Origin of the sequence: Prochlorococcus marinus subsp. pastoris str. CCMP1986 (assembly GCF_000011465.1) — a bacterium.
GTDB classification, from domain to species: domain Bacteria; phylum Cyanobacteriota; class Cyanobacteriia; order PCC-6307; family Cyanobiaceae; genus Prochlorococcus_A; species Prochlorococcus_A pastoris.
The window spans coordinates 1-57,671 of the sequence record NC_005072.1; the positions used below are offsets into that span (position 1 = coordinate 1).

Annotated in this window: 55 protein-coding genes (1 of these 55 running past the window's edge); 32 read left to right on the top strand and 23 right to left on the bottom strand. The window is 31.1% G+C overall.

The features are described from left to right. The first annotated feature begins 173 nt into the window (after window positions 1–173). From dnaN to purF, 4 genes are read left to right on the top strand one after another with little or no spacing between them, the layout of a single operon-like run. A complete protein-coding gene (gene dnaN / locus TX50_RS00020) occupies window positions 174–1,331 on the top strand; it encodes a DNA polymerase III subunit beta (RefSeq protein ID WP_011131639.1) in 1,158 nt (385 codons plus the stop codon). Between the two features lies 1 nt (window position 1,332). Then, a complete protein-coding gene (locus TX50_RS00025) occupies window positions 1,333–2,040 on the top strand; it encodes a hypothetical protein (RefSeq protein WP_011131640.1) in 708 nt (235 codons plus the stop codon). A gap of 3 nt (window positions 2,041–2,043) precedes the next feature. Further along, window positions 2,044–4,383, top strand: coding sequence for a phosphoribosylformylglycinamidine synthase subunit PurL (gene purL / locus TX50_RS00030; protein WP_011131641.1), 2,340 nt, complete (start codon window positions 2,044–2,046; stop codon window positions 4,381–4,383). A 46-nt stretch (window positions 4,384–4,429) separates the two neighbouring features. After that, window positions 4,430–5,890 (top strand): amidophosphoribosyltransferase, encoded by a 1,461-nt coding sequence (gene purF / locus TX50_RS00035; protein WP_011131642.1) that lies wholly within the window; start codon window positions 4,430–4,432, stop codon window positions 5,888–5,890. Here the strand turns inward: purF and TX50_RS00040 are convergent. The 3 genes from TX50_RS00040 to queG form a co-directional block, all read right to left on the bottom strand. Then, window positions 5,887–8,328 (bottom strand): DNA gyrase/topoisomerase IV subunit A, encoded by a 2,442-nt coding sequence (locus TX50_RS00040; protein ID WP_011131643.1) that lies wholly within the window; start codon window positions 8,326–8,328, stop codon window positions 5,887–5,889. The two genes, purF and TX50_RS00040, sit on opposite strands and share 4 nt — an antisense overlap. 87 nt (window positions 8,329–8,415) lie before the next feature. Then, entirely contained in the window at window positions 8,416–9,270 is an 855-nt protein-coding gene (locus TX50_RS00045) for a tetratricopeptide repeat protein (protein ID WP_011131644.1), read from the bottom strand. Window positions 9,271–9,274: 4 nt separating this feature from the next. Further along, a complete protein-coding gene (gene queG / locus TX50_RS00050; RefSeq protein ID WP_011131645.1) occupies window positions 9,275–10,219 on the bottom strand; it encodes a tRNA epoxyqueuosine(34) reductase QueG in 945 nt (314 codons plus the stop codon). A gap of 147 nt (window positions 10,220–10,366) precedes the next feature. On the opposite strand from queG, the gene TX50_RS00055 reads away from it, so the two are divergent. From TX50_RS00055 to TX50_RS00080, 6 genes are all read left to right on the top strand, one after another. Continuing rightward, complete coding sequence (locus TX50_RS00055; protein ID WP_011131646.1) at window positions 10,367–11,104, top strand: DUF502 domain-containing protein; 738 nt, start codon at window positions 10,367–10,369, stop codon at window positions 11,102–11,104. Window positions 11,105–11,107: 3 nt separating this feature from the next. After that, window positions 11,108–11,734, top strand: a complete 627-nt coding sequence (gene nusB, locus TX50_RS00060; RefSeq protein WP_036930720.1) for a transcription antitermination factor NusB — start codon at window positions 11,108–11,110, stop codon at window positions 11,732–11,734. 58 nt (window positions 11,735–11,792) lie between these two features. Continuing rightward, window positions 11,793–13,115, top strand: coding sequence for a signal recognition particle-docking protein FtsY (gene ftsY, locus TX50_RS00065; protein WP_011131648.1), 1,323 nt, complete (start codon window positions 11,793–11,795; stop codon window positions 13,113–13,115). Window positions 13,116–13,182: 67 nt separating this feature from the next. Further along, window positions 13,183–14,526 carry a PP2C family protein-serine/threonine phosphatase gene (locus TX50_RS00070; RefSeq protein ID WP_011131649.1) on the top strand — a complete coding sequence of 448 codons (1,344 nt, stop codon included), beginning with the start codon at window positions 13,183–13,185 and terminating at the stop codon, window positions 14,524–14,526. A 58-nt stretch (window positions 14,527–14,584) separates the two neighbouring features. Beyond that, entirely contained in the window at window positions 14,585–15,964 is a 1,380-nt protein-coding gene (gene argH / locus TX50_RS00075) for an argininosuccinate lyase (RefSeq protein WP_011131650.1), read from the top strand. A gap of 116 nt (window positions 15,965–16,080) precedes the next feature. After that, entirely contained in the window at window positions 16,081–16,683 is a 603-nt protein-coding gene (locus TX50_RS00080) for an RNA recognition motif domain-containing protein (protein ID WP_042116203.1), read from the top strand. Here TX50_RS00080 and dusA read toward each other — a convergent pair. Further along, a complete protein-coding gene (gene dusA / locus TX50_RS00085) occupies window positions 16,680–17,684 on the bottom strand; it encodes a tRNA dihydrouridine(20/20a) synthase DusA (RefSeq protein ID WP_011131652.1) in 1,005 nt (334 codons plus the stop codon). The two genes, TX50_RS00080 and dusA, sit on opposite strands and share 4 nt — an antisense overlap. Before the next feature lie 27 nt (window positions 17,685–17,711). Here dusA and msrB point away from each other — a divergent pair, with 27 nt between their 5' ends. From msrB to rsgA, 5 genes are all read left to right on the top strand, one after another. Beyond that, window positions 17,712–18,206 (top strand): peptide-methionine (R)-S-oxide reductase MsrB, encoded by a 495-nt coding sequence (gene msrB, locus TX50_RS00090; protein ID WP_011131653.1) that lies wholly within the window; start codon window positions 17,712–17,714, stop codon window positions 18,204–18,206. A 76-nt stretch (window positions 18,207–18,282) separates the two neighbouring features. Beyond that, window positions 18,283–19,002: a nucleotide exchange factor GrpE gene (grpE, locus tag TX50_RS00095; RefSeq protein WP_011131654.1), complete on the top strand. Its 720-nt coding sequence runs from the start codon at window positions 18,283–18,285 to the stop codon at window positions 19,000–19,002. A gap of 31 nt (window positions 19,003–19,033) precedes the next feature. Then, complete coding sequence (gene dnaJ, locus TX50_RS00100; RefSeq protein ID WP_011131655.1) at window positions 19,034–20,158, top strand: molecular chaperone DnaJ; 1,125 nt, start codon at window positions 19,034–19,036, stop codon at window positions 20,156–20,158. Further along, window positions 20,155–20,388 (top strand): sulfurtransferase TusA family protein, encoded by a 234-nt coding sequence (locus tag TX50_RS00105; protein WP_011131656.1) that lies wholly within the window; start codon window positions 20,155–20,157, stop codon window positions 20,386–20,388. Before dnaJ ends, TX50_RS00105 begins: the two co-directional genes overlap by 4 nt. Next, entirely contained in the window at window positions 20,378–21,295 is a 918-nt protein-coding gene (gene rsgA, locus TX50_RS00110) for a ribosome small subunit-dependent GTPase A (protein WP_011131657.1), read from the top strand. Before TX50_RS00105 ends, rsgA begins: the two co-directional genes overlap by 11 nt. On the opposite strand, the gene TX50_RS00115 is transcribed toward rsgA, so the two are convergent. The 3 genes from TX50_RS00115 to murC are packed head-to-tail and all read right to left on the bottom strand — an operon-like array spanning window position 21,261 to window position 23,953. After that, a complete protein-coding gene (locus tag TX50_RS00115) occupies window positions 21,261–21,611 on the bottom strand; it encodes a YbaB/EbfC family nucleoid-associated protein (RefSeq protein ID WP_011131658.1) in 351 nt (116 codons plus the stop codon). The genes rsgA and TX50_RS00115 overlap by 35 nt on opposite strands. Before the next feature lie 22 nt (window positions 21,612–21,633). Next, the gene (gene murB, locus TX50_RS00120; protein WP_011131659.1) at window positions 21,634–22,524 is read right to left on the bottom strand and encodes a UDP-N-acetylmuramate dehydrogenase; all 891 of its coding nucleotides are present in this window, start codon (window positions 22,522–22,524) and stop codon (window positions 21,634–21,636) included. 7 nt (window positions 22,525–22,531) lie between these two features. Beyond that, entirely contained in the window at window positions 22,532–23,953 is a 1,422-nt protein-coding gene (murC, locus tag TX50_RS00125) for a UDP-N-acetylmuramate--L-alanine ligase (protein ID WP_011131660.1), read from the bottom strand. 196 nt (window positions 23,954–24,149) lie between these two features. On the opposite strand from murC, the gene gap reads away from it, so the two are divergent. After that, window positions 24,150–25,172: a type I glyceraldehyde-3-phosphate dehydrogenase gene (gene gap / locus TX50_RS00130; protein ID WP_011131661.1), complete on the top strand. Its 1,023-nt coding sequence runs from the start codon at window positions 24,150–24,152 to the stop codon at window positions 25,170–25,172. On the opposite strand, the gene TX50_RS00135 is transcribed toward gap, so the two are convergent. Together TX50_RS00135 and TX50_RS00140 are read right to left on the bottom strand one after the other, a co-directional pair. Next, window positions 25,173–26,159, bottom strand: coding sequence for a thiamine-phosphate kinase (locus TX50_RS00135; protein ID WP_011131662.1), 987 nt, complete (start codon window positions 26,157–26,159; stop codon window positions 25,173–25,175). Continuing rightward, entirely contained in the window at window positions 26,152–27,243 is a 1,092-nt protein-coding gene (locus TX50_RS00140) for a peptidylprolyl isomerase (RefSeq protein ID WP_011131663.1), read from the bottom strand. The genes TX50_RS00135 and TX50_RS00140 overlap by 8 nt, the downstream gene beginning before the upstream one ends. A gap of 43 nt (window positions 27,244–27,286) precedes the next feature. Between TX50_RS00140 and efp the strand changes: the two genes are divergently transcribed. Beyond that, a complete protein-coding gene (gene efp, locus TX50_RS00145; protein WP_011131664.1) occupies window positions 27,287–27,847 on the top strand; it encodes an elongation factor P in 561 nt (186 codons plus the stop codon). Further along, a complete protein-coding gene (gene accB, locus TX50_RS00150; RefSeq protein WP_011131665.1) occupies window positions 27,847–28,353 on the top strand; it encodes an acetyl-CoA carboxylase biotin carboxyl carrier protein in 507 nt (168 codons plus the stop codon). The genes efp and accB overlap by 1 nt, the downstream gene beginning before the upstream one ends. Here the strand turns inward: accB and pdxA are convergent. Together pdxA and TX50_RS00160 are read right to left on the bottom strand one after the other, a co-directional pair. Then, entirely contained in the window at window positions 28,330–29,370 is a 1,041-nt protein-coding gene (gene pdxA / locus TX50_RS00155) for a 4-hydroxythreonine-4-phosphate dehydrogenase PdxA (protein WP_011131666.1), read from the bottom strand. The two genes, accB and pdxA, sit on opposite strands and share 24 nt — an antisense overlap. Then, a complete protein-coding gene (locus TX50_RS00160) occupies window positions 29,363–30,250 on the bottom strand; it encodes an SDR family oxidoreductase (RefSeq protein ID WP_011131667.1) in 888 nt (295 codons plus the stop codon). Before TX50_RS00160 ends, pdxA begins: the two co-directional genes overlap by 8 nt. Window positions 30,251–30,288: 38 nt before the next feature. Here TX50_RS00160 and TX50_RS00165 point away from each other — a divergent pair, with 38 nt between their 5' ends. After that, the gene (locus tag TX50_RS00165; protein ID WP_152556136.1) at window positions 30,289–30,525 is read left to right on the top strand and encodes a transcription factor TFIID; all 237 of its coding nucleotides are present in this window, start codon (window positions 30,289–30,291) and stop codon (window positions 30,523–30,525) included. On the opposite strand, the gene TX50_RS00170 is transcribed toward TX50_RS00165, so the two are convergent. The 3 genes from TX50_RS00170 to TX50_RS00180 all read right to left on the bottom strand — a co-directional run bounded on the left by TX50_RS00170 (window position 30,526) and on the right by TX50_RS00180 (window position 32,091). After that, the gene (locus TX50_RS00170; RefSeq protein ID WP_011131669.1) at window positions 30,526–30,930 is read right to left on the bottom strand and encodes an HNH endonuclease; all 405 of its coding nucleotides are present in this window, start codon (window positions 30,928–30,930) and stop codon (window positions 30,526–30,528) included. Window positions 30,931–31,100: 170 nt separating this feature from the next. Next, a complete protein-coding gene (locus TX50_RS00175; RefSeq protein WP_011131670.1) occupies window positions 31,101–31,520 on the bottom strand; it encodes a DUF6554 family protein in 420 nt (139 codons plus the stop codon). Window positions 31,521–31,578: 58 nt separating this feature from the next. Next, on the bottom strand, window positions 31,579–32,091 hold the full coding sequence (locus tag TX50_RS00180) for an AbrB family transcriptional regulator (protein ID WP_011131671.1): 513 nt from the start codon (window positions 32,089–32,091) through the stop codon (window positions 31,579–31,581). 243 nt (window positions 32,092–32,334) lie between these two features. Between TX50_RS00180 and TX50_RS00185 the strand changes: the two genes are divergently transcribed. Further along, window positions 32,335–32,532 carry a hypothetical protein gene (locus tag TX50_RS00185; RefSeq protein WP_011131672.1) on the top strand — a complete coding sequence of 66 codons (198 nt, stop codon included), beginning with the start codon at window positions 32,335–32,337 and terminating at the stop codon, window positions 32,530–32,532. Between the two features lie 10 nt (window positions 32,533–32,542). Here TX50_RS00185 and TX50_RS00190 read toward each other — a convergent pair whose 3' ends face one another. Then, entirely contained in the window at window positions 32,543–33,670 is a 1,128-nt protein-coding gene (locus TX50_RS00190) for a pyridoxal-phosphate-dependent aminotransferase family protein (RefSeq protein WP_036930403.1), read from the bottom strand. A gap of 87 nt (window positions 33,671–33,757) precedes the next feature. Between TX50_RS00190 and cbiD the strand changes: the two genes are divergently transcribed. The 6 genes from cbiD to mrdA all read left to right on the top strand — a co-directional run bounded on the left by cbiD (window position 33,758) and on the right by mrdA (window position 40,021). Beyond that, a complete protein-coding gene (gene cbiD / locus TX50_RS00195; RefSeq protein WP_011131674.1) occupies window positions 33,758–34,876 on the top strand; it encodes a cobalt-precorrin-5B (C(1))-methyltransferase CbiD in 1,119 nt (372 codons plus the stop codon). A gap of 48 nt (window positions 34,877–34,924) precedes the next feature. Next, a complete protein-coding gene (gene guaA / locus TX50_RS00200) occupies window positions 34,925–36,511 on the top strand; it encodes a glutamine-hydrolyzing GMP synthase (RefSeq protein ID WP_011131675.1) in 1,587 nt (528 codons plus the stop codon). Between the two features lie 44 nt (window positions 36,512–36,555). Next, window positions 36,556–37,269, top strand: a complete 714-nt coding sequence (locus TX50_RS00205; protein ID WP_011131676.1) for a PD-(D/E)XK nuclease family protein — start codon at window positions 36,556–36,558, stop codon at window positions 37,267–37,269. A 90-nt stretch (window positions 37,270–37,359) separates the two neighbouring features. Beyond that, window positions 37,360–37,968, top strand: a complete 609-nt coding sequence (locus TX50_RS00210) for a hypothetical protein (protein WP_011131677.1) — start codon at window positions 37,360–37,362, stop codon at window positions 37,966–37,968. 105 nt (window positions 37,969–38,073) lie between these two features. Further along, the gene (locus TX50_RS09375; protein ID WP_157859382.1) at window positions 38,074–38,226 is read left to right on the top strand and encodes a hypothetical protein; all 153 of its coding nucleotides are present in this window, start codon (window positions 38,074–38,076) and stop codon (window positions 38,224–38,226) included. 4 nt (window positions 38,227–38,230) lie between these two features. After that, window positions 38,231–40,021: a penicillin-binding protein 2 gene (mrdA, locus tag TX50_RS00215; RefSeq protein ID WP_011131678.1), complete on the top strand. Its 1,791-nt coding sequence runs from the start codon at window positions 38,231–38,233 to the stop codon at window positions 40,019–40,021. Window positions 40,022–40,051: 30 nt separating this feature from the next. Here the strand turns inward: mrdA and TX50_RS00220 are convergent, their stop codons facing one another. The 3 genes from TX50_RS00220 to TX50_RS00230 are packed head-to-tail and all read right to left on the bottom strand — an operon-like array spanning window position 40,052 to window position 44,190. Beyond that, window positions 40,052–40,576 carry an NADPH-dependent FMN reductase gene (locus TX50_RS00220; RefSeq protein WP_011131679.1) on the bottom strand — a complete coding sequence of 175 codons (525 nt, stop codon included), beginning with the start codon at window positions 40,574–40,576 and terminating at the stop codon, window positions 40,052–40,054. Window positions 40,577–40,594: 18 nt separating this feature from the next. Continuing rightward, entirely contained in the window at window positions 40,595–42,397 is a 1,803-nt protein-coding gene (locus tag TX50_RS00225) for a diflavin flavoprotein (protein WP_011131680.1), read from the bottom strand. Between the two features lie 17 nt (window positions 42,398–42,414). Next, the gene (locus TX50_RS00230) at window positions 42,415–44,190 is read right to left on the bottom strand and encodes a diflavin flavoprotein (RefSeq protein ID WP_011131681.1); all 1,776 of its coding nucleotides are present in this window, start codon (window positions 44,188–44,190) and stop codon (window positions 42,415–42,417) included. Window positions 44,191–44,304: 114 nt separating this feature from the next. On the opposite strand from TX50_RS00230, the gene alaS reads away from it, so the two are divergent. Next, window positions 44,305–46,965, top strand: coding sequence for an alanine--tRNA ligase (gene alaS / locus TX50_RS00235; protein WP_011131682.1), 2,661 nt, complete (start codon window positions 44,305–44,307; stop codon window positions 46,963–46,965). Here alaS and speA read toward each other — a convergent pair. Further along, window positions 46,950–48,896 (bottom strand): biosynthetic arginine decarboxylase, encoded by a 1,947-nt coding sequence (speA, locus tag TX50_RS00240; protein WP_011131683.1) that lies wholly within the window; start codon window positions 48,894–48,896, stop codon window positions 46,950–46,952. The two genes, alaS and speA, sit on opposite strands and share 16 nt — an antisense overlap. A 120-nt stretch (window positions 48,897–49,016) precedes the next feature. Here speA and ndk point away from each other — a divergent pair, with 120 nt between their 5' ends. Then, window positions 49,017–49,475, top strand: coding sequence for a nucleoside-diphosphate kinase (gene ndk / locus TX50_RS00245; protein ID WP_011131684.1), 459 nt, complete (start codon window positions 49,017–49,019; stop codon window positions 49,473–49,475). A gap of 6 nt (window positions 49,476–49,481) precedes the next feature. Here the strand turns inward: ndk and thiO are convergent, their stop codons facing one another. Continuing rightward, window positions 49,482–50,591 carry a glycine oxidase ThiO gene (gene thiO, locus TX50_RS00250; RefSeq protein ID WP_011131685.1) on the bottom strand — a complete coding sequence of 370 codons (1,110 nt, stop codon included), beginning with the start codon at window positions 50,589–50,591 and terminating at the stop codon, window positions 49,482–49,484. Window positions 50,592–50,671: 80 nt separating this feature from the next. Between thiO and gatB the strand changes: the two genes are divergently transcribed. Continuing rightward, window positions 50,672–52,144, top strand: a complete 1,473-nt coding sequence (gatB, locus tag TX50_RS00255) for an Asp-tRNA(Asn)/Glu-tRNA(Gln) amidotransferase subunit GatB (protein ID WP_011131686.1) — start codon at window positions 50,672–50,674, stop codon at window positions 52,142–52,144. A gap of 3 nt (window positions 52,145–52,147) precedes the next feature. Here gatB and coaE read toward each other — a convergent pair whose 3' ends face one another. Further along, on the bottom strand, window positions 52,148–52,762 hold the full coding sequence (gene coaE, locus TX50_RS00260) for a dephospho-CoA kinase (RefSeq protein ID WP_011131687.1): 615 nt from the start codon (window positions 52,760–52,762) through the stop codon (window positions 52,148–52,150). A gap of 77 nt (window positions 52,763–52,839) precedes the next feature. Here coaE and argJ point away from each other — a divergent pair, with 77 nt between their 5' ends. Next, window positions 52,840–54,075 (top strand): bifunctional glutamate N-acetyltransferase/amino-acid acetyltransferase ArgJ, encoded by a 1,236-nt coding sequence (gene argJ / locus TX50_RS00265; RefSeq protein WP_412081026.1) that lies wholly within the window; start codon window positions 52,840–52,842, stop codon window positions 54,073–54,075. A gap of 168 nt (window positions 54,076–54,243) precedes the next feature. Here argJ and TX50_RS00270 read toward each other — a convergent pair whose 3' ends face one another. Further along, entirely contained in the window at window positions 54,244–54,915 is a 672-nt protein-coding gene (locus tag TX50_RS00270) for an AAA family ATPase (RefSeq protein ID WP_011131689.1), read from the bottom strand. Window positions 54,916–55,065: 150 nt separating this feature from the next. Here TX50_RS00270 and TX50_RS00275 point away from each other — a divergent pair, with 150 nt between their 5' ends. Then, entirely contained in the window at window positions 55,066–56,028 is a 963-nt protein-coding gene (locus TX50_RS00275; protein ID WP_011131690.1) for an aldo/keto reductase, read from the top strand. A gap of 18 nt (window positions 56,029–56,046) precedes the next feature. Here TX50_RS00275 and TX50_RS09895 read toward each other — a convergent pair whose 3' ends face one another. After that, entirely contained in the window at window positions 56,047–56,181 is a 135-nt protein-coding gene (locus TX50_RS09895) for a hypothetical protein (protein ID WP_268741258.1), read from the bottom strand. 481 nt (window positions 56,182–56,662) lie between these two features. On the opposite strand from TX50_RS09895, the gene TX50_RS00280 reads away from it, so the two are divergent. Beyond that, on the top strand, window positions 56,663–57,671 hold the 5' portion of the coding sequence (locus TX50_RS00280) for a THUMP domain-containing class I SAM-dependent RNA methyltransferase (RefSeq protein WP_011131691.1). Its footprint extends 116 nt past the window's final position; the window shows 1,009 of its 1,125 coding nt (coding positions 1–1,009); it begins with the start codon at window positions 56,663–56,665; the stop codon falls past the right edge of the window.

Sequence of the window (57,671 nt, forward strand, 5' to 3'; positions counted from 1 at the left end):
AATACAACAATAATTTTGAGTATTTTCCACAGTTTCCACAGAAACTACTACTACTATATAAATTCATTATTAGAAAATTTTCTATTAGAAAGATTTGAAGATTTAAAAGAAAAATATTTAATTGCAATAATCAAGAAAATGGCTCTAGTATGTAAATAAAGTTATGAATTCAGATGGAGATTGTTTGTAATCAAAATGAATTTAATTATGCTATTCAATTAGTTAGTAAAGCAGTTGCTTCAAGACCTACGCATCCTATCCTTGCAAATTTACTTCTAACAGCTGATCAAGGTACTAATAAAATTAGTTTAACTGGATTTGATTTGAATCTAGGAATACAAACTTCATTTGATGCAACTGTAAACAAAAGTGGAGCAATTACAATTCCATCTAAACTTTTATCTGAAATAGTTAATAAACTACCAAGCGAAACTCCTGTCTCTCTTGATGTTGATGAGAGTTCTGACAATATTTTAATTAAAAGTGATAGGGGTTCTTTTAATATTAAAGGTATTCCATCAGACGATTACCCAAGCTTACCGTTTGTAGAAAGTGGTACATCTTTGAATATTGATCCAAGTTCTTTTTTAAAAGCTTTAAAATTAACTATATTCGCTAGTAGTAGTGATGATTCAAAGCAATTACTCACAGGAGTAAATTTTACATTTAATTTAAAATATTTGGAGTCAGCTGCAACAGATGGGCATAGATTGGCTGTTGTTTTGGTTGATAACAAAGAAAATTTTGATGAAAAAGAAGATTTTGCTTCAAATGAAGAAAACTTATCAGTTACTATACCAACAAGATCTTTAAGAGAAATTGAAAAGCTTGTTAGCCTTAGAAGTTCTGAAAATTCAATTAAACTTTTCTATGACAAAGGTCAAGTAGTATTTATTTCCTCTAATCAAATAATTACTACTAGAACCCTTGAAGGTTCTTATCCAAATTATTCTCAATTAATACCTGATAATTTTACTAAAATTTTTACATTTAATACAAAAAAAATAATCGAATCACTTGAAAGAATAGCAGTTTTAGCAGACCAACAAAGTAGTGTCGTTAAGATTAAACTTAATGAAAAGGATTTAGCATTAGTCAGTGCTGATGCTCAAGACATAGGGAATGCCAGCGAATTAGTTCCTGTATCTTTTTATTTTGATCAATTTGATATAGCTTTTAATGTAAGGTATTTATTAGAAGGTTTAAAAGTTATATCAAGTGAAAATGTAATTTTTAAATGTAATCTTCCAACTACTCCAGCTGTTTTAGTTCCAGAAGATAATATTAATTCTTTTACGTATTTAGTCATGCCTGTTCAAGTCCGTTCTTAAGTTGAAATTACCAAAAGAATTTTTATTAAGTGAATTATTAAGACATAACGTAAAAGGTAATGCCACCTTAAATTATGGTAAGGGTGAAAATGTTTGGATGCATCCACCTGTTCACAGAATTTTAGGTTGGTATTCTCGCCCTTCAAATTTGGATTTAAAAAGAAATGTATGGAAATTAAATCAAATTAGTCAAATTATAGATAATGATATTTTCGTAAAAGGTAATCCTGCAATTTCAGACCTTGCTACATTAAATAGATTTCCTAACTTAATAGAAGCTAGTTTAGTTAATTCTGAAGGTTCAAAGATAGGTGTCATAGCAGATTTTTTATTCGAAATGAAAACTGGAAACATCAAGTTTTATTTAATTTCTCGTTCTAATCCAAGAATTCCAGGCTCAAGTAGATGGAAATTAAATATAGATAATATTGTTGATCAGCAACCAGGTTTAGTTTTTTGTTCTTGCGTTTCTTTAGATGATTTTCCTTTAATAAAATCAAGTATTAAACATGAATTTTTTAAAAAAGGAAAGAAAATAATTGATCGTTTTGATGATATGAAAAATACCGCAACAAATAGGTTAGAAGATTGGCTAGAAGAAGATGAAGATATAAACAAAAAGTCAGAATTTAATCGGAATAGTTTTTATAATGAAAAAGAAAAAGTAAGATCTTTCAGAAATAAAAGAGAAGATGACCCTTGGATTTGACTAATGATAGATTCTTCAAGTAACAATACTTATGATGTTAATGAATCACTTAAAGTTGAAAACTTAACTCGTGATGATTATGAAGAGATATGCAAAAGATTAGGAAGAAAACCTAATAGAACAGAATTGGGAATGTTTGGAGTAATGTGGTCTGAGCATTGCTGTTATAGAAATTCAAAGCCATTATTAGCTAATTTTCCTACTACAGGAAAAAATGTATTAGTTGGTCCAGGAGAAAATGCAGGTGTTATTGATGTAGGCAATGATCAGAAACTTGTTTTCAAAATTGAAAGTCACAATCATCCTTCTGCTATTGAACCTTTTCAAGGAGCTGCAACAGGAGTGGGTGGCATATTAAGAGATATTTTTACAATGGGTGCGAGACCCATAGCAGTTTTAAACTCTTTAAGATTTGGCAATCTTGATAAATTATCTAATATTTCTTTACTTCGAGGTGTAGTTTCGGGGATATCTCATTACGGTAATTGTGTTGGGGTTCCTACTGTCGGTGGAGAAATAGACTTTGATGACAGTTATTCCGGTAATCCTCTTGTTAATGTTATGGCTTTAGGTTTATTAGAAACTGATGAAATCGTTTGTTCAGGAGCAAAAGAAGTAGGTTCTCCCGTTCTATATGTAGGAAATACCACAGGAAAGGATGGAGTAGGAGGCGCTAGTTTTGCTAGTTCCGAATTAAATACTAATTCATTGGATAATAGACCAGCAGTACAAGTAGGTGATCCATTTATTGAAAAAAGTCTTATTGAAGCTTGTTTAGATGCTTTTAAAACAGGCGATGTACTTTCTGCTCAAGATATGGGAGCTGCGGGATTAACATGTAGTAGTGCTGAAATGGCTGCAAATGGGAGTTTAGGTATTTCAATTAACCTAGATTTAGTTCCTGCAAGAGAGAATGATATGTCTGCTTACCAATACTTACTATCTGAATCACAAGAGAGAATGTTGTTGGTTGTTAAAGAAGAAAAGTTAAATACTCTTATTAATCAATTTAAAAAGTGGGGACTTTTCGCAAATGTTATTGGTGAAGTCATATCTAGAAAAGAGGTTATTATCTCTCAAAAAAATCAAATAGTTGCACAAATTCCTACTTCTGCTTTATCTGATGAAACTCCAATTAATATTCATAATATTATTAAGGAGCCTCCTATTCATTTATTAGAGAAATGGGAATGGACAGAAGAGGAATTGCCAGCTATCAGCGAAAATAAAATTCTTTCTTTAAAAGACCAACAAAAATATTCTTTTTCTGAAATTATTTTAAAACTTTTATCTAATCCTTCAATTGCTTCTAAAAGTTGGGTGTATCGACAATATGATTCCCAAGTACAATCAAATACTGTTTTTAAGCCAGGAGATGCAGATGCAGCGTTAATAAGACTTAGACGGCAAGACGAGAAAAATAAAAATAATGAATTTTCTGGTGTAGCTGCTTCTGTAGATTGTAATAGTAGATGGGTATTATTAGATCCATATAGAGGAAGTATTGCAGCAGTTGCAGAATCTGCTAGAAATGTAAGTTGTGTTGGTGCTCAGCCAATAGCTATAACAAATAATTTAAATTTTTCTTCACCCGAAACTGAAATAGGATATTGGCAACTGTCATCAGCATGTGATGGGATTTCTAAAGCTTGTATTGCTCTAGAGACACCTGTAACAGGAGGAAATGTTTCTTTATATAATGAATCAAAAAATCAAAACAATCAAGTAACTCCTATTAATCCCACTCCTGTTATTGGAATGGTAGGAACTATTAAAAATGTAGACAAAGCTATTAGTTCAGGATGGAAGAACATAAATGATCAAATTTGGATAATTGGTTCAAATGCTTCTGAATCTTCAATAGCTGCAAGTTCTTATTTAGAATATTTTCATGATTTAGTAACAGGAAGACCTCCTAAAATTCATTTACAAGATGAAAAATACTGTCAAAGTTTTTTAAGAGATTCAATTCAAAAAAATTATATCGCTTCTTCTCATGATGTTAGTGATGGAGGTTTAGCTGTCGCTTTATCAGAATGTTGTATTCTGTCTTCTAAGGGAGCTTATATTCAATTAGAAGAAAAAAATGCTCGTCAAGATAATTTATTATTTAGTGAAGGAGGATCAAGAATATTATTTTCAGTTAATAAAAAAGAAGAACAAAACTTTTTGAATTTTCTTGAAATTAAGAGCAAAGATTTTGGAAGAAACGTATACGTTAAAAAAATTGGATTTGTTTCTGAACATAATCTTGATATAACTCTCCAAGATCAAACACTTTGCAATTTAAGGGTTGATGAATTAACCGAAAAATTTAATAATAGTATTTCTAACTGTTTTTAATAATGAATAACAATATGGAATTATCTACAAAATTCGGAAATTAATTATGTGTGGAATTGTTGGAATTGTTTCTTGTGATGATGTAAATCAACAGATTTATGACAGTCTTTTGCTACTTCAGCATAGAGGTCAAGATTCAACTGGAATAGCTACAATGGAAAATACTGTTTTTCATATACATAAAGCTAAAGGACAAGTAAATACTGCTTATAGAACAAGAGATATGAGAAATTTAATAGGAAAAATTGGTTTAGGGCATGTTAGGTACGCAACTAAAGGTTCAGCAGAAAGTGTTGAAGAAGCACAACCTTTCTATGTTAATGCTCCTTATGGAATAGTTTTGATTCATAATGGAAACCTTACTAATACAAGAGACCTAGAGAAACAATTATTTAATGTAGATAAACGCCATACTAATTCTTCAAGTGATACTGAAATGTTGTTAAACATATTCGCCACTGAATTACAAGAACAGATCCATAATCAAGATCTAGAGCCAGATATAATTTTTAATGCAGTTAAAAATTTACATAAAAGAATTCAAGGTTCATATGCTTCAATTGCTTTAATTTCAGGGCATGGTTTATTAGCTTTTAGAGATCCTTTTGGTATAAGGCCTTTAGTAATTGGAAAAAGAATTTCTCTTATTACTCAAAAGGAAGAGTGGATGGTAGCTAGTGAGTCTTTAGTATTAGAAAATAATGATTATCATGTTGTTAGAGATGTGGAACCTGGCGAGGCAATTTTTATAACCAATAATGGTGAATTTTTTTCAAAGCAATGCTCAGAAAACCCAAGGTTATTTCCTTGTGCTTTTGAATATGTTTATTTAGCTAGACCAGATTCAGTGATGAATGGAATTTCAGTTTATCAAGCACGTTTGAAAATGGGTGATTATTTAGCTGAAACAATTAAGCAATCAATACAGTGTGGGGATGTCGATGTGGTAATGCCTATTCCTGATTCTTCACGTCCTGCGGCAATGCAAGTTGCTAGGCAGTTGGGGATAGAGTATAGAGAAGGTTTTTTTAAAAATAGATACGTTGGAAGAACTTTCATAATGCCTGGCCATCAAAAACGTAAACAATCTGTAAGGCAAAAGTTGAATGCTATGAGTACAGAATTTAAAAATAAAAATGTACTAATAGTCGATGATTCTATAGTGAGAGGAACTACATCAAAACAAATAGTGCAAATGGCAAAAGATGCTGGTGCAAATAAAGTTTTTTTTACTTCAGCAGCTCCTCCAGTTAGATATCCTCATGTTTATGGAATTAATATGCCTAATAGAGATGAATTAATTGCTCATGATAGATCAATAATTGAAATAGCAGAAAAGCTTGAAATAGATCATCTTGTATATCAAAGTGTTGAAAATTTGAGAAAATCTATAATTAATGATTCTCCCATTCAAGAATTAGAAATGAGTTGTTTTACTGGTTCTTATGTTACTGGGACGGTAAATCAAGAATATTTAAAATGGGTTGAAAATGAATATAATTCTTAATTGATATATTTTTCTAGTCGATAACAATTATCAAGATATTCATCTTTTTCCAGATTCAAAAAATCTATTTTAAGCATATTTTTCCCAGAATTATTATCTAATTTGTTTAAGTTTAATCTTGCGGATTTATTTTTATTCGTCTCAATATCGATATATTGGTTGCTAGATAGAACTGTTATAAAATGGTCATCTTTAAGCTGCATTTTCTCATTTACATAACCTAATTTAGAGTTATAAGAATTATAAATATCATCAATTTTTAGTTTAAAAAACTTACCTTTTTTAGAAACTAAATAAAGGATCTCTTTATCCTTACTTTTACAACAAGAAACTATTTGTTCTGTAGGTAAAAGATTAACCAATAATAGTCCTAGTGATTGTTTTGTACTTGGGTTTAAGTTTTTATCTGATAAATCAAATTTAAAAAGCCTACCAATAGAAGTCAATATTACTAGTTGTTGTTGTTTATTTAAAATAAATGAATCAATGATGCTTGTAGAATTTTTTAATTTGGTAATTGAAAAGATCCTATTACTTTTTATCATATCTTCATCAAATAAAACTTTTTTAAATCTTCCATCAGAACTCAATATGCATAAATAATTTTTTAATTTACTGTCTAGATAATGAAAATTTATTATCTCTTTTGGGTCAATATTTCCTAAAACTTTTTTATCCATTTTAAACTCACTAGTAATGTTTGATTTCCAATCGATTTGAATAATTTTTCCCGAAGATGTAATTCCAATAATTTTTAAACTTTTATCAATCCTACATATAAACTTTTGAACATTTTTATTATCTATAAATTTATTTTCATGATCTAATATTTTTTTATAGTTATTATAAATTATCTTCTTAAAATAAAATCTATTATCTACTGATATTTTTGTTTCTTTATTTATAAGATCTTCTAATATTTGATTATTTATAGTATCTATTTCTTTTTCTTGATTTATATCTTTCAAAATTTTTGTTTTTCTTTTTACATTAAATTTCTTTTTTAAACTCTTCAGTTCTTCAATCAAAGTGTCAAGCAATAATCTTCTGTTATTTAAAAGATTATTAAGATATTTTTTCTTTTCAAGTAGTTCTTTCATATCAATTTCAATTTGCTTCCTTTCCAAGGTTGTTAATTTTTTTAGAGGCATGCTTAATACCGCATCTGCTTGTTTTTCACTTAGACTCAGTTTGACTATTAATATTGATTTTGCTTCAGTTGCATTTTCTGAGTTTTGAATAACCTCAATAATATCTTTTATATTTTTAGTTGCAATTGAAAATCCCTCTAATATTTCAAATTTTTCTGATGCAATTCTTAAAAAATATTTTGTTCTTTTTCTAATTGTTTCTTCTCTAAATTCTAGAAAATAATTTAGATATTTTCTTAGTGTAAGTTGAATAGGTTTACCGTCAACTAAAGCTAAAAATATTGCACCAAAATTAGATTGTAAAGCTGTTTTTTTGAATAAATTTGATACTACAATTTCAGAATTTGAATCTTTTTTTAATTCAATAACGACCCTCATCCCGTCTCTATCACTTTCATCTCTAATATCAGAAATCCCATCAATTTTTCCTAGATTCACCAATTCTGCAAGCTTTTCGATCCATCCTGCTTTACTTATTTGATAAGGTAGTTCTGAAATTATAAGTGCATTTTTTTTATGCCTTCCTTTCCCTAAATTAATTTCTTCATTTTTAATTACTCCCCTTACTGTTACTGAGCCTCTTCCTTGTAGGTAAACTTCATTCATTGCACTATTGCAAATTAATTCTCCTCCAGTTGGAAAATCAGGTCCTAATATAATTTTCGACAATCTCAAGTCGCTTATTTCTTTATCGTTTATGAGGGCAATTAAACCATCAACTATTTCGCCAAGATTGTGCGGGGGGATATTCGTTGCCATACCAACAGCGATTCCTGAGGAACCATTTAATAACAAAAAGGGTAATTGTGCCGGCAATATGTCTGGTTCTTGTTGTGAGCCGTCAAAATTATTTGAGTAACTTACTGTTTCAGATCCAATCTCTTGAAGGAAACATTCATGAGCTATTGGGGCCAATCTTGTTTCTGTATATCTCATTGCAGCTGGCGGGTCATTATCAACAGATCCAAAATTCCCATGACCATCAAGAGTTGGATATTTTGTAGAAAAATCTTGAACTAATCTAACCAGTGCCTCGTAGACTGCTTGATCTCCATGAGGATGATATTTCCCTAGTACATCGCCCACAACTCTGGCACATTTTCTGAATGGTCTATCTGGAGTAAGTCCTAATTCATGCATTGCGAAAAGAATTCTTCTTTGAACTGGTTTCAGTCCATCTCTTGCATCAGGTAAAGCACGTCCTATTATCACACTCATTGCGTATTCTAAATAGGAACGTTGCATTTCTTCCTGCAACGATATAGAAGTGAATTTTTCCTTAGTCATTTAATAGGAAATTTATAGAAAGCTTTCATAAACTAAATTAAGATTAATAGGTAAATAAATATTTACCAGTATTAATAGTTGGGGAATTTATTTAATTTTTGTTTTTGCAACTAATATTTCTTTTTTAATTTGAGGATTTTCAAAAAGTTTTTCAGTAGAAATTTGTAGTTTTTTACCCCAAAGCTGTTCTTTTCTATAATTAAAGTCAACATAATTTGGGTCTTTGTTTAAAGCTTTTTTTGCTAGAACTATTGCTTTATTAATGTCCTTATTTTTTAAGCATGAAGCAAGTGCTAAAAGTGGTTCTGCACTTTCCTCAAGTTCTAGAGCCTTTTTAAAAGAGATAATAGAAAGATTAATTTTATTTAGTTCAAAATATGCTAATCCTTGGTTGTTAATTGCTTGCCAAAAATCTTTTTTAATTTTTATTGCTTTATCAAATTCCTCTATGGCTTTTTCATAATTTTTTTCCATTAAATAAATATTTCCTAATTGAAAAATTGCTTTAAAGTTTTTAGGAAGGATTTTAATTCCTGAAAGTAAAGAAATTTCTGCTTTTTTTATTTTTGATTGTTTTAAATATATAGTACTTTTTGCAAAATATATTTCACTCATTTTGGGGTTTATCTTCTGAGCATTATCTAGTGAAATCAAAGCATCATCATATAATTTATTGGCAATTTGTGTTTCAGCTAAGATAGTCCATAATATTTCACTTTTATTATTTATTTTTACAGCTAATTTTGCCAAATTCAAACTATCTTTGATTTGTCCAAAATACAGAAGCTGATAAGCTTCTTTTCCAATTGATAAACCTTGTTTTTGTAAGCTTTTTGTTTCTGGCAAGTAATAATATGGTATTAAAGCTTTTAAACTTTCAGCGATAAAAACATGGCTACTAATTATTGAAAAAAATAATATTTTTAAAAGAGACTTTTTCATATTTTTATGTATTTTTGAGCATTGCTTTTATATTTCTTTTCCACATCCATGGTTTTATTCTTTTTAATGTAGTTCCTTGAAGATTTTTTTTCCATTTTTTTTCATCCCAACTTAATGCTTCAATATTTAGATTTTTAACCCATGATTTTGGATAAGCTTCAATGCTCTTATTTAATGGAACTGTTTTATTCCAAGGACATACATCTTGGCAGATATCACAACCAGCAATCCATCCATTTAAATGTTTTTCTACATGTTCTGGAAAAGTTTGATTTCTATTTTCTATAGTATGGTATGCAATGCACTGTTCAGAATCAATAACAAAGGGTTCTGTTATTGCATTTGTTGGACATTTTTCAATACATTTTTCACATATACCACATAGAGATTGGGAAGAATTGTCAGGCGTCAAATCTTCCGAAAGAATCAAAAAACCTAAGGTTAGCCATGATCCAAATTCTTTATTAATAAGATTACTATTTTTGCCTATCCAACCTAGACCCGCTTCTTCTGCCCATGCTTTTTCAAGAAGAGGGGATGTGTCAACGCAAATTTTCCACTTGCAATTTGGAACTTTAGTATTAATCCATTTACCTATTTTTTTTAATTTTTTAGCAATAACTTTGTGATAATCTTCTCCTTGGCCGAATTTTCCAATTTTGAATTTTGCTTTTTCCTTATGTTCATGACTTAAATAATTAAAACCAACAGTTAAAACACTTTTCGCTTCATTTAGGAGAGATTTTATATTTTTTCTTCTTTCGGCTTCCATCCATTTCATTTCAGAATGATAATTATTTGCTAACCATCTTTCTAATGCTTGAGTTCTTAATTTGACTCGAGAACTTCCTGGTATTGATGCTATACCGGATACGGCAAAACCTTCAAATATTGCTCTTTTTTTTAGCTTCTCACTGAATTCTTTTTTATTTTGAATCATATTTCTCATATTTATATTATGAATTAGATTCGAATAAATGGTGTTTTTAAACTAATAAACTAATAAATAATTTAAATTTATTAAAAATAAATATATCCCTATCAAGGAAAACTAGCTAAATTGTTAGTAAAATGAACAAAATTAGGAACTGCAATTTTGGTTGAATCTACTCAAAGTCAAGATTCGAACCTAGGAACTAGGCTCCAACAAGATTTAAAAAATGATCTGATAGCAGGGTTGTTAGTTGTTATTCCATTGGCAACCACTATTTGGCTTTCTTCTATTGTTAGTAAATTTGTTCTTACATTAGTTACTTCAGTCCCTAAACAATTAAACCCATTTATTACATTAAATCCTTTATTACAAGATTTAATTAATTTAACCTTAGGTTTAACAGTACCTTTATTGGCAATTTTGCTAATTGGTTTGATGGCGAGAAATTTTGTTGGAAGGTGGTTGTTAGAATTTGGAGAAGGTACTTTATCAAAGATTCCAGTCGCAGGGGCAGTTTATAAAACTCTAAAACAATTACTTGAAACTTTTTTAAGTAATAAATCCAATAGATTTAGAAGAGTTGTTTTAGTAGAGTATCCACGAGAGGGTTTATTTAGTGTTGGGTTTGTAACTGGGGATGTTGGCCCATCACTTCAATCAGAATTAGATGAGAAATTATTAAGTGTTTTTATACCTACTGCCCCTAACCCAACGACAGGTTGGTATACATTAGTTCCTGAATCGTCTGTTAAAGATCTTGCTATTTCAGTAGAAGATGCATTTAGAACAATAATTTCGGTAGGTATTGTTAATCCTGATGAAAAAGATAGCTCTTCAAATCCTACTTTTTCGAAATTATTTTCCCAACTAAGAGCTTCTACAAATACTTCATCTACTTAATTGATGCATAACAGATCGCTATCACGAGAATTGTCTTTACTTTCATTAGGTCTTATCAAAGATACGGCAGATTTAGAATTAAATAAAATTCAAATTGATGAAATTTTTGAATCCGCTTTAGATTCTTTAATAAACCACTGTAGAGATGAGTTAGATAATTGTGAAGCAGATTTAGAAAATGTATCGCAACATATTTTAGATAGTGAATTAAAGGAAGGTAGTAATTCTTCTTTTGCAAATGTTCGAGATGAACTTAAAAAAGCTTTTTATAAAATGGAATCAGTAATGAACTCACTTTCAGTTACTTTAGATTTTCCAAAATTGATTGTATCAAGTAATCAAATTGACATTAGAGAAGATGTAAATCATAGAATTTTAAGCATAATTAATAATTTAAAATCTATAGACTCGGAAATTGACGAAGTAATGGATAGATGGAGATTAAAAAGGTTGCCTAGGGTTGATCGTGACATATTACGCTTAGCTTATGTTGATATTCATTTTTTAGACACTCCTGTAGCAGTTGCATGTGATGAGGCCGTTAATTTAGCAAACAAATATTGTGATACACAAGGTAGAAAAATGATAAACGGGGTTTTAAGGAGATTGCAAAGAGTTAAGGTGAATTAATTATTTGATATAAATCAATAATTTTTTATAATTTAATAAAATACGATAAAAAATATTTATGACTAATAATGAATCTGATAGTTCTCTTGAATGGGCTTCACAAGCTTATGCTTTGTTAAAACAAAAACAAGAATTAAAAAAACAAGAAGATCAACTTAAAGCAGAAGAACTAAAAGCAGAGCAATTAAAGGTAGAAGAACTAAAAGCAGAGCAATTAAAGGCAGAAGAACTAAAAGCAGAGCAATTAAAGGCAGAAGAACTAAAAGCAGAGCAATTAAAGGCAGAAGAACTAAAAGCAGAGCAATTAAAGGTAGAAGTTAATAAACAGAATTTTTCTAATTTGCAAGATGATACAGAAGTTAAATTAGGAGATTTTGATGATGATTTTACTTGGTCAGCAATGGTGTTGGCTGCGCAGGGTAAAAAAGTAAATGAAATATCAATTGATGAAATAGATTGGTTGAGTAAATTACGAAGAGGATTAGAAGAAACAAGAAAAGGTTTTGTATCAGAATTATTAGATAAATTAGGAGATGATCCACTTACACCAGAATCTTTAGATGATTTAGAGACATTATTAATAAGAGCTGATGTTGGTATTGACTCAACAGATAAAGTAATTAATGCACTTAGGAAAAAATTAAATGAAGAAGTTGTTGGAGGAGAAGAAGGAATAAAATTTTTAAAAGATGAATTACGAGCAATCATTGAAAAACCAATAAAAAATTCTGGAACAAATATTCTTGTTCCACAGAAAGGGAAGTTGAATGTTTGGCTAATAGTGGGAGTAAATGGAGTTGGCAAAACAACAACTTTGGGGAAACTTGCTTATTTGTCATCAAAAAGTAACTATAAAACTTTAATAGCAGCAGCTGATACTTTCAGAGCAGCAGCCGTAGAACAATTACAGGTATGGGGTGATAGAAGTAAAGTAGATGTTATTTCGAATCAATCAAAGAATGCAGATCCAGCAGCCGTAGTTTTTGATGCTATTAACGCAGCAAACAAACGCAAAAGCGACCTATTACTCGTAGATACTGCAGGAAGGCTACAAAATAAAAATAATCTTATGGATGAATTATCAAAAATAAAAAAAATTATTGACAAAAAAGTCCCTGATGCAATCATTGAGTCTTTATTAGTTTTAGATGCTAGTCAAGGACAAAATGGATTAAAGCAGGCAAAAAGTTTTGCAAAATCTGCAAATTTAAGTGGTGCAATTATTACTAAATTAGATGGTACTTCAAGAGGTGGCGTTTCTCTGGCTGTTTCTGCAGAAGTCAATCTGCCGATAAGATTTATCGGCGCTGGAGAGGGTATTAAAGATTTAAGACCATTTAATAGCTTTGAGTTTGTTGAGGCTTTGCTTGCTGATAGATAAAAATTTAATTAATTTTTTTTAAAAAGGTATTTTTAGTGTTAAAACATACCTATGGCTTCTATGTGTTTTGTCTAAAATCCAAAAAGAAAAATTATTGTCTAATGACGTTATTCAAGAATTTTTAGAGAAGGATTATAAATTTCCTCTTCATGAGAATGATAAATTTATAGAAACAGCATCTTCATTATCCTATTATTTAAAATCTTTTTCAAATATAAAAAGATTTCTTGATTATATTTCTTTAATTTTAAAACATACTTTTAATAATCAATTAAGTTTTATTATTCCTTTGAATGAAAATGGAGAAATATGGAAACAAAATATTAAGTTTGCTGGTGCAACAAAAAATCTAAAAATGGATGATGAGATTAAAAGTTATTTTAACAATTTTGATTTCTCTAAAAATTTTAAATTAAAAGATGATATTTCTTTTGAAAAAGTTTTAAATAATCAATTTAAAGAATATGTAATTAAGTCTTATAAAGTTTTGTCACGAGGAAAATGTAGAGGATTTGTATATACCTTTAAAAAAGATACTTTCAATGATTCTTTAAAATATGAGCGCAATTTAAACTTTATTATTAGTTGTTTGGCAATTGGTTTAGAAAACTATTCGTTAATTAAAGCAAAAAAGAAGCATGAAAACGTAGATAGAGAAATTTCTATTGGAGCAGAAATCCAATCGCAACTTTTACCCGATTATTGTCCAACCATTAATGGTGTAGATTTAGCTGCGCACTGTAGGCCAGCTCTGCAATTAGGAGGAGATTATTATGATTTCATGTCTTTGAAAACAAATATTTCTGAGAAGAGACGCGAAAAAGCAAGGTGGGCTTTAGTTATTGGAGACGTTATGGGGAAGGGCCTTCCAGCAGGTCTCTTTATGACTATGTTAAGAGGAATGCTAAGAGCAGAGGTTTTGACTGGGTTACCTCCAGATAGAATATTGCATGATTTAAATCAGTTAGCTATTTATGATTTAGATCAATCGCATAGATTTATAACTTTATTTTATTCTGATTATGATCCTAGAACAAAAAAATTAAGGTATGCAAATGCTGCACATAATCCTCCTTTGCTTTGGAAAAGTTCTGAGCAAAAAATTATTAAATTAGATTCAGAAGGTTTTGTTCTTGGTTTGCAAAATGATGCTGAATATCAATGTGGTCAAATACAACTTAATAAAAACGATGCAATTCTTTATTATACAGATGGAGTAACTGACACTTCTAATGCTTTAGGCGAAAGATTTGATGAAGAACGTTTAATTCAATCCTTTTCAAAATTATGTCAGCAATCACTTAAATCTAAAGATATTTTAAATAAGATTTATAAGATATTAGATGAGTTTACTGGTAAAAATAGACAATTGGAAGACGATGCTTCTATCGTAGTCTTTCAGTTAGATTAGATTTTTTGTCACATATATAAAATAATGCTTTATTAGAAGTAATTAACGTTTAATTCATATGTCCAAAGTTTGGAGTAATAGGTTTGATGGTAGTCTGAATCCTTTCATTGAAGAGTTTAATGCTTCAATCAGTTTTGACAAAACACTAATTTTAGAAGACATAGAGTGTTCTATAGCTCATGCCAAAATGCTTAGTAAAACCAAGGTTTTGTCCACTGATGAGTCTTTAAAAATTATCGAGGGTTTAGAAACTATAAAAGAAAAATTTATTGAAGGCAAATTTTGCCCCGGGGCTCCATCGGAGGATATACATTATTGCATTGAAGAAAAACTAATTAATTTAATTGGTGAAACTGGAAAAAAATTACATACAGGTAGAAGTAGAAATGATCAGGTTGGAACAGATATCAGATTATGGTTGAGAAAAAAAATTGATAATATTGATATCTTATTGTACGAATTACAAAATTCTTTATTTTCGATTGCCGAATCAAATATTTATACATTAATACCTGGTTATACCCATATGCAAAGAGCGCAACCTCTATCTCTTGCCCATCATCTTTTGGCGTATCTTGAAATGTTTCAAAGAGACCGTGAAAGGCTTAAAGAAGTTAGAGCTAGGGTTAATATTTCGCCCTTAGGCGCAGCAGCTTTAGCGGGGACTAAAATTAAAATAGATAGATATTTTACTGCTGAAGAATTAGGTTTTGGAAATATTTATAAAAATAGTATTGATGCTGTAAGTGACAGAGATTTTTGTATTGAATTTGCTTCAAGTTCTGCTTTAATAATGTCTCATTTGAGTAGAATTTCCGAAGAAATAATCTTGTGGGTTACTGATGAGTTTTCTTTTGCAAAATTAACTGATAAGTGTGCGACTGGAAGTAGCTTAATGCCTCAGAAGAAGAATCCAGATGTTCCTGAATTAATAAGGGGTAAAACGGGTCGAGTTTATGGACATCTTCAATCTTTATTAACCATGATAAAGGGAGTGCCTCTTTCATATAATAAGGACTTCCAAGAGGATAAAGAGCCAATTTTTGACACAGTAGATACTATTTCTTCTTGCTTAAAAGCTATGACAATTTTATTAAATGAAGGAATAGAGTTTAATGTTGAAAAGTTAATGGATTCTGTTCATAATGATTTTTCTAATGCAACTGATTTAGCAGATTATCTAGTATTTAAGAAGGTTCCTTTCAGAGAGGCATATCAAGTGGTTGGAGATATTGTGAAGTATTGTTTAAGTAAAAACATATTATTTAAAGATTTACAATTAGAAGAATTTCAAACATTTCATAATGAATTTAAAGAAGATATTTATGAAAACCTCAATCCTATGAACGTAGTCAAGTCCAGAAATAGTTTAGGTGGAACAGGATTCGATCAAGTCAAACTTGAATTAAATAATTGGAAGAAAAAATTATTCACCTAAATCTCAATTAATTTTCTACAACAAGGTATGTATTGAAGTAGAATAATATAGTAATGTATATGAACTACTTAATTAGTAGTTTTTATCTTGGTTATTATTTTAAAGTTGAGTTTCAAGTGAGTATTTTTGTTGGCAATTTGCCTTTCCGCGCAGAGCGAGAAGACATCTTAGAATTATTTACACCGTACGGTGAAGTTATGAATTGTTCTCTTCCCTTAGAAAGAGATACAGGTAGAAAAAGAGGTTTTGCTTTTGTCGAAATGGCAGATGAAGCACTTGAAACATCAGCTATTGATGGGCTTCAAGGAACTGAGCTTATGGGAAGGCCTTTAAGAATCAATAAAGCCGAGCCAAGAGGCGGCGGGGGAGGTCCACGCAGAGGCGGCGGTGGCGGTAGAGGCGGTTACGGCGGTGGCGGTAATGGTGGCGGTTACGGCGGTGGCGGTAATGGTGGCGGTTACGGCGGTGGCGGTAATGGTGGCGGTTACGGCGGTGGCGGTAATGGTGGCGGTTACGGCGGTGGCGGTAGAGGCGGTTACGGCGGTGGCGGTAATTATTCTGAACCTGCTTCTTCTTACGTTAATAAATCTTCTGGAGCAGAAGGTTGGGAAGATAGAAGTTATGGAAATTCTTCCGAAAATTCTGACTTTGAAAACGGCAGAAGTAGAAGAAAAAGAAGTGTTGCAAGCAATTCTGAAATATCTCAAGAAGGGAATTAAAAACCCATTTTTTGTAATTCTGAAGCTTTTTTGCTTAAGTAATCAATACTTAATTCTTGTCTAATCGATTTGGTAGAAATTTCATTTCTCCAAACCTTTGCGTTTGGGATACCTTCTACAAGATTTATTAAATGTTTGCATATATCCCAAGTTTTGCCTTCATTTTTTAAATGTTTTTCAATATAAGGAACCAATGAAAAAATGATTTCGGAAGCTTTTTTGCTTTTGGTACTTTCACCATATATTTTTTGATCAATTTCAGACCACCTTAATGGATATTTGTAAGCTGATCTTCCTATCATTACACCATCTAAATCATTAAGTGCTTCTATGCATTGATCAATATTCGTAAAACCTCCATTTATTTCTATAATTAGTTTTGGATTGTTTTTCTTTAATTTCCGAACCACATCATATTTAAGTGGCGGTATGGTTCTATTTTGCTTGGGATTTAGACCTTTTAATATTGCTTTTCTTGCATGAACAGTAAATCTGTCTGCTCCAGCATTTGCAATTTCTTTTACGAAACTATCTAATTTATCAAAACTATCTTCTTCATCAACGCCAATTCTATGTTTGATAGTAACGGGTAAACTACAATTATTTTTTAGCGATTCTATACATTTTGCTACTTTGATGGGTTCTTTCATTAGTGAAGCACCAAAGTTTCCGGAACATACTCTTGGGCTTGGACATCCCACATTGAAGTTAATTTCATCGTATCCCCAATCTTGAGCCATTTTTGCAGCCTCTTCAAGCATTTTTGGGTTGTCTCCTCCAAACTGAATTGATAATGGATGTTCTTCTGAATTAAAGTCCAAAAACCTCTCTTTTTTGTCTGTATAGATTAAACTCTGAGCTACTATCATTTCAGTATATAAGAGCGCTTTAGAACTTATTTTTCTAATTATCATCCTAAAGTGTTTGTCTGTACAATCCATCATTGGAGCAACACTTATTTTATGTAGATTGTTTATAGTATTAATCTGATAACTTTTCATTAAATTCTATTCGATATATTTGAAAATATGAATCAATTTTTTTCTAGAAGATCTTTTATTTTAATTCCTATCATGTCAATTTTGAAATTTATTCTTCAACCAAAGAAAGTATTAGCTGCATTTGCTGCTTCGGATGACGACTGGAATTTATCAAAAGAGGATTGGAAAAACAAACTTAGTCCGGAATCTTATTATATTTTGCGTGAAGAGGGTACTGAAAGAGCATTTAGTAGTCAGCTAAACAATGAGAAGCGGAAAGGTATATTTTATTGTGCAGGCTGTAATCAACCTCTTTTTACTTCTGATACTAAATTTGATAGTGGTACTGGTTGGCCTAGCTTTTGGGATCCAATTCAAGGTTCTGTTGAAACGAAGGTAGATTTTAAATTAATTGTTCCAAGAACAGAATATCATTGTTCAAGATGCGGAGGTCATCAAGGTCATGTTTTTAATGACGGTCCTCTCCCAACAGGTAAAAGATATTGTAATAACGGTCTTGCCTTGAAGTTTATAGCCGAATAATTAATTAGTGCGGCCTTCCGCAACTTGTTTTGTGCGTCAATTTCATTCACAATGGTTTTAATAAAAATTTAGGGTAATGATTGAAAAACAATCAGATAATGTCGAAAATCTAGAAGATAATGTTTCTCAAGAGGTTAATAAAAATGAAGATTCCTCTGTGATTGAAAATCAAACCAGCGAAGATAAACAGACACTAGAGGTAGATGATGAAAATATTTATGCAGAAGATTTAAAAAATACCATAACCAATAATGACGCAAGATTAGAACAATTAGAAAAAGAGCATGAAACTTTAAAAAGTCAGTATGTAAGAATTGCTGCCGATTTCGATAACTTTAGAAAAAGACAGTCTCGAGATCAAGATGATTTAAAAGTTCAACTTGTTTCCAAAGCTTTAACAGCAATATTGCCGATTGTTGATAATTTTGAAAGAGCAAGACAACAACTAAAACCCGAAAGTGAGGAGGCTCAAACATTGCACAGAAGTTATCAAGGACTATATAAACAATTAGTGGAAGTGTTAAAACAACAAGGAGTTTCTCCAATGAGGGTAGTTGCACAACAATTTGATCCTAAGTTACATGAAGCGGTTTTAAGGGAACCAAGTCAGGAGTTTAATGAGGATATAATTATTGAAGAATTACAGCGTGGATATCATTTAGAAGGTAAGGTGTTAAGACATGCATTAGTTAAAGTTTCAATGGGTCCTGGCCAACAAAATTCACAAGAGCCTGAAGAAAAGGATAAAGTTGAAGAAGATATTGATTCAGAGAATCCTATCTCTGAAGAAAATTAAATCCTTTTTATGAATAGTTGAGTATTATTTAATGGCCGACTTTTATCAAATACTTGGTGTTTCAAGAGATGCTGATGCTAATACTTTAAAGAGTGCTTATAGAAAGTTAGCAAGACAATATCATCCTGATGTCAATAAAGATCCAGGTGCTGAAGATAAATTCAAAGAGATAGGCAAGGCATATGAGGCTTTAGCTGATCCCGAAACTAGAGCGAGATACGATCAGTTTGGAGAGGCTGGAATAGGGGGAGCTGCTGGTATGCCGGATATGGGTGATATGGGTGGTTTTGGAGACTTGTTTGAAACTTTTTTTAATGGCTTTGGGGGACAATCTTCACAAGGAGGTAGATCACAAAGAAGGGGACCACAACAAGGTGATGACTTAAGGTATGACTTAAATATTGACTTTAAAGATGCTATTTTTGGACAACAAAGAGAAATCAATATACCTCATTTAGAAACTTGTGAAGTATGTAGAGGCACCGGAGCAAAAAAAGGCACAGGTCCAACAACTTGCACAACATGTGGCGGAAGTGGACAGGTTAGAAGGGCTACAAGGACTCCATTTGGTAATTTTACCCAAGTAGCAGAATGCCCAACTTGTAATGGGGTTGGACAAATAATTTCAGATCCATGCACAAGTTGTGGTGGTAATGGTGTGAAACAAGTTAGAAAAAAATTACGTATTAATATTCCTGCAGGAGTTGATTCTGGAACTAAATTGAGAGTTTCTGGAGAGGGAAACGTTGGTCTAAAAGGCGGCCCACCTGGAGATCTTTATGTCTTTATTAAAGTTAAAAATGACTCAAATTTAAAAAGAGAAGGCATTAATATTTATTCAGAAATATCAGTAAGTTATCTTCAAGCTATCCTTGGTGATACTGTCGATATCATTACCGTTGATGGTAAGGTTAATTTAAAGATTCCAAGTGGGACCCAGCCAAATAGCACTTTATCTCTTGAGAATAAAGGAGTTCCTAGATTAGGAAATCCAGTTGCAAGAGGCAATCATCAGGTTTTAGTAAAAGTTAAACTTCCAACTCGAATTACAGAAGATGAACGAAATCTTTTAGAGGATCTAGCTTCAAAATATACTGAACAGAATTCAAGTTCTAACAGTGGTTTGTTTAGTAGATTGTTTGGAAAGGATTCTTGAAAAAAGTTTCAAAGTTATTGGATTTAGAATCGATTCCTTGTCCTTTGAATGTTGTGAAATGTAAATTAGCGCTAGAGAAACTATCTTCAAATGAAACCTTGATAGTCCATTTAGATAAAGGAGAACCAGAAATCATGGTTAAAAGAGCTTTAAAAGAAATGAAATATTTTTTTAAAACTTTAGAAGAAAATCAAAAAACAATAAAGCTAGAATTTTTGCATGAAAGTTAATAAAAAATATAAGGGTCTTGTTACGAAAAAATTTAATGAATTTTATTTGGTTGAATTAGATAAATATGAGACCTCAGTTGCTAACAAAAAATTTTTATGCAAAATCAAGAAGTCTGTAAATTTTAGAAACCAATTCGTTTTCGTTGGCGATGAAGTGATTGTTTATCAAATTGATTTACAAAGTAAAAGAGCAACGATAGAAAGTTTAGTCAAAAGGAATAATCTTTTAGAAAGACCATCCGTTGCTAATATTTCAAATATATACGTCATTTGTTCTGTCGAAGAGCCAAAACTAAATTTATCTCAAGTCAATAAGTTTTTAATATCTTCTGAGCAACTAGGGGTAGAGGTTTCATTGGTGCTTACGAAATGTGATTTGATAACAGAAGAAAAACGACTTTTGTTAATTGAAAAATTTCACCAGTGGGGATATCAAGCAATTACTTTAAATTTAAATAATCCTGAAAATTTAAGAACTTTATTGATCGAGTTAAAGAAGAAAAAATGCTCAATATTTATGGGACCGTCTGGCGTTGGTAAAACTACTTTATTAAATATGATAATTCCAAACCTTGACAATAAAACTGCTCCCGTATCAAGCAAAATAAAACGTGGAAAAAATACGACGAGAAATGTTGAGCTATTTTCTTTATCAAGTAAAAGCTACATTGTCGATACACCTGGTTTTAATATTCAAACACTTGAAATAGATATTCGCGAATTATCTAATTTATATCCAGAAATTTATAAACAAGTAGTTAATGAAGGTATACATTGCAAGTTTCGTAATTGTTTACATGTAAATGATGAAGGTTGTAAGTTAAATAAAAATTTCGAAAGGTATACTTTCTATAAAGAAATGGTTGAATCATCTAAGAGTCATTATTGTCTAATCCAGGAAGATTAAGATTTAAGCCACCAGTCAAGTCATTCATTCTCTCTTTCATTGTTGTAGTTGAACTTTCATGAGCTTTTTTGATAGCTTCTAATATGTTTTTTTCTATTTCTTCTTTATTAGCAGTTGAAATATTTTCATTGACTTCAACTCTTAGTGGGAGTTGGTTTCCGCTAATCCATACTTTTATCATTTCATCATCACTTTTACCTTCAATTTCCATGCTTTCAAGCTCATCCTGTAATTTTTGTGCATTTTGTTGAATTTCTTTAGCTTTTTTAAAAGCCTCTGTTAGTTGTCCAAAATTTGGAAGTCCAAAACCTGCCATTTTTATAAAAAAGTTTCTTTAATTAAGGATAGTCAAAACCGATCATTCTTACTTCGGGTTCAAGAAAAATACCTTTTTTTTGTAGTACTTTTTGTTGAATTACTGTTATTAAATCTAAAATATCTTTCGAATTAGCAAAAGAGTTATTTACTATAAAATTTCCATGCATAGTTGAAATTTCTGCGCCGCCTATTTTAAAACCTTTTAATCCAAGTTCTTCAATTAATTTACCCGCATAATTATTAGTTGGATTTTTAAAAACGCTTCCAAAGCTAGGTAAATGGTAAGGTTGAGTATCGGTCTTTTTTTTAAGATTTTTCTGTGTAGTTTCTAATAATTGTTCAATATTTCCTTTTGGCTCAAATAGCAGTTTTGCACTTATAATCATGAGATTATTTTGCTGAAAAGGACTGAATCTGTATTGAAAATTGATATCTTTTTTTTCAATTTCTGATATTTTTAGAGTTTTAGTATCAATTACTCGAACTGATAAAAGATTATTTGCCAACGATAATTGTTTTGAACCTGCATTCATGCAAATAGAACCTCCGACTGTGCCTGGAATTCCCACAGTCCATTCACCGCCTTGCAATCCTTTTTTTGCAAGTATATTTGACATTGTTGGTAGCATTACCCCAGCCTCTACTTCTACAATTCCTGAATGAGATTCAATTTTGATAGAGCGCATTTTTTTGGTACATATAGTTAGGCCTTTTAAGAAAATATTATTTATTAATAAATTTGAGCCAGCTCCTATTATTCGACATTTTTGATTATTTAAAGACGCCCAATTTATTAAATTGATGAATTCATCAGTATTATTTGGTTTTGAAAAATATTCCGCAAATCCACCAACTTTTATAGTCGTATAATTAGAAAGGTTTATTTTCTCTTTAAAAGTAATATTTTTCATTAATTATTTAATTATTTAAAGTATTTTTATTTTTTAAAATTGACCATAAGTTATGACAATCTCCAGCCCCCATATTTATGATAAAATCATTTTTTTTGGTTAATTTAAAAAATTTTTCATTAATTTCATAATTATCTTTTAAACATGTAACATTCTTATTATTTTTATAAATAAGGTTAGCAATTAGTTGCGAGTCAATATTGTCAATATTTTTTTCTCCAGCTCCAAATATATTTGTTACGTAGATAACATCTGCTTTTGATAGTTCTTTCACAAATTCATGAATAAATTGTTTTACTCTAGTAAATCTATGAGGTTGAAAAATAGCAATTAATCTTCCCTTTTCTTCCCTATCACTACTATTTTTATCTTTAATAAATAACCTTGCTAAATCAATTGTTGCTTTAATTTCATTAGGATGATGTGCATAGTCATCATAAATTATTCTTTGATTTATTTCACCTCTAAATTCAAATCTTTTTTTTGGTAACTTTAAAGATTCTGTATTTTTTTTTATTTCTTTAAAACTTACTCCAACCATCCTGCAGGCTGCTATTGCAGCAGTAATATTAGAAAGATTATGTAATCCAGGAACTGGAATGTTTATTATATCAATGAATTTGCCATGTTCATAATATTTACCAACGGTTTTGTCCTTATTTATAATATTTGGAATTAATGAATAAGCAATATTATTACTTTCTTTAATAGACCATTGATTTTTGGAAGTAAAATTATTTTTTGTAAATTTACAATCATAGTTAATCAATAATTTTTGGCAGTTAGAAGCAAATTTTTTAAATGATGATAGAACTTCATCGATATTTGAGTAATGGTCACAATGATCAAAATCAATATTATTAATTATTCCAATATCTGAATTGTAATTCTTAATTGTTCCATCAGATTCGTCAATTTCTGTTACTAAGTATTTTGTGTTTTCGATATGAGCATTGGAATCATAGATTGGGATTATCCCACCAGTTATTGAAGAAGAATCATGTGTGCATAATTCTAATAGCGTTGAAAGGAAAGTACTTGTTGAGGTTTTCCCATGACTACCTGCTATTGATAATGATGTGTAAGAGTTCATTATCATCGCAAGAATTTCTGAACGATGTTTTATCGATAAATTATTTTTTTTGCAAAAGCATAACTCTTCGTTTTCATCTTTAATCGCAGAGCTAATCACACAATTGAGTGTATGATCCTGAAATTTTGAAATCACAAAATCAATATTTTTTTTAATTTGAGAATCAAAAATTATTGCTCCTAATGTTTTTAAACTTTTTGTTTCTTTGTTTTGAATTAAATCAGACCCAGAGACTGAGTATCCCTTTTTTATTAATGCCATAGCGATTGCAGACATTCCAATACCACCAATGCCAATAAAATGAAAATGATCTTTATGTCCTAATTTTTTATTCAATTATCAAATTTAGACTTAAATCAAGATAACTTCTAAGTAATTGGAATGGCATTTAATTTTTACAAAAAATGTTGGTTTTTTTATGAATTAATACAAAAATAGAATTATTTGCTTAATAAATTAAAAAATACTTACGTTATTGCACAAAATTCTGTATGATCAGCAACTTAGGTTAATCAATAAAAAATTTTTAATTATGACTTTGCGTGTTGCGATTAATGGGTTTGGCAGAATTGGGCGAAACTTTATGCGTTGTTGGTTAAGTAGAGGAGCTTATACCAACATCGAAGTGGTTGGGATTAATGTAACTTCAGACCCTAAAACTAACGCTCATCTGCTTAAGTACGATTCAGTATTAGGAAAATTGGATGGAGTGGACATTCAATATACTGATGATACTTTTGTAATTAATAACAAGACTATCAAGTGTTTTTCTGATAGAAACCCAATGAATTTACCTTGGAAAGATTGGGGGGTTGATTTGGTTATTGAATCAACTGGTGTTTTTAATACTGATATTGGTGCAAGTAAACACCTTGAGGTAGGTGCTAAAAAAGTAATTCTTACTGCTCCTGGTAAAGGTTCAGGTGTTGGGACTTACGTAGTAGGTGTGAATGCTGATCAATATAAACATAGTGATTATGATATTTTGAGCAATGCTAGTTGCACTACAAATTGTTTAGCTCCAGTAGTAAAAGTTCTTGATCAAACGTTTGGAATTAATAAAGGATTGATGACAACAATTCATAGCTATACTGGTGATCAACGTATTTTAGATAATAGTCATAGGGATTTAAGAAGGGCTAGAGCAGCAGCTACAAACATTGTTCCTACTTCAACAGGAGCTGCTAAAGCAGTTGCTTTGGTCTACCCTGAGATGACAGGTAAACTCACTGGTATAGCTATGAGAGTACCTACTCCTAACGTTTCAGCTGTAGATTTCGTTTTTGAATCTTCAAAATCTGTTACTAGTCAAGAAGTTAATAACGCGCTTAAGGAATCTTCTCTGGGTTCTATGAAAGGAATTATTAAATACGGTGATGAGCCACTGGTTTCAAGTGATTATGCAGGAACTAATGAATCATCAATAGTTGATAGTGATCTTACAATGTCAATTGGCGATAATCTTGTAAAAGTTCTTGCCTGGTATGACAATGAATGGGGTTATAGTCAAAGAGTTGTAGATTTAGCTGAGATAGTAGCTCAAAAATGGGAATAATCAAAAGTGAGAAAAAGACTTATTCTTAAGTAAATTTTTGTTATCACAGTTTTTAAAATTGACTGACACGTCTCCTTCGAGAAAGTATCCGATTTCCGTAATAGTTTGATCTTCATTTAAAAGATTATTGGCCCATTTTCTTGGGAGAGAAAAAACTAGCTCGTAATCTTCGCCCCCAAAAAAATAATATTCGTCCCATTTATTTCCTGTAGGCCAATTTTTATGTTTAGGAACTTTTGCATAATCAATAATTGCTTTGCAATTACTTTCAGTTGCTAAATCTAATAATGCTTGAAATAATCCATCACTACTGTCAGTACAACCAATCATTTTAATACTTTTATTAGTACGAGTTTTAAGTATTTTTTTAAGAAATTTAGGTTTAAGTTTTGGTCTGCAAAATTGTTGTAAAGAACTATTTATTAATGAGTGTGATAGTGCAATATCACTATCAAAAATTGTTTTACTTTTTATCATTAATCCTAATTTGCTAAGGCCATGAATGCCTGTAGTCAAAATAATTTCATTTGGTTTGCATGAGTTTCTTCGTAATTTAATTTCACCCTGTTTTCCTAGAGCAGTCATAGAGATTACTTTTTCTTTTCCCACAGAACAATCTCCTCCAAGAATTAAGCCCCCAAAATAGTCTAAAGCTAGATTTATTCCTGTATATAAATCTTTAATCCAAAGCCAATCTGTTTTTGATGGGACTACTAATCCAATATTAACTCCTATAATTTTGCTGCATCCACTTGAGATTAAATCAGATACATTACATGCTACGGCTTTCCATCCTATGTCTAAGGCAGAGATCGTATCATCATTAAAATGTATATTTTCTACTAATGAATCAGTATTAATAAGTAAGTTTTTATTTTTAGCTTTAATGAATGCGCAATCATCAGAAACTTGATTTTTAGGCATAAATTCAGCAAGCCTTTTTATTAATTCTTTTTCGCCAATATCCTCTAATAATTCTTTATGCATTTAATTTGAGTTTATCCATTCCATATAAAACATCAATTGAAATTATTGTGTCATCTTTTGTAAGCTCTTCTAAAACATCAAAACCCTCTATTACGTAACCAAAGGCGGCATTCCTTCCATCAATTAAATTTCGACCTGCTGGATTTAGCTCTGCTTCGTATAAAAAGAAGAAAAACTGCGATGATCCATCATCAACAGCGGCACTGGAATGTGACCACCCCAAGGTTCCAAGAGTTGCAAATGGCAAAGTCGGTGTTTCTGTATAAAGGCCTAACTCTTCAAAAGTTTCATTATAAAAAGTTTCGCTTTCGGTAGGTATTCTAATTTCTAGTGGAACATGTCTTTCCACATTTGTTTCGGGATCTATATATCCAATCTCATTACCAACTGGATCACCAGTTTGAAGAACAAAAAATTCTTCTGCTCTATTAATTGGCATATTACTGTAAAAGTTTTTTGAAGATAAATCTATAAAGGCACCAGCAGTAAGCGGTGCATTAAATCCATCTATTATTGCTTGCATATCGCCTTTAGAAGTTTTTATATTTACTTTTGCTCTACCAAGTAATCTCGGAAGATGATCAAATTCGCTTGGAATAGAATAGGGAAATTCATTTGGTAAAAAATATTCCTCTAGTCCCCCTATTTTATCTAGTGCTTCTCTTCTGGTTGTTATGAATGAATATTTATCTTTAGATTTAGCTTCATCTTGAAGATTATCAAAATCATTTTTAAGATCTAAAAATGTGTTTTCTGCAATTTTTTGTTTTTCGTTTGGTAATTCCTCAATAATTCGACTCTTATATTTTTTTAGTAAAGATTGACATTTTGTAACAGTTTTTGAGAGAGCTGGCCATCTTCCCCCTCTTACAAGGTCACTTGTGTCCTCTAACTTATGTTGAATTTCCTGCAGCTCAACTTGCTTGATAGGGAGTGAATTTCTGAGTATTGCATTGGGATCTTTTACTGCGTTTCCAGTAGGTAAATCAGCGAATACTTGTGTTGGTTTTAAGAGGCAAACATGTATTAAAATTAGAATTAAGAATAAAAAATGTTTGTTCTGATTTGATAAGAAGTTTTGCATAGCACTCTTACAGGTTTATGATCCTTGGGTATGTAATACAGGAATGATTTCCAGTAACGATTTTCGCACAGGTACTACCATCGAGATAGATGGACAAGTTTGGCGTGTAGTAGAATTCCTACATGTCAAGCCTGGTAAAGGTTCTGCTTTTGTGCGAACAAAATTAAAATCAGTTCGAAACGGTAATGTAGTCGAAAAAACTTTTCGAGCTGGAGAATCAGTACAACAAGCTGTTCTCGAAAAGTCTAACCTGCAACATACTTATGTGGAGTCAGGAGATTACGTTTTTATGGATATGATAAGTTTTGAAGAAACAAGACTCTCCTCTGATCAAATCGGTAGAGGTTCAAAGTATTTGAAAGAAGGTATGGAGGTTAATGTGATTTTTTATAAAGATAAAGTTTTAGAAGTTGAACTTCCAATCTCTATAACTTTAAAAGTTACAGAAACAGATCCTGGAGTTAAAGGAGATACTGCAAGTGGGGGTACTAAACCAGCTATTCTTGAAACAGGTGCTCAAGTTATGGTTCCTTTGTTTATTTCTGTAGGAGAAATGATTAAGGTCGATACCCGTAATGATAGTTATCTTGGACGTGACAACTAATGGCTATGAAATTAGATCATGATGACCTAGATCGCTTGATAGAAAAAATTTCTACAAGTGATATTCAAGAATTTTCTCTAGAAGGGGAAGATTTTAAACTTGAAATAAAAAGAAATTTGTTTGATCAGAATCATTTAATTAACAATTCGACAAAAAACAATTCTTTGGAGAAGCAAATAATTACTTCTCAATCAACATCAACAGATAATATTACCCTGACAAGTAACCCTGAAGTATCTCAGGTGGCCCCTCCAGGGCGCTCAGATCTTACAGACATTACTTCCCCTATGGTTGGAACGTTTTATAGGGCTGCGGCTCCAGGAGAGGACCCATTTGTTGATTTAGGAAGTAATATTACTATTGGGCAAACGATTTGTATACTTGAAGCTATGAAGTTGATGAATGAAATCGAATCAGAGTTTAATGCTGAAATTGTAGAAATACTTGTTGAAAATGGAACACCAGTAGAGTTTGGACAAGTATTAATGCGCGTTAAACAGTCTTGAATCTTTAGTTAAATCAAAAGCTGCTTTTATTGCTTCAACCATACTTTGAGATTGGGCTATACCTTTTCCTGCAATATCAAATCCAGTTCCATGATCAGGAGATGTTCTGATAAAAGGTAAACCAATAGTTGTATTAACTGAGTAATTAAGGGCTATAACTTTAATTGGAATTAATCCCTGATCATGATACATAGCAAGAATTCCATCATGTGTTGGAGCTGTTTTATCTCTCCATGCTTTTGAAGATGAATTCCAGCAAGTATCAGGAGAAATAGGACCTGATACATGAACTCCTTTATTTTGATTACCCCAGGTAGTAACCGCATTTTTAATCCAATCTTTTTCCTCACTTCCTAATATGCCTTCTTCACCAGCATGAGGGTTTAATCCAGCGACTTTTAGAAGGGGTTTATTGACATAGGTTTTGCAAAATTTTGCAAACAAATCTAATTTTGTATGAATTAGTTGTGTAGATAATTTTTTTGGTACGTCGCATAAAGGTATATGGGTAGTTGCCAATAAGGTGTTAAATCTCCAACCAGTGATTGGAGATTTAGCTGTAAATAACATACCGACATCCTTAACCTGACAAGTTTCTGCTAATAATTCTGTTTGACCTGAATAATTATGGCCTGCTAAAGACCATGACTTTTTACAAATAGGTCCAGTAACTAGTGCTGCATTTGTATACTTCTGAACAATTTCAATAGCTTTTTTCAAGTAAAAGAAACTTGCATTACCATTACTTTTTTTTTGTTTATTTATTTCAAACGGAATTTGAATATCATGTATTTGGTAATTATTAGGATCTACAATATTTTTGATTCCTAAAGATTTAAGATTTTTATAAGTATTTTCTAGATTATTTTTTGATCCAACAATTATAAAATCAAGATTATATGGTATTTCTTTAGAAAAAAGAGCTTTCAAAATAATTTCAGGTCCGATGCCTGACTCGTCTCCAACGCTTATGATAATTTTAAATTTATCTTCATTATCATTGCTTTGATTATTCATGATTTAATTTTAATAGGCAATTATTTAATCCTGCTTTGTAGTTTTTATAAATAAGTTTATATCCTAATTTTTTACATAATAATTTATTTGAAACTCTTCTATTTTCTTTCCAAAAAGATTGGGCGATTGGCGATAAATCTTTTTTAGCTTCTTCAAATAATATTTTTTTGGGCATTTCTAATCCAAGTAATTGGTAGCTATATCTTATGACTTCAATTTGTGAGCAAGGCTCGTCATCTGCGATATTAATTATTTGATGAAAATCCAAATTATTTTTATTTTGTATTAAATAAATAATTGCATTTGCAATATCAGCGACATGAATTCTTGAGAAGACTTGATTTTCTTTATCTATCACTTTGATTTTTTTTGTTCTAATAGCTTCTAAAGTTGACCTCCCTGGACCATAAATACCAGGTAATCTGAAAATTTGTATTGGCAAATTTGAATTAATCCATTCTCTTTCACAATTTAATCTCCTTTGACTTCTTTCTTGAAAAGGATTTGGTTGATCTTCTTCACACACCCAATCACCATGGGTGTTGCCATAAACACCAGTAGTAGAGAGATATCCAACCCATTTTAGAGATAACTTTTTAATTTTATTTTTAAGCCTCTTTAATACAGGGTCGTTACCATTTTTATCTGGAGGTATACAACTAAGAATGTGAGTTGCTCCCTCAAAGATTGAATCTTCAGGTATTGAATTATCTTCGCTATTAAAAATAAAACTATTTGGCTCATTACTAATAGATCGAGAACTTGCTAATGCTATGCAGCCTAGTTTTCTGATTGATTTTGCAAAATAGTCTCCGCTAAAACCTCCTCCAAAGATTAGGAATTTATTTTTTGCTGTAATGGGACTTGATAAATTGGTCATTAAGTATTATAAATAGTACATATGTATTATTAAAGAAAATGCAGACTTTAATTCAGCCTGAGGTAAAACTAAATATAGTTGGTTTTGATAATTCCAATTTTCAAGTTAAAGAAAAATTAAATTATTCAAAATCTTGTTTAGATTTTAAATTCTATCAAAAATTATTTGCAATATTTTTAGTATCTTGTGCATTTTTAATATTTCCTGAATCTCCACAAGATTCAGAAATTTTATGCAAAAAATATCAATCTACAAAGGCTTGTATGGTCTGGTAATTACGCGGCATTATATTCATCATTATCAAACTCGTAATTTTTATTTTTTTTACTCATAAAGGTAGGATTTGCCCATTGTAATAATCTTAAAGCTAATCTCAGATCACCATCTAACCATGCTCTAATAGCCATAGCTCTTCTAGGATCATAAAATTTTTGTTTTCTATACCAATACAAAGCATTATCATCTGATTTGTCGCCGTTGCATGATAAGCATGCTGGAACACAATTTTCGGTTGTACTCAAACCTCCTTGGCTTCTAGGAAGTACATGGTCAATGGATTCTGAAGGTTTTCCGCAGTATATGCAACTTTTTCCCGTAAATGTATGAATTGATTTTCGCCATTGCCTTAATCTGAATTTAGGGCATAAATCTTCTAAAAAGACAGCATCATTATAGTGCATTCAGATTATTTAATTTCCTATAATTTTGACCGATTCAATATAAAAGTCAATAGGTTTTTTATTATTTTTAAGACTATATTTCTTGGATTGAATATATTTTATGTATTTAATTATACCTAATAAATAATATTTAATTTATACGCTAAATGTATTTAAATATACTTTTAAGGTTAATAGCTATACCTATCAAAGGTTTCTTTGGAATAGTCTTCATTTTCTTTGTCTTGCAAAAGTTCTTCTTTTTTTCGCCTTTTTTCTTTTCTATCGTTTTCTAATTGTAGCTTTCTATCAGGATGAAGTTGATCTAAAAATTCAACACAATAAGAAAACTTATCTCTTTCTCTTACAACTGTTTCAATAATTTGCCCGGCGGCCTGCTTTGGAGAGGTCTTAAAAATACCCCCTTTTTGTTTCTTAATATAACTGTAAGCTGCTTGCCAACTGCTTTCATGGTCATTCCCCCCATCTCTCATTGTACAAAATATTTCTGCTCCAAAGGAACCTGCAATTGCTTTAGGGGCCAATAATAGTAATGGAACATACATTGCAACTAAAGGAAAAATGAATCTTATCTTTTTATGCCCTTTCATTAGTTTTTTATCTGTCTATATAAAAAGTATCTTTAATTTAGATAATGTCTAGATAAATTTAAGATTTTATTATTCCAAATAGGTTGAGCATTTTTACAACCAGTGGCAGAATTAAAAGAACAGTAACTAATCTAACTGCGTGAAGAGTTGCAACTGCTGCCCCTACTCCATATTCTGTACCGACTAAACTCATACCACTTATCCCTCCTGGAGCAGCACCAAGAATTGTCGTGATTATATCTACATTAAGTAATCTGCTAGTCCATAAACCAATCGCTAGGCCAGTAATTATTAGTGTAAATGTGATTAAAATTGCAGGCTTCCATAAAGTTTGTAATTCAACTAATGAGTCCTTCGTTAAGCTTGTTCCAATAACAGTACCAATGCCTATTTCTAATATGGTTCTTGTACCATTTGGCCACACGGCAGGTTCAACTTTTCCGCTGATGCCTAAAACACTTGCACCAATTAAAGCCCCTGCAAGTGGAGCTGCAGGTATGCCTGTTTTTATAGCAAGTGCCCCAAAAGCTGACCCTGCAATTAAATAATAAATAAGATTTATATTCGACATTTAAGAAATCAATTGTTTGGTAATAATATTAGGAATAAATTCAAATGCTCGGGTATATGTTCAAAGTATGTTCTTATTTACTAATTTCATAGTCCTTTATGAAATTAATATATTTATTCGCATTAAACGAAAATTAATCAGCCTAAATATTTACCATAAAAACTTATTTTTAAAAATTAGTTAAATTTTTCCTGCATAATGGGCCTCTGAGTTGGCATAATAATTAGTAAAGCACTATTTCTTATGGCTTCACAAATTTCTTATAGAGGTAATAAAAACCCAATCAAAAAGAAGTTATCCTTTTTTGAAGGTGGACATCAACTCGAAAAATTAGAATTCGCTCTTGCCGTAGCTCAAACTAAGGGTGACGAACAAAAATCGTTGGTATTAATGAAAAAAATTATTGAATTAGGCGGAAATGTTGAAGAACCTGGTACTTAGGTTCTCTTTTTTATAAATGGCAGGATGCAATTTTCAAGGCCTTTCCTGCTGTATCTGTGGAAATTATATTTTGTTCTACTAATGTATTGCCAATAGCTGCTATCACTGTAATTATATCTCTATCATTAATGTAACCTAAGTGACCAACTCTAAATATTTTTCCTTTTAAATGATCTTGTCCTCCAGCTAGTAAAATATCATATTTATTTTTTATATTCTTTCTAAACTGTTCTGCATCTATATCTTCAATTTGAATTGCAGTAACAGCGGGACTTAAATGGTTTTCATCAGCAAATAATTTGAGGTTAAGTGTTTTTGCAGCTTCACTGACTGCAAGTTTATGTCTTTCATGTCTTTTAAAGATTTTATCTAGTCCTTCATCTTTCATCATTTTTAGTGATTCATCTAAAGCAAAAACTAAATTTACTGCTGGAGTATAAGGATTGCTATTACTTAAAAGACTCTTTTTATATGATTTTAAATTTAAATAGAATTTAGGTAAATTAGAATTTTCTGAGGCTTGCCAAGCTTTATCGCTCATTGACACAAAGCTTAAACCTGGAGGTATCATATATCCTTTTTGAGATCCTGAAGCAACAACATCTAGTTCCCAATCATCTACCGGTACACTACAAGCTCCAATACTTGTTACGCAGTCAATAATTGATAACGCTTTTTTATGATTACGTATATGAGAACTTATTGTTTTTAAATCATTAATAACTCCAGTTGATGTTTCTGAATGTGTAAGGATAACTGCTTTTATTTCTTTTTTATCATCTTTTTCTAAAATTGTTTTAAAATCTTTCGGATCAAGTGGTTTTCCCCATTCTGCTTCAATTTTAATCACTTCGAGTCCGAATTCTTTTGCAACTTTTACCCATCTTTGACCAAACTTTCCATTTACACCACAAATAACTTTTTCTCCTTTGCTTAAGGTACTAATCATGCCTGCTTCCATGGCAGCTGTTCCACTACCTGTAATCGTTAAAACATCATTTTTTGTTTGATGTAGCCATTGTAGATTTTTAGTAGTGATTTCCATAAGGTCCTGAAAATCTTTACTTCTATGTCCTATGGGATGCCTTCCAAGTGCTTGTAAAACTTTTTCTGGAACTGGCGTGGGACCAGGTATCATCAATGATAATTTTTGTTGTATGGCCACTTTTTAATTAATAGGTCATTCTAAGATTAGTAGTCATAAAATATTTTTCAATTACTTGATTTGAAAAAAGGATTTTCTTTACCTTTATGGGTAACTGGAGCTGCTAAGTCAGCAATAAAAAAATTAATAGGATTACCATTTGAAGATTATGAATTAATTAAAATTCCAAAAGAAAAAAATTTAATAAAAATCAAGGTTCATTCTGCTGGGCTAATTAATGAAGAGTCTCAAGCCCTTGGAATTTCATTTGTAGATTCTGGATTGGATCTTGATTTAACACAAAACTTAGAAATATGGACAATCGCTTCTTTAGAAAAAACTTATAAGACAAGTAATAGACCATTAGATCGAATCAATATTATTCCTGGTTACGGAGTTGGTATCGATCAAAAGACCTCTAAGATCTGCATTTCTGATTTTGCTCAAAAATTATTAGTTGAAAATTTATTAAATATCATTCCAGAAGGATATACACTGAATCTAGAAATTGTATTCCCAAATGGAAAATTTTTAGCCGAAAGAACTAGTAATAAATCATTTGGAATTGTTGAAGGGCTTTCAATTATAGGTACTAGCGCTGAAACTTTTGCAAGTGCTTCACCTGATCAATTACAAAATGCAAAAGCTCAGCTAAAACAAATTATTGCTAATAAAGTTTGTGACACAATTATTTTTGTTATCGGTGAAAATGGCTTAAATTTAGCAACAAGTTCTAATATCAAATTTCCTATTATTAAAGTAGGTAATTGGATAGGACCATTATTAGTTGATGCTGCTATACAAAAGATTAAAACAGTAATCCTTTTTGGTTATCATGGCAAATTAATTAAATTAGCTGGAGGAATTTTTCATACTCATAATCATTTAGCAGATGCAAGAATTGAAATTCTTGTGTATTTAGCTGTAAAAGAAGAAGTTCCATTAGAAATAATTCAAAAATTATCACAATCAAATACGGTTGAAGATGCATTGTTAGTTCTTGAAAGTTTTAGTCTTTCTATGGCTGACAAACTATGGAATAAATTATCAGATACTATTGAAAAGCGCTCTACAGAATATATAAATAGATATACAAAAACAGATATGAAAGTTGGAGCAATTATCTTTGATAGAAATAGAAAAATTCGTTGGTCAGGTAACAATAGTAAAGACTATATTTCTGCTTTTAAAGGTTTCTAATTTTAAGTGGGTTATGTTTTTGTAAATAAATTGAGGTAACTTTTAGACATGAGTAAAAAATTACTAAAAAAAGAGAGAGATCCCTCAATATTAATTCTAGATTTTGGATCTCAATATTCTGAATTAATTGCAAGGAGAATAAGAGAAGCAGATGTATTTTCTCTTGTAGTAAGTAACTTTACCTCTGTCAAGGAGATTCAGGATATAAATCCAAAAGGGATTATATTAAGTGGTGGCCCAAGTTCTGTTTATGAAGATAATGCACCTAAATGTGATGCAAAGATTTTTGATTTAGGTATTCCAATTTTGGGTATATGTTATGGAATGCAATTAATGGTTAAAGAATTAGGAGGTGAAGTTACCCCAGCAATTAATAAAGCTGAATATGGCAGAGCACCAATAAATATTGATTGCGAAAGTGATTTGCTATCTAATGTCCAAGATAAATCTATTATGTGGATGAGTCATGGAGATTCTATAAATAACTTGCCTGAAGGATTTATTAAGATTTCTCATACAGAAAATACCCTGCATGCTGCAATATCAAACAAACAAAAGAAATTATTTGGTGTTCAATTTCATCCTGAAGTTATTCATTCAGAATTCGGAATGACGGTTATTAAAAACTTTGTTTATTCTATTGCTAAATGTAAGGCCGATTGGACTACTGAAACTTTTTTAGAGGAAACAATTCCAAGAATTAAGCAACAAGTAGGTGATAAGAGAGTTTTACTTGCTCTTTCTGGCGGCGTAGATTCATCAACCCTCGCTTTTCTTCTCAATAAAGCTATTGGTAAAAAGCTTACTTGTATGTTTATTGATCAAGGCTTTATGAGAAAAGGTGAACCTGAATTTTTAATGGAATTTTTTGATAAAAAATTTCATATAAAAGTTGAATATATTAACGCTAGGGAAAGATTTATTGATAAATTAAATGGAATAACTGACCCAGAAGAAAAACGCAAGATTATTGGTAGAGAATTTATTAGAGTTTTTGAAGAGGAGAGTAATAGATTAGGTCCTTTCCAATATTTGGCTCAAGGTACTCTTTACCCAGACGTTATTGAGAGTGCTGGAACGAATTTAGATCCAAAGACTGGTGAGCGAATTGCAGTAAAAATAAAAAGTCATCATAACGTAGGCGGTTTGCCAAAAGATTTACAATTTAAATTAGTTGAACCATTAAGAAAACTTTTTAAAGATGAAGTAAGAAAGGTTGGAGGTGCTTTAGGATTGCCAGATGAAATCATAAAAAGACATCCATTTCCTGGCCCTGGCTTAGCAATAAGAATTTTAGGTGATGTTTCTCATGAAAAACTAAACTGTTTGAGAGATGCAGACTGGATAGTAAGAGATGAAATAAAAAAAGCAGGTCTTTATAATGATATATGGCAAGCATTTGCAGTTCTTTTACCTGTTAAGACTGTCGGTGTAATGGGAGATAAACGGACTTATGCTTGGCCAATAGTTTTACGATGCGTATCAAGCGAAGATGGGATGACGGCTGATTGGTCGAGAATTCCTTATGAAACCTTAGAGAGAATTTCTAATAGAATCGTTAATGAAGTAGAGCAGGTTAATAGGGTTGTTTTCGATATTACTAGTAAGCCTCCAGGAACAATTGAGTGGGAATAAAAAATACTTTAATTTTTTATCTTTAACTTTTTTACAAAATTATTATGGATGAAACCATTAAATTAAGTAGATCTACTGTTGAAAAATATCTTAATTGCCCTAGATGTTGCGTTCTTGATAAAAAGCATAAAATAAAACCTCCATCATTACCATTTACTTTAAATATTGCTGTAGATAATTTATGTAAAAATGAGTTTGATTATTATCGTGAAAGACAGGAATCTCATCCTTTATTTATTGAGCATAATATCGATGCTGTACCTTTTAAACATAAAGATATAGATATTTGGAGAAGCAATTTTAAAGGAATAAGATATAAATCTAATGAACACAATTATGATTTTGGTGGTGCGGTCGATGATGTCTGGCAAAAAAAGAATGGAGAGTTAATTATTGTTGATGTAAAAGCAACATCAAGAAATAATTTTGATTGGTTTGAAACTTTCAATAAATATGATTATGCAAAAGCATATAAAAGACAATTAGAAATGTATCAGTGGTTATTTAGAAAAAATGGTTTCAAAGTTGCAAATGAAGCCTATCTTCTTTATTTTAATGGGAAAAAGAATGAGAAATTTTTTAATAATCAGTTAAAGTTTGATGTGCATTTTATTAAGTTAGATTGTTCTTCAGCATGGGTAGAAGGCAAAGTTATTGAAACAGTAAAACTTCTCAGATCTAATTTGTTTCCTTCACCATCTTTTAAATGTGAATATTGTAATTATTTAAAAAAGCGTTGGCAGTTGTCAAAAAATTAATTAATGACTTTGAAAAAATAATATTATTGGATAATTCTGGAAAAATTTTTAAATAAAGATAATCTTTAAGTAGACAATAAATTTTAGATTTTGGTTAAACCGAAAAGTCCTGATAATAAAATTAGCAATCATTTACAACAAGATGTTGTCAAAATTGCAGGCAAAACAATCTTTATTAATCCATTTTTGTATTGGAGAAGGTTTGATGAAAATACCAATAGATGGTTAAGAGAACCAGGACAAATGTCAGAAGAGCAAATCCAACCAAACAGAAATCGTTTTTATCCTGAAATTGACTGGGCTGATTTAAGTCAAAATCAAAAGCTCGTAAAAGATGCAAGTGTAGAAATGTTTCTGAAGACTTTGGAGCTTATAAGCACATTTCATCCTCAGCTTAACTCTGGACAACTATTAGAAGTTGAGAGGAAAATGGCAATTACAAAAAAGCTACCTTTTGAAAAGTGGGTAACAAAGTCTTTTGCTAAAAAAGCTAGAGCTGAAGAATATGAGAAAAGGAAATTTAAAAGGGATAGATTTATCAGAAGTTGGAAGGAATGGCTAAGCCTTGAAAATACTCAACAAGCTCTACTACCTATAATTGTCGTTGTATTTGTCTCGGCATTTATTGGTTGGTCTTCAGGTGTTTCAAAAAACAGTTGTAATCCTTATTTTGAACAAAATTTAGATCAGTCAATATAAACCGTTTTATTAAATAAAATTTAATATTATTTTGATGATTTGTGATTTATTATTTGGGTTAATATAAAAGAAGTTTAGTTTTTAAGTTAACTTATTTTTAGATTCATGGATAACAAAGAGAAAGAAAAAGATATATCAAGTTTAGAATTTGATAAAGGTAAGACTCGAAATGATTATAAATTTTTAGTTCAAAAACTAAAAAATATAAAGGAGATTATTACTTTGTTAGAAAATAAGTTTTTGCAGAAAGAGATGTAAATTTTTGAAAAATAGTAACTTCAATAATAAGTTCCCCTCTTTTAATAGACAGCCTTTTGTTTTCTATTTAATTACTACTTTTACTTTTTTATTAATATTAATTAGATTAATTTTTCTTCAATTATTAAATCATGAGACTTATAAAAAAATGTCTGATGAAAATAGAATTAGGCTAATTTCTACTCAACCAATTAGAGGGAGGATACTAGATAAAAATGGATTAATATTGGCAGATAGCCGTTTTAAGTACTCTTTAATAATTAAACCTCAATACGTCAGCAAAAAAGCATGGCAGAAATATAAATCAAAGATTTCGAAATTATTCAATATTTCATCTGATTCACTTCAAAAGAAATATTCTGATGGTCTAAAAAATAAAAATTTTTCAATTACTTTATTAGATGATTTAAAAGTTGATCAAGTTATCAAATTTAAAGAAAATGAAAATATCTTAAATGGCTTAGAGATTTCAACAAAAATGATTAGAAATTATCCTTATAAAACTGTTGCTTCTCATGTGATTGGTTATACCCAACCCATTACAGATTCTGAATTTAATATTTTGTCAAAAAAAGGTTATAAATTCAATGATTTAATAGGAAGAACTGGAATTGAGTTTGTTTATGAAGATCATATAAGAGGAGAATGGGGAGGAGAAATGATTGAAGTGAACTCTTCCGGTACTTTTACAAAATCTTTAGGTATTAAACCATCAAAACAAGGGAAAGACCTTGAATTGACAATTGATTTGAATTTACAATTAATCGCTGAAGAAGTGCTTAAAGATAAAAATGGAGGAGCAATAATAGTTATGGATCCTAGAGATGGTGCCATAAGAGCAATGGCTAGTAAACCAACATTTGACTTAAATTTTTTTTCAAAAGAATTTAAACCAGAAAAAGAATATAATGCTCTGTTCAATTCTCCCGCTAAACCATTATTTAATAGAGCTTTAAATGCATATGATCCAGGAAGTGTTTGGAAAATTGTAACTGCTTTAGCTGGTTTAGAAAGTGGAAAGTTTCCTCCTGAAACTTCTTTAGAAACTAAACCTTGTATTACATATGGAAGTCAATGTTTTAGAGAACATAATGACTTAGGGTTCGGAACAATAGGTTATGAAGATGCTTTGCGAGTTTCAAGTAATACTTTTTTTTATCAAATTGGCTATGGCGTAGGTGTAGATGAAATTTATAACGTTTCTAAGAAGCTTGGCTTTGCCGCTCTATCTGGAATCGAAATTTCCGAACAAGAAAATGTAGGTTTAGTTGCAAGTAGTCAATGGGCTAAAAAAGGGAGAGGCTGGGGGGAACCAGGAAGAACTCCTTGGGTTCCAGAAGACATCGCGAGTATGTCTATCGGTCAATTTGTTGTCCAAGTTACGCCTATTCAAATAGCTCGTGCATATGCAGTAATCGCGAATGGTGGCTATTTAGTAACTCCTCATTTATCTAAAAAAGAAGATCAACTTTTAACAAATCAAAAACGTATAAAAATTGATATTGATCCAAATAATCTTCAGCTAGTAAAAAATGGTTTAAGGAAAGTAGTTGAATCTGGAACAGGGGTTTCTATCAATTATGGGGTATCTAATCTTCCTCCAGTTTCGGGTAAAACTGGTACTGCTGAAGATGGAGAAGGAGGTTCAGATCATGCATGGTTTGTTTGCTTTACTCCTTCAGATAAAAGTGAGTTGTTAATAGTTGCTTTTGCACAAAATACGCCTGGTGGAGGATCTGTACATGCACTACCTATGGCTAGGGAAATTTTAAAAGTTTGGAATGAAAATAAATAAATATAATTCGTTTAAATTTTTTATAAGAATTTATACTTTTAATTTTTTCATTTGTGATAGTCGTTGAAGTATATCTTCTATTGTTTTTATATCCACTGGTTTACTAAATGAAGACAATAGCTGTCTGCCCAAAACTTGACTTCCTAAATGTACTAATTGAATTCTTAATGATGTTAATAATTCTAATCCGACTCCACCAGAAAAAGTTGCAATTGCAATTGGCTGACCATTAAATAAATTTCTAAAATCATCTCCTGATACGGACAGCCATGCAATGAGATTAGAAAGAATTGGAGGTATCGAACCGTTATATTCAGGAGCACATATAATCCATTTTTCTGTAGCAAAAAGCTTTTCTTTTATTTCAATTATTTCGACAGGAATATTTTCTTTTTTGTGAATTCGTGGATTGAATAACGGTACATCAAAAGTAGTAAGATCCAAAATTTCAGAATTGAATTTAAGTTCATTACTTTTTTCTTGAAATTTTTTTGAAAGTTCTAGATTTTTTCCACAACTTGCTGAAATGATTATTAGATCTTTTGAATTAGGCATAAATAAAAATAATTTTGTTTAGTAGTTGGCTCCACTCTTACGGTGATGAACAGCAGTAAGACTATCGGATTTTAATATGTTGCCGTGTAAAACTTCAGCATATATTACCCAGTGATCTCCGCATTCCATTCTTTCTTTTACAGAAGCATCTAACCATGCTAATGACTCAGGAATTATTACTTGATCATTAGGTGTTAATTCAATATCTAATCCCTCAAATCGATCTTCCCCTGGTGAGAAAGGTTTTGTAAACCTTTTTAAAGGTTCCCTGAAATCTTTTTCGCTAAGAATATTCAAGGCGAAAGAGTCACCTTTTTGAAGAAGCGATTCCACTGATCTATCTTTTGCGACTGAAATACTCAATCCAGGAGGAGAAAAACTTGCTTGGCTTACCCAAGATGCAAGCATAGCTCCTTTTACATTATTTTCATCTTTCCCTTTTGATGCAGTTAGAACACACAGTGAACCAAGTACTCTTCCTAAAGCTTGCAATGTTGGATCAGTTTTACTGGATATCATTCCGGTATCTGATTTTCTGATTTTTTGTTTTGCTTTTTTTAAAATTTTTCTTCCAAAATGAGTACCAATTTCTTCTAGTTCTTTAATTTTTGGTTTGTTAGGACTAAATTTTATTCTTATTGGATCAAAACTAAATGTAAATCCACCATCTTTTAATTTTGTCTCAAGCAAATCTATTGCTTCTCCGCTCCATCCAAAACTACCGAAGATGCCTACTGGTTTATCTCTATTACCCTCTGATAACAAAGTTCCTAGAGCACTTACTATTGGAGTTGGGGCGTGTCCCCCCAAAGTTGGCGATCCGATTAGATATCCATCAGCGTTTTGAATAGATTTTATAAGTTCATCATTAGATGTAAATTCACAATTAATACTTTCAACTTCTACTGAAGTTCTATTTACACCTTTCGCTAATGCATCACCTATTGAGGCTGTATTGCCATAAGCACTAGCGTATATCAAGACGATTTTAGAATTGTTTGTTGAAAGATTTTCTCCCCATCTAATGTAGTCATTTAAAAAGCTTTTTAAGCTGTACTCAATTGCTGGACCGTGAAGTGGAGCAATAGTTTTAATGTCTAATTCAGAAATTTTTTCAGCTATTGATACGATTTGATTAGACATTGGTGCCATAAGACAATCATAAAAATGTTTTCTATTAATTTCTGTACTCATTCTGTTGGTTTCTGACCATTCTTCAGATGCTAAATGTGCAGAAAATATTTTTTCACTTAAAAGTATTTCTTGATTCTCTTCATATATGATTAATCCACCAGGCCACCGGGCAGTTGGTACAGGAATTAGTTTTAATGAAATATTTTCTAGTTCTAGATAAAGTTCTTTTTTTACGATGTTAATTACAGGTAATTCTCGCTCAATAAAAGTTTTTAAATTTGGATTTTTTTGATTCCAAAGTTCACTAATAAGCTTAAAACCAGGATTCGAACATGTGAGAGTTAAGTTGCTGAATTGGACACTGATTAACTTTATAGTTTCAATAATTTTAGGATTTACATGACCAGTAATAATGTTAATTTTGTTGAATTTAAACTCATCATGAAAATTTGAAATTACTTCATTAATTAATTTTGAATATTCTTTTTCAGGTGGATGAATAATGAAAAAATCATTATAACTTATGATTAAAAAGGTATTAAATGAAGTTCCTTTCTCAAGATTAAATTCGAGCTCAAACCTTTCTTTGTTTTGATCAAGAAATCTGATGCAAATAAAATTTTCAGTTATTTCAAATATTGATAAGTTTTTATTTTCTAAAAGTGAACTTGTATTAATTACTGACATCTTTAAAGATTTATTTTTTAGTAGTGATTAGCAACTTTCCTATGATGAACGGCTGTTTTACAGGATAAATCAGAAACGCTTCCATTTTGAACTATACCGTAAATAATCCAATGATCTGGAGTCTCTAATCGTGAACTTACTTTACAATCTAAAAATGCGAGAGAATCAGAAAGTACTGGTCCACCATTTGCGATATTGTTTACTACATCTACATCAGCAAATCTATCTGCCCCAGGTGCAAATCTTTTTAAAAAATGTCTAAACATTTTTTGATAGTTATCTTCTCGTAAGATATTAACTACAAAACCTTCTCCAACTTGCATATAAGATTCAATAGCTCTATCTTTTGCTACTGCAACTGTAATGCCTGGCGGACTGAAACTTGCCTGACTAACCCAGCTTGCTACCATTGCGCTTTGTCTAAAAGTCGAACCTTCTCCTTGGCTAGCTGTAACTACATATAAACCTCCACTTAATCTCCCTAAAGCTTTATCAAGATTTGAATCAAGGCTTTTCATTGAAGCAATATTTTTCTTCTTATTAATTAATTGTCCCAAGTCGGTTCCAGCTTCTTCAAATTGTTGATAGATAATAGGATCTGGAATATTTTTAACTCTTAGAGGTGAAAAGGCTTCTTTTTGTCCTAATTCTCTCAACTTACTTGCTAATGAGTCTATCGGTTCATCATTTCCTCCAAAAGCATCGTAAACTGCCGTAAATTGTTTAGGCTTTAATGCGGCAAAAAGAGTGCCAAGAGACTCTTTTAATTCATTATCAGACGTAACGGGCCAGGTTGGGATTACTACGGCTTTAGATTCTGAAATTAAACCTGTTAATTCCTGAGAATCTGAAGATCTTAAATCAATTAATTGAACCTGTGCATCTGCCTTACTTATGCCGTGAGATATAGCTTGACTTAATCGATCACAATATCCATAATCACTGATGTAGCATACAGATACAAATTCATTGCCTTTACTCTTGTTACTACTCCACTCTGAATACTTTTCTTTCCAAAAATTTACTTGATTATGAAGCAATGGCCCATGACCCACAGCTATAGTTTTAAGTCTAGGTAACTTATCTATTCGTTTGATAGCTTGTAGAACACTTCGTGCGTTGGGGCCCATAAGGCAATCGTAATAAAAACGAAAATCTTCATAAATTTCTTTTTGATCATTATCAAAAAATTCATCAGAGCAATAATGCAATCCAAAAGCATCGCATGTATATAAAACATTTGTACCGTGATCGTAGGAGAAAATGGTATCTGGCCAATGTAAATTTGGTGCACTTATAAATTCAATATTATGATTTACTCCACTTGTAGGGTTAGCTCCAAGATCTAAATATTGCCCACTTTTTACTTCTAAACTTTTAAATGGAATATGTATTTGATCTTCAATAAATTTAAGCGCTAATTTTGAACCAACTACTATTATTTGTGGATTAAGAGTTAAGAGTTTTCCAATTAAACCTGAGTGGTCGGGCTCTGTATGACTTGTAATTAAATAATCAATTTCTTCTGGATTTACTTCTCTAAGTAATTGCTCAAACCATAGTTTTTCAAATTTAGCGTGGCTTGTATCAATTATTGCTATTTTTTGGCCCTTAATGATAAAACTATTATAAGTAGTTCCATTTCTTAATCCAAATTCAATATCAAACCTACTTCGATCCCAGTCGAGAGATCTAATTGCAATTGTGTCATCTGCAAAAACTTTCTGTTGCACAGATAATTTTTGCTCAACTTTATTCATTTCTGAAGAACTTGTTTTTGCAGAAGTTATCATACTATGATTCTTTTGTATTATGACTTTAGTTAAATACAATATAAATCCGCGTGAATCTAAGTGTGGAATTACCGAATTTGTTTTTTTATTACTTCATTATTGATACTGATATAAATGAAATCTCAAACTAAAAACACGCCAATTACAGGTGATGAAATAAGAAAAGAATTTTTAAATTTTTACCATGAAAAATTACATAAAATTATTCCAAGTGCATCTTTAATTCCTGATGATCCCACAGTTATGCTCACTATCGCTGGAATGCTGCCTTTTAAGCCAGTTTTTTTAGGATTGAAAGAAAGGCCATCAAAAAGAGCCACATCTAGTCAAAAGTGTATAAGAACAAACGATATTGAAAATGTTGGAGTTACTGCTCGACATCATACCTTCTTCGAGATGCTTGGTAATTTTTCTTTTGGAGATTATTTTAAGAAAGAGGCTATTGAGTGGGCTTGGGAATTAGTTACTGATATTTACGGACTTTCTGCTGAGAATATAATAGTGAGCGTGTTTCATGAAGATGATGATTCGGTAAAGATCTGGAAGGAAGATATCGGGATTCATCCAAAAAGGATAATTAAGCTTGGAGAAAAAGATAATTTCTGGTCTTCAGGAAAAACAGGTCCTTGCGGACCATGTTCAGAATTATATTTTGACTTTAAACCAGAAAAAGGTGTTCAGAATATTGATTTAGAAGATGGTGATCGTTTTATAGAATTTTATAATCTTGTATTTATGCAATATAACCGTGACCCTGATGGTCAATTGACAGATTTGAAATACAAAAATATTGATACTGGAATGGGGCTTGAAAGAATGGCTCAAATATTGCAAAAGAAGAAGAATAATTACGAAACAGATTTGATTTTCCCAATTATTCAAAAAGCTTCTGAGATCTCCAAAATTGATTATTATTCTTCAGGTGAAAGAACCAAAATCTCTTTAAAAATTATTGGAGATCATATAAGAGCAGTTATACATTTAATTTCTGATGGGGTAATAGCAAGTAATCTTGGGAGGGGATACATATTAAGAAGACTGATCCGAAGAATGGTTAGACATGGAAGATTGTTAGGCTTAAAAAATGAATTTTTATCGAAACTTGCAAGTGTAGGTATTAAATTAATGCAAGAGAATTATCCAGATTTAAAAAATAATTGTGACCATATATTGAGTGAGATAAAAATTGAAGAAATAAGATTTAGAGAAACTCTTGAAAGAGGAGAGAAATTACTAGATGAATTGATTTCATCGGGTCAGAAAATGATTACTGGGTTTAAAGCATTTGAACTTTATGATACTTATGGCTTTCCATTAGAACTAACAGAAGAAATTGCTCAAGAAAACAATATTGGTGTTGATGTTAAGGGGTTTGACAAAGAAATGTCTGCACAAAAAGAAAGAGCCAAAGCTGCTTCTCAGATCATTGATTTGACATTAGAGGGTTCATTAGAACGCGAAATAGACTTATTTGATAAAACTCTTTTTAATGGTTATGATTCACTCGATTCAGATGCAGAAATTAAGGGTATATTTTTGGAATCAACCTTGGTTAAGCAAGCAAGTGAAGGGCAGAAAGTTTTAATTGTCCTTGATCAGACTTCTTTCTATGGAGAATCTGGAGGTCAAGTTGGTGATATTGGAACGATATTATCGAATGATCTAGAGGTTGTAGTTGATAACGTCATACGAAAGAAAAACGTTTTTCTGCATTATGGAATAGTTAAAAAAGGGATATTAAGTCTGGGACAAAAAGTTAAAACTAAAGTAAATGATTTGGCTAGAGCTAAGGCTGCGGCAAATCATACTGCTACCCATTTATTGCAATCTGCTCTAAAAGTAGTTGTTAATGAAAGCGTTGGACAAAAAGGCTCATTAGTCGCATTTAATAAATTACGATTTGATTTCAATTCTTCTAAACCTATTACAAAAGATCAAATTTTTAAAGTTGAGACCTTAGTTAATTCTTGGATTTTGGAAAATCATTCTCTTAATATTAAAAATATGGCCAAGAGTGAGGCTCTCGAGAGAGGTGCAGTGGCTATGTTTGGAGAGAAATATGATGATGAAGTAAGAGTTGTTGATGTGCCAAGTGTTTCGATGGAACTATGCGGTGGAACTCATGTAAAAACAACATCTGAATTAGGATGTTTTAAAATAATTAGTGAAGAAGGAATTTCAGCGGGCGTAAGAAGAATTGAAGCATTGTCAGGGCAATCAGCTTTTGAATACTTTAGTGATAAAAATTCTCTCGTAAGTCAACTATGTGATTTGTTAAAAGCAAATCCTAATCAACTCCTGGATAGGGTTAATTCTTTGCAATCAGAGTTGATTAATAAAAATAAAGAAATACAAAAAATGAAGGATGAAATTGCTTATTTTAAATACTCTTCTCTAAGTTCTTCTGCAAATAAAGTTGGATTATTTTCGCTGATTATTAGTCAACTTGATGGACTAGATGGAAATTCTCTACAATCTGCGGCATTAGATTTAACTTCTAAATTGGGAGATAAGTCGGTTGTGATTCTTGGAGGAATACCAGATAAGGAAAATAGAAAATTGTTATTTGTTGTCTCTTTTGGGGAAGACTTAGTTAAAAGAGGTATGCATGCAGGGAAATTAATTAATGATATTTCACGTATTTGCTCTGGGGGAGGGGGAGGTAAACCTAATTTTGCACAGGCAGGTGCTAAAGATATTGATAAATTAAATGATGCTTTGGAATATGCAAGAAAAGATTTGAGGACAAAGCTCCATAGTTATTCTGATAAGTAACTACTTTTTCTTAAACTGGTTTCTATCTGGTCGATTAACTTTCGTGCCTCTTGAATAGTTAAAGTTTTATTATTGATGGCAGATTCAGTATTGACTCTTATTGATTCAACTAAATTATCTGAACTGTAATCCAATAACTCTAAAATTTCTGATTTGCTGTTTTCTTTAATAATGTTTTTAATTTTATAAGAATTATCTTCATTTATATCAATATGAATAACATTTGTATTTCCAAATAAATTATGGAAATTCCCTAATGCCTCTTGATATGCCCCTGCCATAAAGATTCCTATTAGATAATCATTATTTTTTTCTGGAGGATGTAAATTTAAAAGTGATTTAATCTTTCCATTGTCAATAAAATTATTCAGCTTGCCATCAGAATCACAAGTTAAATCTGCAAAGTGTCCCTTACAAAAGGGCTCTTCTAAATGTCTATGAATTGGAATAATTGGAAAAACTTGATTAATTGCCCAGGTATCAGGAATAGATTTAAAAACTGACAAATTTGCGTAATATGTTGATGCAAGCGTGTCGGTTATTTCAGACAAATCTGGATGGATAATTTCATTATTCTCCAATTGATTTGCAATCTCTTTTGCACAAGCCCATGTAAGTTCTTCCGCATACGCACGTTCTTCCAAACAGATAAATCCCAGTCTAAAAGCGACTAAGCAATCCTCTTTAAATTTTTTAGCGTCATTCCATAATTCTATTATTTCAGATAAATCTTCTTTTTTATCTCTAAGATTTTTTATCTGATTAAGGGTTTCTATCAGATTTGTGATGATTAATGATTGTTTTTTTTGATCGGATACTTTGACTTGAGAGCTGACATGACTTGTCCCTAAAATATTAAAAATTAAAACTGAACAATGACTGATTATCGCTCTACCACTTTCTGAGATTATGATTGGATGTTGAATATTATTTACTTCACATGAATCTTTAACTGTTGCAATAACGTCATTTGCGTAGTTCTGAAGAGAATAATTTGTCGAAGTATTGGAAGACATTTTAGTTCCGTCGAAGTCTATTCCTAAGCCGCCTCCAACATCTATGTATTTCATTGGTGCGCCTAACTTAGATAATTCAACAAATATTTGACTAGCTTCTTGTAATGCGTCTTTTATTACTGATATATCACTGATTTGGCTTCCAACATGGAAATGCAGCAACATCATTTCATTTATTAGATTTGCTTCTTTGAGTTCTTTTATTGTTAGCATTATTTCTGGAATTGATAATCCAAATTTGGAATTATCTCCCACTGATTTACTCCACCTTCCACTACTTTTACTTGATAATTTTGATCTAATTCCAAGTATGGGGGTTGCTTTGAGATCTTTTACAGCTTCTATAATTCTTTTAACTTCATCTCTTTGTTCGATAACTATAATTGGATGTTTACCAAGTTTTCTGGCTAATATTGCAGTCTCAATATACTTTTTATCTTTATATCCATTACAAATTAAAAGTGATTTTTGATTTTCTAGGATTGATAACCCAATTAATAATTCTGATTTACTTCCTACTTCTAAACCAAAATTCCAACGATCCCCATATTCAATGATTTTTTCCAATACATTTCTTTGCTGATTACATTTAATAGGGAAAACTCCTTTATAAATATTTTTATAGTCATAAGTTTCTATAGCTTGGGAGAAGGCATTATTTAATTCCGCAATTCGGTCTTTTAAAATGTCGTTGAATCTTATTATTAAGGGAGTATTGATTTCTCTACTTTTAAATTCCTTAACAAGTTTAAAAAGATCGATTTTTTTTTGGGATTTGTTATCTGGGCTTATCGATATATTGCCCTCTGAATTAATTGAAAAATATTTTTCTCCCCATTTATCAATACCATACGTAGAAATACTATCTTCTATGGTCCATTTTTTATTTAACTTTTTTGTATCAAAATCGGTCAATTTTATTTTTGTAATTTATATAAGTTTTTGAAAATTACTTAAACAATATCTTTTATTTTAATGATTACTTGCCAAGTTACCACCTAAAAGAAGAATATACATAAAGAGATTACTAATTAAATGATCAAAGAGAGAACTTTTCTTGCAATTAAACCAGATGGAGTTCAGAGAGGATATGTTTCAGATATTATTGGAAGGTTTGAGAAAAAGGGCTTTAAATTGGTAGGTTTAAAACAATTAATTCCAACAAAGCAACTTGCTCAAGACCATTATGGGGTGCATAGAGAGAGACCTTTTTTTAAGGATTTAGTCGAATTTATATCAAGTGGGCCTGTGGTTGCGATGATTTGGGAAGGAGAGGGGGTAATCTTAAGCGCAAGAAAATTAATTGGTGCTACAAAACCACTTGAGGCTGAACCTGGCACTATAAGAGGAGATTTAGCTATTGATATAGGTAGAAATATAATTCATGGTTCAGATGGAGAAGAAACTGCAAAATTTGAGATAAATTTATGGTTTAATCAGGATGAAATATGTGATTGGGAGACTTCTGATTCTGAATGGCGAGCAGAAAATTAAAGAAATTTATACTTCAAATCTATTGAAACTAAATTTTTTAAGGAAAGTAGTTTCAATATTGTTGAGAGTTTTCTCTTGAATTAATTTGAACATAATATCGCTTGTAATTGCCGAAAAGAGTACTCCATTCCTGTAATGTCCGGTAGCTACATAAAGATTGACGATTTGAGTTTTTCCAATAATAGGCTTGAAGTCAGGTGTACAAGGCCTGAATCCCCACCAATGTTCCATTTGTGGCCAGTTTAATGCTTCTGGTAATAAAGATTTAATACCCTCCTGAAGTTGATTTATGCCCTTTGGTGTATTTCCTTGATTAAATTCGGCCTTATCTTCAACGGTTGCTCCAACAACTATAAGGCCATCGTCTCTAGGAACTAAGTAAGTATTAGGACCAAAAAGAACTCTTTTAATAGAATTTTCTGGACCTTGTATTGAAAGCATTTGTCCCTTTACAGGAAAGATTGGTAAATTTTTTAAAACTTTTTTACTCCAAGCACCGCAGCATAAAATTACTTTTTCCCCCAAAATATTTTTTATTTCTCCAGTAGCGTTTAAAACTTTTGCACCAAGAATTTTATTTTGTTCTAAGATTAATTCTTTTACATCTGCTCCTTCTTGGAACTTGACCCCATGCAAAGAACATGCACGCTCCAGAGCACGCATAAGCCTCCTTCTATTATCTATTTGGCCGTCTTGTTCAAAAAGTAATCCATGCTCCCAATTTGTATTTATTCCACTGATTTCTTTCTTTAGGTTTTTCTGATTTAAATATTTTCCATATTTATAAGTTTTGAATTTCTTCAATTTTTTTAAATTTTCAAACGGTACTACTATTCCACTTTTTTTTAAACCACAATCAATACCACTATCTTGTTCGATATTTTTAATCCATCCTGGAATTAAATTTTGACTTTGTTGTCCAAATATGAATAATTCATCTTCAAGTCCTTCAGCATGGGTGGCTAGCATTCCTGCTGCAACGAATCCAGCAGATTCGCTTCTGTTTTTGCTTAAAACTTCAACTTTAAATTTATTACGTGCAAATTCATAAGCAATAGATAAACCTATTAATCCTCCACCAATAATTAAGATTGTATTTTTAGTTTCTGATCGCATTTAATTATTTTTATAATTTAGATATGTTTTGATCCTCTTTTACCTTATATCCAATAAGATTAAGAGAGGAACATTTAATAATGAAAAATTTAGAACCTTGGGAAGCTGTGATCGGTTTAGAAACCCATGTCCAGCTTAATACTAAAAGTAAAATATTTACAGCTGCATCAACAGCTTTTGGTGATGAACCTAATACTCATATTGATCCTGTTGTTTGTGGCTTGCCAGGAACTCTCCCTGTTTTAAATAAGACTGTTTTAGAGTATGCAGTAAAAACTTCTTTAGCACTAAATTTAAATGTGGCAGAACATTGTAAATTTGATAGAAAACAATACTTTTATCCTGATTTGCCTAAAAATTATCAAATCTCTCAATTCGATGAACCTTTAGCAGAAAATGGCTGGTTAGAAGTTGAAATAGCAGAAAAAGATAAAGAAACCTACTTAAAAAAAATCGGTATAGAAAGACTTCATATGGAGGAAGATGCTGGTAAATTAGTTCATATAGGAAGCGATCGATTGGCTGGCTCTAAATATTCATTGGTTGATTACAATCGGGCAGGTATAGCACTCGTTGAGATCGTAAGTAAACCAGATATTAGGACAGGTAGAGAGGCATCTGAATATGCTTCAGAAATAAGAAGAACTGTTAGATACCTTGGTGTTTCAGACGGAAATATGCAAGAGGGCTCACTGAGATGCGATGTAAATATTTCAGTTAGGAGAGGCCCTAATGCCCCTTTCGGGACCAAAGTTGAAATAAAGAATATGAATTCTTTCTCTGCTATTCAAAAGGCTTGTGAGTATGAAATAGAAAGACAAATTGATGTTTATGAGAATGGAGGAGAAATTTATCAAGAAACTAGGCTTTGGGACGAAGCTAAGCAATTAACAAAAAGTATGAGATTAAAGGAGGGTAGTAGTGATTATAGATATTTCCCAGACCCCGATCTTGGCCCAATTGAAATATCAAAAGAACAAAAGGATCAATGGCTTGATGAATTGCCCGAATTACCTTCTAAGAAGAGACAAAAATACGTCAAAGAATTAGGTTTGTCACCATATGATTCAAGAGTTATTTCGGATGAAGTTTTTATGGCAAACTTCTTTGAAGAGACCGTAGCAAATGGAGCCGACCCTAAACTCGCATCAAATTGGATAACAAGTGATATTGTTGGTTATTTGAAATCAAATAAGCAAAGTTTTGCTGAATTAAAGCTTAGTCCTATTAACCTTGCAGAGATGATTAATATGATTTCTAAGAAAGTTATTAGTGGAAAAATAGCAAAAGAAATCTTACCAGAATTAATTCAGGATAATATTTCTCCACAAAAGGTAGTTGAAGAAAAAGGCTTGGCGATGATATCTGATTCTGCAAGCATTTCGCCTATTATTGAAGAACTTATCATTGAATATCCTAAAGAGGTCAAATCTTTTAAAGATGGAAAAACTAAACTCCTTGGTTTTTTTGTAGGACAGCTGATGAAAAAAACTAAAGGTAAAGCAGATCCCAAACTTGCTAATAAACTCATTTCAGAAAAACTAAATAGTTAATTTCTAGACAAGTTTTTTTATTGTATTCTTCCATAACTGTTTATTATCTGAATTGTCTAAAATTACATCTGCAAATTTAGATTTATCTTCAAAATTTAATTGAAGATTTATAATTTTCTGAGCCTCATTTTCACTGATTATATTTCTTTTCATAAGTCTTTTCTTTTGGACTTCTTTTGGGCATTTTACTAACCATATTTCTGTACAAATATCCCCAAATTTTGCTTCAAACAGCAAAGGAATAACTAAAAGTAGAATTTTATTTTTATCAAATTGATTACATTTTTCTATCATTTTTTCTTTTATTAATGGATGAAGAAGATTTTGAATCCATTTTCTATGTATAGAATTTTCGAAAATAATTTTTTTTAATAATGCCCTGTTTATTTCATTTTCTGAAGAATGCTGATCAACTATTTGAGGTCCAAAATAAGCGACAACTTTCTTATAGCAATTACTTTTCGGCTTGATTAGATCTTTTGAATATTGATCTGCATCCAATATTGGAATGTCTATATATTCTTTTATGTATTTAGCTATTGTAGATTTTCCACTTGCAATACCTCCAGTAAGACCTATTCTTCGTTGTTTATTGTTTAATTTTGGGTGGATGCTCATAAATTTAATAAGAATCTATATTGCAGTGTTTTAATAGAAAGAATAGTTATTATGAATTTAATTTATAAAAAAGATTGATTCAGCTTGAGACTAATTGGTCATTTGTGAGTGATGGTGAAGAAAAGCCTGATGGTTTTTCTTTTGCAGGGATCGCTGCAGGATTAAAGGATTCTAATAAGAAAGACTTGGCTTTAATATTAGCCCCAGAAAATAGCATTTGTAGTGGCTTGTTTACACAATCAATAGTTCGAGCATCCTGTGTAGATATTTGTGAACAAAGGATTAAAAAGTCTTCAGGTCTTATAAGAGCAATATTAATAAACTCCGGACAAGCAAATGCCTGTACAGGTGATTATGGTATTCAACATACTTTGTTTGCTACGAAGGAGGTCTCGCAATTATTAGGAATAAATGAAGAAGAAGTTTTAATGTGCTCAACTGGTGTAATTGGTATACCGATTCAAATAAAAAATTTAATTGATAATTTGCCTAATTTGGTCAAGGAGTTAAAAACAAATAGTTTACAGAATGCTGCAGAAGCTATTTTAACTACTGATTTAGTTGACAAAAAAATAACTATAGAAACATTTATTGAAGGAAGAAAGGTAAAGATATCTGGCTTCGCAAAAGGATCAGGAATGATTTATCCGAATATGGCTACTATGTTGGCTTTTCTTACATGTGATGTTGGTGTTGATAAAGAAGAATGGGACAAGATGATTTCTATTGCTGTTAAAAAGTCTTTTAATGCTATTTCCGTGGATGGAGAGACAAGTACTAATGATGCTTTTATAGGAATAAATTCAGGAAAAAAAATTGATAAGAAATTTTTATCAAAGATTCAATCAGGAATTGATATTGTATGCCAGAGCTTGGCAAAAAATATCGCTAGAGATGGAGAAGGCGCAAATTGTTTGCTAGAGGTTTTGGTTGAGGGAGCCAAGAGTAATTCAGATGCAATTAAAATAGCAAAATCTATATGTAATTCTTCACTGGTAAAAACTGCAATTAATGGGTGTGATCCAAATTGGGGCAGAATTATTTCAGCTGCTGGTAATTCTGGAATTGACTTTAAATTAGATTTCCTTGATTTATATATTGGAGACTTTCAGATTTTGAAAAAGGGTAAGTTGAATAAATATGATTCCAAAAAAGTTGCCAATTATATGCAAACAAGAATGAATGGTAAATATTTAGTTGAGGATATAGTATCTATATCTCTTCATCTTAATTCTGGTTCAGAAAAAGGAACTGCTTGGGGTTGTGATTTGTCTAAAAAGTACGTTGAAATAAATAGTGAATATACTACTTAATTGTTAGCAGCTCAATTGGTAAATATTCGTTTATGTAAAGAAATAGGATTGAAATAGTTCCTATTACAGAACCAATAAAACTTCCAATAAAATAATTAAATATCTTGGGTTGTATGATTTGTGAGTTTTCTCCATTTTCTATTTCAAAATCAGGAGAATCAACTACTTTTAGGCGCTGATTAGTTGTTGGTTGTTTAAGTTGTTGGTGTCGGATGAGCGCTTCGAAATCAGGCATGGAATTTGAGATGCAATGGAACAGTAGGCAGACCAGCCCGTCATTCGACGAGGATCTGATCTTCCTAAATCGTCTACAGCTTCAAATACTGCATTTCCAGATGCTTCTGCTTTATCAAATGCTGAAAGTAAAGGAATAAATGTATCAAAAACGTGTAAACCGAAATTTTCTAACGCTGCTTGAGCTTGTTGAGCTGCTTTTTGTTGTCTAAAATCTACTTTTACAATTACGACTGCATGGTTAACTTTTAAAGTATTTAATAAGCTGGCTAATTCAACAGTTAATTCAACAGACCTCGCTTTTGCGGTCGTGGGTAAAATAACTAAATCTGATCCGTATGCAAGATGTTTAAGTTCTTCTGTATCACTGCTTGCCTGGCCATCAGTAATAACAATTTCGGAGGATCTGGAGGCTTTTGCGGCTGAACTAACTGGAAAAACGGGAAATGGAAGATTTCCTCGGGATGAGTAGGCTAATGCTGATCTGTTTTTATCAGCATCAACTATACATACCTTTTTGCCTTCAGAATGCCATACACTTGCAAGGTGAATACTTGTGCAAGTTTTAGCAACACCTCCTTTTTGACCGCAAACAGTAATAAACAATTTTTTACTAATATTTCCCTTACTTTGGAGAATAATTTCTTAATGTCAATAGGTAATTATTTGAAAAGTTTTAAAACTTATATTTCCTAAATACTCTTTTGTGGAATATATAGTTTCGAGTAACCTTAACAGTATGTTTAAAAATAGTAAGTGAAAAAAAGAATTGGACTAGGAACATGGTCTTGGGGAAATCAAGTTTTTTGGGACTATCAAATTCGTAATGATGATGATTTATCTGAGACTTATAAAGAAGCGTTAAAAAGAGGTTTTAACTTAATTGACAGTGCAGATTCTTATGGAACTGGAAAACTTAATGGAAGAAGTGAAGAACTTTTAGGAAAATTTTTACTAGATACTCCTGCTTTTCAAAAAAAACGCGTTCAAATAGCAACGAAGCTCGCTCCTTATCCATGGAGATTGGGGAATAAAGGTTTCACCAAACCCTATCTCAAAAGTTTAGAAAGATTAAATAATAAATTAGATATAGTTCAAATACATTGGTCAACCGCAAAATATAATCCCTGGCAAGAATTACAATTATTAAATAATCTTTGTGATTTAATTGATCAAGGTTTTAATTTTCAAATTGGATTATCAAATATTGGACCCCAAAGATTAAAGAAAATAATTCAATACTTATCAAAAAGAGATCAGAAAATTAAAAGTGTTCAAATTCAGTTTTCTTTATTATCTCCAGATTTCTTAAAACATACAAATGTAAAAAGAATTTGTGAAAATTATGATATTGATTTTTTAGCCTATAGTCCTTTAGCTTTTGGAATACTATGTATAGATCCTGAAAAAGATGAAGATAAGCAAAATTCTTTTCTACGTAGTTTGATTTTTAAAAACTATAAAAAATCAAGTATTGAATTAAGGAGATGTCTTAAGCAGATTGCTGTTTCAAGATCAGTTTCACAAGCTCAAGTAGCAATCAATTGGTGTTGTTATCAGGGAGCCATACCTCTTGTAGGAATGAGAAAAAGGTCTCAAGTTATTGATATATCTAATGTTTTTAAATGGAATTTAAACAAAAAAGAATTTGGAATGCTTCAAGAAGCTTCTCAAAAGTGTTTGAAAAAGATGCCAAGTAATCCTTTTTCAAGCTTGTAAAAGAGAATTCAATAAATTTTATGCAGATAGTTTTTTAAGATTTTTTATTTGATTATTGCTCCAAAGTTCTGTCGGAAAGTTTGAACCTGTAAATCTTAAAACTTTAGGTTTATATTTTATTAATAAGTCATTAATGTTATTTTTTGTGCTCATTTGTATTGATAATTTTTTAGTACGCTAAAATATTTTTTTCCTAATCTTCTCAGTATTTATACTTATAAAATTCAAAAAATAATTTCTAATACATTATTTTGAAGTAAATTTTACAAATTAACAAATTATCTAATACTATTTTGTTCAATATAAAATGGTGGAGCCCTTCCAGGCTCCTTGGATCATTTGGTTGATAAGGCTGATATCACCCCATCTCCTTTGAGATCAAGCAGCAACTGGTGCTGTTTGACGGGAGAAACTAACGATTTTGTTAGCGTTTGTGTTTTTGCTCTAACCGAGCAGGCTTCAGTCATCTTCCTTACGCCCCGTCGAAACCATTACAACCCCAAATGAAAATGGAGTTGAGCGGAATCGAACCGCTGTCCGAAACATCGGTTGAGATCACCTAGTCCAATTGGACATTTATATTCTGGCAGGCAAAATGAGTATTGAATAGCTATTTCATTAATTTTTTAAATATATGCACGTAATTGCATCATCTCCTGAAGGTTTAGAGAAATATTTAGCAAGCGAAATTATTGAATTGGGTGGATTTAATATTAATACCTATAAAAGATCAGTTTCTTTTGAATGTGATTATGCCACTTTTTATAGAATTCATTTTTTTTCAAGAGTTGCGTTTCGTTTTTATAGAGAAGTATCACGTTTTGTTTGCTATGACAGGCTTTCTTTATATGAGGGAGTTAGAGATTCATTTGATTGGTTGAAATGGTTACCTTCTGAAAAAACATTTAATGTTCAAGTTACAGGCAGAACTTCATCGTTAAGTCATTCTCATTTCACTGCTCTTGAGGTTAAAAATTCAATTACTGATCTCCAACAATCTGTTTGGAATAAAAGATCTAATATTTCTTTAGATAATCCTGATTTGATAATTCATTTACATTTAAATAATGATCGTGGGGTTCTTAGCTTGCAGAGCACTTTTGAAAGTCTTCATAAAAGAGGATATAGACCTGCTATTGGATATGCTCCACTTAAAGAAAATTTAGCTTCTGGATTATTAAAAATAACTGAATGGAATGGAACTAAACCTTTGGTTGATCTTATGTGTGGATCAGGAACTTTTTTAATAGAGGCTATTAATCAAATTCTTAAAGTTCCACTTAAATTTCAGCAATTTTATCTCTTTGAAAATTGGCTCGATTTTAACAAATATATTTTTTTAGAAGAGAAAAACAAGGCTCAGAAGAGAGTTGTTACCTTTGAGAAACTATCAAAAACTATTGGTTGTGAGATTAATAAAGATGTTTTTGATCAAGCAAAAGTCAACATACAACTAGCAGGGCTTGAAAATTATATTGAACTGCAAAATGATGATTTTAAAAATATTCAATTTAAATCTTCAGAAGGATTAGTTTTATGTAATCCACCGTATGGAAAAAAATTAGGTGATGAAAACGAATTAATTACCTTATATGAGGATATGGGTGAATTTTTGAAGAAAAATTTTTCTGGTTGGGAATTCT

What these genes read in the sequence shown, in the direction of transcription:
- grpE (WP_011131654.1), top strand. Translation starts at nt 18,283, where the DNA reads ATGATTGAAAAACAATCAGATAATGTCGAAAATCTAGAAGATAATGTT.
- coaE (WP_011131687.1), bottom strand. Translation starts at nt 52,762, where the DNA reads ATGAGCATCCACCCAAAATTAAACAATAAACAACGAAGAATAGGTCTT.
- TX50_RS00190 (WP_036930403.1), bottom strand. Translation starts at nt 33,670, where the DNA reads ATGATACCTGGTCCCACGCCAGTTCCAGAAAAAGTTTTACAAGCACTT.
- TX50_RS00205 (WP_011131676.1), top strand. Translation starts at nt 36,556, where the DNA reads ATGGATGAAACCATTAAATTAAGTAGATCTACTGTTGAAAAATATCTT.
- TX50_RS00165 (WP_152556136.1), top strand. Translation starts at nt 30,289, where the DNA reads ATGCAGACTTTAATTCAGCCTGAGGTAAAACTAAATATAGTTGGTTTT.
- TX50_RS00040 (WP_011131643.1), bottom strand. Translation starts at nt 8,328, where the DNA reads ATGACTAAGGAAAAATTCACTTCTATATCGTTGCAGGAAGAAATGCAA.
- TX50_RS00160 (WP_011131667.1), bottom strand. Translation starts at nt 30,250, where the DNA reads ATGACCAATTTATCAAGTCCCATTACAGCAAAAAATAAATTCCTAATC.
- guaA (WP_011131675.1), top strand. Translation starts at nt 34,925, where the DNA reads ATGAGTAAAAAATTACTAAAAAAAGAGAGAGATCCCTCAATATTAATT.
- ndk (WP_011131684.1), top strand. Translation starts at nt 49,017, where the DNA reads ATGATCAAAGAGAGAACTTTTCTTGCAATTAAACCAGATGGAGTTCAG.
- thiO (WP_011131685.1), bottom strand. Translation starts at nt 50,591, where the DNA reads ATGCGATCAGAAACTAAAAATACAATCTTAATTATTGGTGGAGGATTA.
- efp (WP_011131664.1), top strand. Translation starts at nt 27,287, where the DNA reads ATGATTTCCAGTAACGATTTTCGCACAGGTACTACCATCGAGATAGAT.
- TX50_RS00225 (WP_011131680.1), bottom strand. Translation starts at nt 42,397, where the DNA reads ATGTCAGTAATTAATACAAGTTCACTTTTAGAAAATAAAAACTTATCA.
- rsgA (WP_011131657.1), top strand. Translation starts at nt 20,378, where the DNA reads ATGAAAGTTAATAAAAAATATAAGGGTCTTGTTACGAAAAAATTTAAT.
- queG (WP_011131645.1), bottom strand. Translation starts at nt 10,219, where the DNA reads ATGAGAAATATGATTCAAAATAAAAAAGAATTCAGTGAGAAGCTAAAA.
- TX50_RS00170 (WP_011131669.1), bottom strand. Translation starts at nt 30,930, where the DNA reads ATGCACTATAATGATGCTGTCTTTTTAGAAGATTTATGCCCTAAATTC.
- gatB (WP_011131686.1), top strand. Translation starts at nt 50,672, where the DNA reads ATGAAAAATTTAGAACCTTGGGAAGCTGTGATCGGTTTAGAAACCCAT.
- accB (WP_011131665.1), top strand. Translation starts at nt 27,847, where the DNA reads ATGGCTATGAAATTAGATCATGATGACCTAGATCGCTTGATAGAAAAA.
- purL (WP_011131641.1), top strand. Translation starts at nt 2,044, where the DNA reads ATGATAGATTCTTCAAGTAACAATACTTATGATGTTAATGAATCACTT.
- dusA (WP_011131652.1), bottom strand. Translation starts at nt 17,684, where the DNA reads ATGAAAAGTTATCAGATTAATACTATAAACAATCTACATAAAATAAGT.
- dnaJ (WP_011131655.1), top strand. Translation starts at nt 19,034, where the DNA reads ATGGCCGACTTTTATCAAATACTTGGTGTTTCAAGAGATGCTGATGCT.
- TX50_RS00135 (WP_011131662.1), bottom strand. Translation starts at nt 26,159, where the DNA reads ATGCATAAAGAATTATTAGAGGATATTGGCGAAAAAGAATTAATAAAA.
- TX50_RS00140 (WP_011131663.1), bottom strand. Translation starts at nt 27,243, where the DNA reads ATGCAAAACTTCTTATCAAATCAGAACAAACATTTTTTATTCTTAATT.
- TX50_RS00175 (WP_011131670.1), bottom strand. Translation starts at nt 31,520, where the DNA reads ATGAAAGGGCATAAAAAGATAAGATTCATTTTTCCTTTAGTTGCAATG.
- TX50_RS00045 (WP_011131644.1), bottom strand. Translation starts at nt 9,270, where the DNA reads ATGAAAAAGTCTCTTTTAAAAATATTATTTTTTTCAATAATTAGTAGC.
- TX50_RS09895 (WP_268741258.1), bottom strand. Translation starts at nt 56,181, where the DNA reads ATGAGCACAAAAAATAACATTAATGACTTATTAATAAAATATAAACCT.
- gap (WP_011131661.1), top strand. Translation starts at nt 24,150, where the DNA reads ATGACTTTGCGTGTTGCGATTAATGGGTTTGGCAGAATTGGGCGAAAC.
- TX50_RS00180 (WP_011131671.1), bottom strand. Translation starts at nt 32,091, where the DNA reads ATGTCGAATATAAATCTTATTTATTATTTAATTGCAGGGTCAGCTTTT.
- nusB (WP_036930720.1), top strand. Translation starts at nt 11,108, where the DNA reads ATGCATAACAGATCGCTATCACGAGAATTGTCTTTACTTTCATTAGGT.
- pdxA (WP_011131666.1), bottom strand. Translation starts at nt 29,370, where the DNA reads ATGAATAATCAAAGCAATGATAATGAAGATAAATTTAAAATTATCATA.
- msrB (WP_011131653.1), top strand. Translation starts at nt 17,712, where the DNA reads ATGAATCAATTTTTTTCTAGAAGATCTTTTATTTTAATTCCTATCATG.
- ftsY (WP_011131648.1), top strand. Translation starts at nt 11,793, where the DNA reads ATGACTAATAATGAATCTGATAGTTCTCTTGAATGGGCTTCACAAGCT.
- murB (WP_011131659.1), bottom strand. Translation starts at nt 22,524, where the DNA reads ATGAAAAATATTACTTTTAAAGAGAAAATAAACCTTTCTAATTATACG.
- purF (WP_011131642.1), top strand. Translation starts at nt 4,430, where the DNA reads ATGTGTGGAATTGTTGGAATTGTTTCTTGTGATGATGTAAATCAACAG.
- alaS (WP_011131682.1), top strand. Translation starts at nt 44,305, where the DNA reads ATGAAATCTCAAACTAAAAACACGCCAATTACAGGTGATGAAATAAGA.
- TX50_RS09375 (WP_157859382.1), top strand. Translation starts at nt 38,074, where the DNA reads ATGGATAACAAAGAGAAAGAAAAAGATATATCAAGTTTAGAATTTGAT.
- argH (WP_011131650.1), top strand. Translation starts at nt 14,585, where the DNA reads ATGTCCAAAGTTTGGAGTAATAGGTTTGATGGTAGTCTGAATCCTTTC.
- TX50_RS00185 (WP_011131672.1), top strand. Translation starts at nt 32,335, where the DNA reads ATGGCTTCACAAATTTCTTATAGAGGTAATAAAAACCCAATCAAAAAG.
- dnaN (WP_011131639.1), top strand. Translation starts at nt 174, where the DNA reads ATGGAGATTGTTTGTAATCAAAATGAATTTAATTATGCTATTCAATTA.
- TX50_RS00220 (WP_011131679.1), bottom strand. Translation starts at nt 40,576, where the DNA reads ATGCCTAATTCAAAAGATCTAATAATCATTTCAGCAAGTTGTGGAAAA.
- TX50_RS00115 (WP_011131658.1), bottom strand. Translation starts at nt 21,611, where the DNA reads ATGGCAGGTTTTGGACTTCCAAATTTTGGACAACTAACAGAGGCTTTT.
- TX50_RS00230 (WP_011131681.1), bottom strand. Translation starts at nt 44,190, where the DNA reads ATGATAACTTCTGCAAAAACAAGTTCTTCAGAAATGAATAAAGTTGAG.